Below are 57,671 nucleotides of genomic sequence, written 5' to 3'. Positions count from 1 at the left end.
CCACCACCAGAAACGACAGAACCCGGTTGATAATATTTCAAAACCGCATCGACGTACAGGATATCGCCATAACATGCTTGATACGGTACGGCTTCTGGTCTAAGACAATGATACATACCCGTGTGGGCTACTTTTTTGTATTGCTCCTGTGAGAATTTTATCGCTAATTCCTTTGTATATTTACCACCATTTGAGTTAACAAAATCAAAAAATCCTGTTCCGAAGTTGTACACTTGGAGGGCTGTTTTGATATGATCCATGTCACCAGGACTCGTTACACCAGCTCTTTCTATCGCATGTTTAAACTCCTGTACACCAGCCCATATGCTGTAATCGGGATCAGTAATACAGTTTGGTGATTTACAATATTTCGTATTAAATGCACCCTCTGATGATTGCATCGGATCACTACCTCGGCCTCCGCTTTCCTGCATCATTTGTGCAAGCATTAAAGCAACAAACGGTTCCACGCCAAACTCTTTCGCATGCTTCCGAATCGTAGGTTCCCATTTTAGAACTTCAGGCGAAACATTCATGACTTGCCCTTCACCTGTATACGTAATATCACCTGTGTCTGTTCCACTCTCTCCACCCATTGCCGCAATAAAAATACTCATTACTCCAAGTAGAAGAAAAGAAAAAAGACCCATCACAATTAGTGCTAAAGTGATGAGCCATTTCTTTGGTATAATCTTTAAAACTAGATGCATGGTATTAAGCACCTCCCCCGAATAACATCAATTCTTCGTCCGTTACTTCTACATGGAAGTGAATGTTTTTTACAGCCCCAATACTTAAGATGACATCCCCTGTTGGCAAATGTGGAATCGCTGCAATCTCACTTTCACTTAATTGTCCTGCAAATACTTTTCGTAACATATCTAAACTGTTATTATCTTGCTGCATGATAAATTTGTACTGTGTAAGTTCAAATAGCTTTTTAATTTCATCAATCATTTCTTGTGAAGATCCTTCCGGTACAAAATCTCGAATTGTATGACTTGCATATAAAAGACCTGCAAAATATTTTCGATCTTCTCGGCTAAATTTAGTTAAAAATTGTAAAGCATGAGCGCTTTCTTTTTTCGTGTTTATGATATGATGCGCTTCGTCAATAATAATGAAATAACGAATTACATCTTCAAAAGCAAGTTGTTGTTTAGTATATGCCTCTAATTGTGGCGCACCATTGGATATCATTTCATCCCATATTAAATTAAAAACATTAAAAATTTGCGCTTGGAATACTTCCGGTTTGAAATTTGAAATGTTTCGTAAGGAAAACGATACAACTTGTTCTTTTTTAAAGTTTTCAATAGTGGAATGACCATCAAATAATTGTGCATATGCTTCTACTAAATTCACAAGATTTAATTCAATCAACTCTAAACGATGTTTTCTGCTTTCTCCTAAATTCTCATGGTGTTTTCTATTTTCTACATTCTCATATAATTCATCACGAACAAAAGATAAAAAGTTTGAGAAAATGGGATACTCATTTGGTTTTCTTGTTGTAATTTCATTTGTTGCTCCTTTTTGATCATTCCATAATCCCATACGAATATATAATTTTCGAAGCAAATTTTCATACTCTTTAATTTCATCATCTTTTGCTTCTGGCGCAATGAATCGATAAAAAATTGTCAATTTAGATAGATGTTGAGTGAAACTAACTTCTTCAAGTTCTGCTGTCTTATATACTTGAAGTGGGTTAATTTGACCTTGCGAACCATCTAATGCAATTGTTTTCCCGTTCAGATCACGTACTGTTTCCTCGAATTCACCTACAATATCAAAAATACGAATAAAATGACCTTTACTTGCATAGTCTACTGATTTCTTTTTTAGTAATGTTGATTTTCCAGCACCAGGCTTTCCAATCATTACACCGTTATAAAACTTTCTTTGTTCGTCTTTATGAAAAATATCAAAAATAACATTTCCTTTTGTTTTCGTTGTTCCATAATACGTACCGTATGGATCGTTCAAATAAGAATAGTGAAATGGACATCCACCAGCCAAACTTACCGCTGGTATTTCTTTTCCTTTTCTTCTGTTCACATAGTTTTTTTGTGTATCAAAGCTCGTTACGAGTGCATCCCATTCATACTCTTGTTCATTTAAAAAGACAGCTCCTCGAAAGTTATAGGATTCTAATGTTTCCATGATTTCTTTTACTTGTTTTTCTAACTCATCTAATGTTCTAGCGGAGACATAGATACGTATGTGAATACGCTTCATGACCTCCCCTTGTTTCAAGTCCGTATAAAGAGCTTCCAGCTCTAAAAATTCATTTTTCGCATCAATTCGATCTATATTATCTTTCGCTGTATCATGCCGAACACTTTGTTCACTCATGGATTTATTAATAGATTCAACAACCTCTTTTCGGTCATCACTCATCACATCTAGTGTTGTAATCACATTTGGCATATTCATGATTTGCTCTAACCAAAAATCATTTACTTCTGTTGGATAATCAAAAACATGGATACAAGTAGAAAATCCATCACCTGTTTGCACATAACTTTCTTTAAAACTTACGCCTCCTTGTGGCTGAACTCTAGCCACTAAATAAGGGTTGTAACCTTTCTTCTTTTTTAGTTCTTCTTGTTTTTCCTTTTTTGATTTTTTACTTTTGAACGCAAACATATTGTTTCCCCCTTACTACCATATATTTTTCGTGCCCAATTTTGCATTTTGATTAAACAATTTAAACATAAGCTCTAGCTTTTTCTCTTCATCCACCTCTAATAGTTCGGTAGAGCGTTTGATATATCGCTTTGCTGCATCTACACGTTCTTTTACGATTAATTCCGTTTCTCCGTAAATAAATAAGAAGGCTTCCCGATTTGTTCTTCCCCATTCTAAAAACTGAAGTTCTTTTAACTTCTGATTTAAAATCCGTTCATACAAAGGACTAGTGCATTCTTTAATTTTCTTCTCTATATATCGTTGCTGTTCGGTAGTTTGGCATGGGAAGTTTAAAAAAACGAGTTTAATGGACTGTTTGTAGGCTTGATAAAAATACGCATGTGAGAAAATAACAAATGCTTGTTCATCGCTATTCTTAGAGAACATATCGTCACCTTCAACTTGAAGAATTTCTAAAAACTCCTCATTTTTCAGCTCAAATATGCCATCCTCCGTCATATCTACGATTTGCATAATTTCCGCAATATTTTTCTTTACCTTTGGTGGTGCTTTTTTCTTTTTTCTAGATAAAAAACCTAAAAGTTTTGGATTTTTCTTTTTCGAAACATCTTTCTTTGGCTTTTCTTTCTTCTGTTTTTTTACGCTTCTTTCTACCTTTGTTTTTTCTTCTTCTTTCTTTTTGTTGGGTACCACCTTAACAATTTCTTTTGGTTCGGAAATTGATTCTTTTACATTTTTTTCGTTAAATCGAAATGCTTTTTTCTTCGGTCTTTCTAGTTGTTTTGGCTCTTCTTTCTCTACATCTTTTTCGCTGAATAATGCCATATGTGACCCCTCCCTTATTGATCGTTATCAATGGCACAATATGCGCCTTTTCTTCTTAGCAATGTAATAATCAATACTTCATACATTCGTTTTTGAGGATTCGTACTTGGTCGCCAAATCATGATAATTGCAATAGCTGCCATGAAAATAAGAAATGGTAATTGAAAAGAATCATGTACGAAGTTCCTAAGAATCATCGTTACAACTAATAAACCAATTAATAAAAAGAAATCTATTAGATAAAGCACTTTATTAATCCGTAATTCTGTACTGATTTCCTTCGGAATCCGATAGCTTCTCATCGGGATTCCCTCCTTTTCGACAATAAAAAATAAGCGTACGATTACGCTTATTTTTTATCCGTATTATTTTTATTTTTGTTCACGATATCTCTCCAACTTTTACCCGTATTTTGACCCATTTGATAAAAACGTTTTGTATTTTGTACCGTTTCAGAAGTATTAATTCGTTCTTGCACTCCTCTTACCTTTTGTTTCACCGATGCTGTAGTATTTTTAACTTTATCGGTTGTATATTGTCCTAATGTCCGTGTTTCTTGACTTCTACTTGCTGCCACTTCTTTATCACTTTCATAAGAAATAATTGGGCTACTATGTGTCACCGTTACGATGTCGGCTGGTGCCGGGCTACTTCCACTTGGTACTGATCTTGGTGTTTCCACTGGTGCCGGGCTTCCTCCACTTGGTACTGGTCTTGATGCTTCTACTGGTGCCGGACTACTTCCACTTGGTGCTGGTCTTGATGCTTCCATTGGTGCCGGGCTACTTCCACTTGGTGCTGGTCTTGATGCTTCCATTGGTGCCGGGCTTCCTCCACTTGGTACTGGTCTTGATGCTTATACTGATGCCGGGCTACATCCACTTGGTGCTGGTCTTGATGCTTCTACTGATGCCGGGCTACTTCCACTTGGTGCTGGTCTCGATGCTTCTACTGGTGCCGGGCTACTTCCACTTGGTACTGGTCTTACTGTTCCTGGTGTTTGACTTCCTTCACTTGCTCCTTGTCTTACTGTTCCCGGTGTTTGACCTCCCTCACTTGCTCCTTGTCTTACTGTTCCTGGTGTTTGACTTCCTTCACTTGCCCCTTGTCTTGCTGTTCCTGGTGTTTGGCTTCCTTCATTTGCTCCTTGTCTTACTGTTCCTGGTGTTTGATTTCCTTCACTCGCACCTTGTCTTACTCCTCCTGCTGTTTGATTTCCTTCACTTGTTCCATTTGATTTTCCAGCTTCTTTCATTTCATCTTGAAGACTTGTTGTTCCCGATTCTTGCCCATTCGCTATCCCAGGGTTTTCGTTCCCTCCTTTATTCATGTCTTCTTGAATAGATGGTGTACCACCATTCTTTTTATCTTCTTCCTTATTTAAGTTACCTTTTTCTTTTTCCTTATTTGCTAAATCATTTCCTTTTGCTTTCTTCTCACCAGCTTTTTTCATTTGATCTTGCAAGGATTCTTTATTTTCAGATTCATTTCCATTTTTCAAGCCACTTATGAGACCAGCCATTCCACCTGTTGCCATCGCTGCCGCACTTGCTGTTTTAGCTGCTGCAACACCAGTTCCTTCTGCTGCACTTTTCGCCCCTTTTCCAATCATATTCCCTAGACCCTTCATTGGTTTTGAATTTGCAAGAGCGCCAATTCCTTTACCCAGTGCGAAACCACCTGCTAACATGCCCCAACTGCTCTTTAATCCAATATCTATTCCAAATAGCCTTTCTACGACTGCCGGGCCATCTAAAACTGCCATACTAAATGCCGCTAATGCAATCAGATACGGCACACCATTTAATTTGTCATGGAGAAACGCCGTTCCCATTATATATAGCTTCAAAGATAGGAATATCATAATCGTTGCTATAAATATATTTAGGATATTGGATAACACGGCTTTTAACTTTTGACCATTCGCAACATCGGCTGGTGCTAATATGTTGGCTAACAAGTAGTTAAATGCCAATTCATAAAATAATCTAGCTAATTTAATACTCACCAATAACAACGTTGCGCCAGTTATTAGTAAAGTAAAGAATATGTTCCAAAAATTCCAATGCCAGCGATAATACTTTTCGGGAAAGAAATCAAACCAACCATCTTTCAATTCTGCTAGAGATGCGACTCCCATCCCATCCATCACTCTTTTATTTTTCAATAATTTTTGTCCATCATCTGATAACTTTTTATCTTTAGCAAACTCAAAATCCGAATCTATTTTTTCTGTAATATCTATCTGTCTAATGTTTTTTTCTGGAATATGATTTTTCGGATTCGTATCCTCTTTCTTTTTCCATCCATTTTGATCTATCACTGCAATATCGGTTACATTCTTCTTAATAATTTCATCACTCAAAGAGCCTTTTTGTTCTGATTTTACAACTGCTATGGCATCATCGGTGAACTTATCAACCTTTGTCATACCAGTACTTAATAAACAAAGTACACTCAGTGTTACGAAAATATTGATGATAATTTGAGAACGGTTCATTTGTTTGTTCATAATAAACATGTAGCCAATATATAAAAACGATATGGCTAAAAGAACGACAAACAATGGATATAACATATCAACAAAATTTTGTATTTCCGGTGAATTAAAGAATCCTTTAATCCCCAGTATGGCATCTGTCACACCTTCTAAAGCATCTACAACTAAAGATAAGCCTACAATTAGGAACCATCCTAGCCAACGCAATACATAATTCACGATGTCTCCTACTTGAAGATAATCCGAGAATGTTTCTAAAACCTTTAAAATCTCTTCATCTTTCACTATTTACCCTCCTCTCATGCTTGCTATTGCCCTAATACTTCTTTTGCTGTCCAATTCACCCTTTCATTTAGTCTGTCGATACGAATAATCAATTTCCCTTTTTGTTCTCGATCTACTGAAAGGAAAAGAACCGCATCTTCTAGACCAAGAATGACCTCATTCTCTTCTGTTACAAACGGCGAGTAACTATCTAAAATCATTTGCATTTTATTCGTTATTGTCGGTACGCACATTCCCTCTTCCTCCTTTAGTTTGGATTCAAAAAAGCACTCAATCATTTGAGTGCTTTTCTAACTCGTCACTTGTTCTTTTTCTTCTAAATCACGTAAGATTCGATTAATCTTGTTTTCGACTGCTTGATAAACACTTTTGTCGATGTGGTCATTGTGAGCTAACATTTGAAATTCACTGTAAAACTCACCCATTTCTTGATTTCCAACCTCATCTATTGATTTCCCTAACTGTGCTAAAAAGAACTTATCAACCAGTTTCAAAACCGCTAAATCAGATTCGAAAAATTCATTAACCGTTTTTCCCTTCCAATTTTCAATGGAGAGGGAATCAAACGGGCTATCTTCCTGCTGAAATGCCTCTTCCGGAATCTCTTCATCAATTCCCATCATTGTTGGCTCTTCTATTGGCTGCGGTGTCTCTACTGGTGACAAATCTTCCTGTTCTGGTTTTGATGGTTCTTTCGCAATTTGTTCTTCCTTCTTTTCTCCTAGAAAATCTACAATAAGTTCTTTCGGTTCTACATCATCATGTAAGGAATCAATATCTATATCTAAAATAGATTTATCTGTATCGAACTCTACTCCTAAATACTCCCATCTATATTTTAAAGCTGTTTCTTCTGTATTATAAATTGGTCGAGGTCTGATACGCTTTCTATTATTATCTTGACGTTTTATGATACGAATAACGACACTTTCTCCTTCTTTAAAATTCGTAAGCTCATTTGCTGTTAATAGTGGGCGTTGATCTAGACCTTCCGTTTTATTTTTATCAGTAGAAAGACCTTTTCCACTTCGGGAAGGTAGATTAATTGTTTGATTCCCCAACTTTTTGGACACTTTTTCGGCTGTTTCTTGATCGTTTGTTAGAATGTAGATCGTATTCCCACAGTTTCCATCAATGGTATCTGCATCTTCTCCATATTTATTTTTTAATTGTGAATATGCTTGAATGATTAGATTAAAACGGATATTTCTACCGAGACAAACCGTAATAATATTCGCCATTCCTTCAATACTCGGCATATTTCCAAACTCGTCGAGGAAAAAAACCACCTCACGGTGACATTTCCCTCCACGAGCAAGGGATGCACCTTTAGCCAATATAAAATAAAGCTGTCTTACGAAAATTGAAGCAATCACATGATTCGAAGAATCAAAGTCTGGTGTAATCATAAAAATAGCCACTGGTTTATCGAAATAATCCACTTTTGTTACTTGCATATCTTCATTTTCTTCTACTACTTTAAATTCTGTATGACCCGTCTTTTCATCTATTTTCGTAATAGAAATAACGGTTTTAGTTTGAGGATTTTCCTTTTCATTACATTGAATCGTATCTCCAACTTTTATTACTTTCTTAAAATCTAATGCAAAACGTCCTGTAATATCTGCCTTGATAGACTCCTTTGAGCCATCCGGAAATACAATTTCTACTCGTTTTCTTGGCGTTACTTTTCCTTTTATCGTTTTTCCAAAACCAACACGTTTCAAATCCACACTATTTTTCGCTGTCATTTTAGCAATTTCATCAAATGTAAAAATAGAAAGCCCATTCATTGTTTGGGTGAAAATCCCACCTCGTGTCGTTCCTTTTGAGAAGTTCGAGGTTGCATATTGCATTTTCGCAACACTATCCGCTGGTAAGCCTTCAAAGTATAAATCTAATGCATTTTGTGGATCGGCTTCCGGATCTACGATTACCTCTTTTGAACCAAGTTCTGATAACATATTTGCAACTGCATACATTGTGATTTTTTCTTCTGTACCTTCCGCAATACATTTATCTGTAACTGCTAATATCATGGCGTTACACAAGCTCATAGCGCACTGTTGCCAAAAAGGATCTTTTACAGTTGGGTTGTAATACAAAGTGTGAGAGAGTGTTTTGCATAATGCCTGTGCCGTTGAATAATCCCCATCTTTATAGGCATCTTTGACAAGCTGCAACAAGTTATAACTCATAGAATCAAGAGGGTTTAACAAATTCAAGACTTCAATGTGATACCCTCGTTTTTCCAAAGTTTCTTTTGAGGCACTAAATAGTTCGCCTTTGGGATCGTTCAGTATTAATGATGGTTTATGTTCCGCTCTAGAATAGACATCAATTGTAGGAAATACAAAAGTTTCCCCTTTACCAGAGCGTGTTGTACCAATGGCTAAATTGTTTACCGGGCTATCATCAATAAATACCTTGTCACCTAGTCGTGAGATAACAACGCCACCGCCACCTTTAAACGATTCCTCTCTATCGGGTACAGCTCGGTATTGCTTTTTCAGCTCTTCAACTGTTGTAAAACGACTAGATCCTTTCTGATGATTATTTAAGTTTTTAAAGGAAGATTTCAATTTATACACCGTTCTTGCAATGGTTCCAATCACTACAAGGAAAACAAGCATGTAGTAAATTGGATGCTCTGCAATTGGCATCCGAAAAAGAAATCCTACCTCTATATAAAATGGTTTGGGATGTAATAAGTCACTAAATGTTGTTTCTATCAGCTCTAAAGATAAGTTGAGTAAAAAATTAGCGATTAAAAACATTCCAACAAACAAAAAAGTACTCAATGGAATGAGTACTTTTTTTTCAGCTAACTTATATTTAATTGAAATTTCATCCTTGTACATGGGTAAGCGAATCCCCCTTTAAACTGTTACATCTGATTTTGACTCTTTTTTATTTAATTCTGTCGGCTTCTCTGGATTTGTTGGTTTCTCCGGTTCTGTTGGCTTTTCTGGATTTGTTGGTTTTTCCGGTTCTGTTGGCTTTTCTGGATTTGTTGGTTTTTCCGGTTCTGTCGGCTTTTCTGGATTTGTTGGTTTTTCCGGTTCTGTCGGCTTCTCTGGATCTGTTGGCTTCTCTGGATTTGTTGGCTTCCCTGGATCTGTCGGTTTCTCTGGATCTGTTGGCTTTTCTGGATCTGTTGGTTTCTCTGGATCTGTTGGCTTCTCTGGATCTGTTGGCTTATCTGGATCTGTTGGATTCTCTGGATCTGTTGGTTTCTCTGGATCTGTTGGTTTACCTGGTTCTGTTGGTTTTTCCGGTTCTGTCGGTTTACCTGGTTCTGTTGGTTTTTCTGGTTCTGTTGGTTTACCTGGTTCTGTTGGTTTTTCCGGTTCTGTCGGTTTCTCTGGATTTGTTGGTTTTTCCGGTTCTGTCGGTTTCTCTGGATTTGTTGGTTTTTCCGGTTCTGTCGGTTTTTCCGGTTCTGTCGGTTTCTCTGGATTTGTTGGTTTTTCCGGCTCTATTGGTGGTTTTGGTTTTTCTGTCCCTGTATTTTCCGTATTACTATTCTCACCCTCCGTTATAATTGGTGGGTTCACAATTGCATCTGGTTTCTTCTCTGGTGGAAGAATATCTCCTATACTCGCTAAAGAAGAATCAATATTTTGATTGCCAAATGCAAAGTGATCTCCATTCACGGTGACTTGTGGCTTATTATCTGTAATAGCTGCAATCACATTATCTTTTGCTGTATCTTGAATTGCTTTATCTGTCGTTTCTTTATCAAAGAGTGCTAGAACACGAGAGGTGGTTTCATCTCCATTTTGAAGATTACTTACAATGGATTTTTCTTTAAAATTAATTTTCGATTTATCAAGCTCTTCGAGAACATAAGCAACTTCATTATCCTTACTTTGAATTGCATTCTCTGTAATTGCTTCGAAATCTTGTTTGTTCAGATTTTCTTTCTTTTCCTCCGGCTTATTCTTATCTACCTTTTTTGTAATAGCTGTTTTACTTTTGGATGATTCCTTACTTCCAAACCAACTGCAACCTGTCGTACTTAATATCAATGAACCACCAAGAAAAACAATTCCCATTTTTTTGTACAGATTCTCATAATTTAAAGGCATGTTATTCTCTCCCCCTTAGATGTTCTGTAGATCTTTATCAATTTTTTCAATCTTAGCTTTCTTTTCCTCTTCATTTATCGTAGATTGTTGAATATCTCGTTTCTCTAATTCTTTGATCTCTTTCATTACGTTTTTATTTCCTTGTGTTTTGGCAAAGGAATAACAATCTTCATATTTTTTTAGATGTACAAAAGCTTCAACAATGAGCTTTTCACGTCTACCATCCATATTGACTTTCCCCTTAAGTTTGATTACCTCCTCATATTTCTTATTAAGCGCTGCCTTTTCAAAGTCGATTACATCATTTTTGACATCAATTTCATTGATTTTATTCATGTTGTCTATCCCAATAAAATAAGCAACCACACTTTCTGCAAATTTAGGCTCATATTGTAATGCCTTATTTGCCTTTCCGTTTAATAAATAAGTAAATAAAACTGCCTTCTGACTATCTTTATCTAATTCTGTGTAATTGACCTTATCGAAGTATTTAACGGCTTCTCCATACTGTTGAATGGCTGCCTGTTGTAATCCTTTTACTACATATTGTTCAGAACCAGCATTTGCACTCGAAACTGGTTCGGAAGAGAATAACTTAAAGGCAAATATGGCACCAGCTCCAATTAACACTACGCTTCCTATGACACTCGCAATAATCTTGAATCCTTTTCTATTTCCCTTTCCAGGCTTTACTTGTGGCTCTATTTCATCCGATGGACGATAAGAGGGTTCTTCCGTTCTTTCTGGTAATTCTTCTTGATATTCATATTCTTCATGAAAAGGAGAATCATTGATTTCTCTTTCTAACGTTTCTAACAGTTCCTTCTTTTGTTCCTCTTGTTCCGGATCTAATTGCATCACATTCATTTTTTTAGAAATGTGATCAAAAATATGATCTGCATATCTCGAACCAAGTGATAATGTACCGTTATAAATTTCATTAGAATGACCGTCTAACAAATCGAAATCAATATGTTCTTGACGCCCTGCCTCTCTATAAACTCGTTCTAATCGCTTCGTTAAGATATAAGCTTCATGAAACGAATATTGCTTACCCGACTCAATTTCTGTTCCATTGCTACTCTTAAAAATGACAAACATGGCTTCTCCTTTCTTCCGTTTGATTTATATTTATTTTCATTTCGATTGATCTCAAAATGCATAGTACAAAAAAGAACCTAATACAAGGAAGACAGCAAATAAAAACGCTAATGGTAAAAGGTCTCTTAACAACCTTCCTAAAAAATCAAAAGCTCGCTCAGTTGACACCATACACATGAAAATAAAATAACAAACAGTAAATGTTAACATAGCTATCAATGCCACGATCAAGTAGAATCCTACTGGATTACTATAAAACTCTTTAAAGGACTGTATAATAAATCCCATAATCCGCCCTCCTTTTTGTATCAGATTCAAATTCCAATAAAAAAAGGCAACAAAAAAAGCCATACCCTTTGCATAGCTCCCTCATTGCCTTAATTATATTTTTTCACTATTTCCTCCAGAAAAACGGGAATAAGATCTGACCAAATTTAACATTAGTATTTACGCTTTCCGCTAAGTATTGGCATCCCATTACAATAACGAGTCCGACTGCTCCACCAATAAACCACCAAATACATTTATGTCTCCCTCGTTCCCCTCCCCATATTAATTGGTAAGCGCCAAAACAAAAAACAATTGCTGTACTCACCATTGCTCCTCTTTGCATCCATGTAACAAATGAATTCCCTGTATTAATTAGACCGTCCATCGCATCACCTAACACTAACATTTGAGCTATTGTTTCCAACATATACATTCACTCCCTTTTCATTTTTAGATGCTTATACATTACTAAGTTGACTTGATTCATTCGCTTTGCTGTCTTCTTTTACTTCTGTTGCTGTTGCCTTATAAGCTTGTAAAGCTTTCATTACTAAATCTTGATTTTCTTCAATGTATTTCTGATGATGTAAATGAAGCCAATGGTTATAATCCTGACCATTGGCTCTTAATAGGTTTGCTACCATATCTTTTTCTTTTCTTAACTCTCTTTGTGAAATCGTCACTATATCACCACCTTTCAATGATTATGTGATTACTTCTGATATTGCTCTTTGCAATTTTTAACAAAAAAACTAAGTTCACTTTCAAGTTCTGATGGTTTAATTTGTGGAATTTTAATATCTTTTTTTAATTTTCCTTTTTCATAATATGCTAGTGAATCTCTTTTTTGAGATAATCCCCAATCATACGGGTTACTTGAACCTGGTATATCTTTACCCTCTTCATCTAATTCTTGTACCTGGACTTTTTCTTGTTGAGCTACTTTTTTTACAGCATGAAGCCAATCTTCTCTCTTTTTCTTAGTGGAATTTAACATAACAAAACCTGTGCCATCCTCACTCATGAACTTCTTCATTTCTAACGGACTAAGTTCCATTACTTCCCCTTTTCCCGAACCAAAGACAAATGTTGAACCAATACCAATTGCAATTAACAGTCCAACAACAGCGGAAATGATCCACCCTTTACGACTCATGCATGTTCCTCCCTATGTCATATTTTTATAAGCGATTTTGAAGTGTGATGAGACACATCTAAACTTCAACATCTGTCTTTATTTTATAACATTTAAAGGAAAGTGGGATAGAAAATGGAAATATCATTTATGGCTGGAATGACGAACCCTGTATTGGTATGCATATAGAAACTAACCCCGACCTAGCTTCTATATGCCCAATACCGCACTACGTATTTTGGCATGAACGTAGAACCTTATGTATCTACTGTTTGTATGGTTTATCGCTTCTTTAGAATGTCAAAATGGGATATTCCTCACGATCACTAGCGCAAACAGATTTTTGATACAATGCATTTCCAATGGTCACAGATATGAGTTTTACGTGCGCACTCTTCTAACGATAATCGTATACCTAACCCCTCTAGTGACCGTTTCAAGGGAGGCACGCATATATATTGAAAGCCGTATATCATCCTTCTACATCATTACTGAAAGGAAGATATACGCAATATATATCTAAATTGTCAAAGAGCAAATTACTTTGTGCTATGTTCTCAGCACACTTCAAAATCGCTTTTTTTATTTACACTTTTGTTTTACGGCTACTAATTCCGCTTGTTTATGTTTCCTTTTTGCGATCAAGTTTTGATGTTCGTCTCTGACAGAACGCACTTGATAATAAATTTGAGCTACATTTTCAATGCTTCCTGTGTTATTTTCAATTGCGATGGTACCTTTCAGTTCGTATGTTTTTCCATCAAAAGTTTTAACACTATGAGCTTGTGATGCGGCAATATCATAAAATGTGAGTCTTTGTTCTTTTCCCATATGAACGCCTCCTATTTTTGATAAGGAAGGGAGAAAAATACTTCTCCCTTGTATAGTTTTCTAGCCATCTAGATAGAATGAAATAGTGAACGAGTGCTTTAAATCATGCTAGGATTGTTGTATTATACGAGGTTATGATGCGTTGTGCTGCCTCTTTTCCGTATATGTGCTGTAATGCGGATTGAGATTCAACTACGATTGAATGCTGAATGTGGTATGTTGCGCTTTCTTTTAAAAACTGCTCCATATGAGGGATTGGGTACAAATCATATTGATGAAATACCAGGTGAATTGGTCTTATATTCTTGCATTCTGTTAGATACTGAAGAAAATTTGATAATGCTTCTCCTCTCTCTTGATACGTACTTCTTTCCGTTTCTATACTGATATACACAACTGACTTTTGTTTTAAATCCACTTCAAGCGTTTCATAATTAGTTAGCAAATCATGTTTGATGATGTGATATCCTTGTTTTTGTTTTTCATGATGTGTATCTTCAAAAAAAATGCCTTTCGGATCAAAAATGAAAATAAAATCATCGTTTGTTTCTTCCACACCTTCTATGACCGATTTATAAGCCCCAAATCGAGCTTTTATCACACCTGTAACCTTTTCCCCTTCATTCATCTCTTTCAACGCTCTAATCACCTTTGTATAATTCTTAGCTACGCCTAACATGTATTGCACTCCTTCCTATTTCATTTTCCTCTTCTGACTACTACTGAAACCAAAAATACTCTTTTTGTTCCTCTTGCTTTTCACGTTGATGTTTTTCAAGAACGTATAGCAAAGTGATAGTTATCGCATCCCTTGTTTCTTTTGAATAAAGACCTAGTTCGTGGAAGATATGATAAGCTGGATGCTCATTCTCAAGCGAATGTACTACCTCTACCAAGTTCGCTTCACTCTCATACATTTTTTCCGTGAACTCAATAACTTTTTTCACATCTAGGTAATATAGGTTTTTATGACGTTGATCCAGATACAAAATACTTCCTGCCAATAATTTTGTAGCGGATTCTATCCAATAATCATGTTGCTTTAATGGTTTAATTACAGTTTGAGCGATTGAAACTGCTTGCATCAATTCTTCAGGTAACCAAGCACTCTTGCGCCGCATAACGCCTTCCCCAGGTTTCCCTAAATTTTTCATTTTACCGACGTAAATTTCTGACATTTCATTTCATCTCCCTCTCGGTTTCTTATATCTTGCTCCCTATCCAAAAAACAACTGTCCAAATGGGAATTACGAGTATACATGCATTACGAAATCCAATAGCAAAGCCTAACGGATTTTCGTCTACTTTACTAAAATGAGATTGGTATTTTGTCATATACTATTAGTCCTTTCACGATTGAGCTTTTTTTCGATTTCTTACTGCAAATACAGCTCCAATTAAGCCAAGTGCGACACATACAAGACCAATCCATTTTATGTATGGATTTTCGGCTTTACCGCCTGTTGTCGGAAGATAAGTTTCGATTTTCTTTGGTGTTTGTTCTAGTTGTGGTTTCATAACAATCTGTTGTGGTTTCTCTAGTTGTGGAATGACAGGTTTTTCAGTTGCTTTTGGTTGTTCCGGTACCTGTGGTTGTGGCGCTTCTGGTTGATCTGGTTTTTGTGGTTGTTCTGGTTGTGGTGTCTCTGGTGTAGGTGGTGTCGGTTTCTTCTGATCCTTCACCGTGTGCTTAATAATTTGACCATCCTCTTTAATTTCAAAAGGGAATACTTCTTCATTCAGTAAATATCCGTCTGGTGCGAATGTTTCTTTATATGTGTACTTTCCATATGGAAGTTTGAATTTTGCAATGCCGTTTTCATCCGTTTTTCCTTTTGCAACTTCAAAGATCAATTTTTGAATCATTAATTCTATTTGAATTACTAGTTTTTTTTACTATAATTAAACTTATATGGTTACTTTGGAACTTTATTTAGTAACTTTAACTTTTTTATTTATTCTCGAACTCGGTAGTACGTTGGTATAAAAAAGTATTCGACCGGTTTATTAAAAAACTTAGCAATTTTTTCTGCTCTTTCGGAATTAACACTTGTTTTTCCCTTCTCAATCGCATGAAGAACTTGAGGTTTAATATTAACTTTTTGACCGAGTTGTGTTAAAGAGTAATCTTTTGATTGCCGTTCACTTAACAACATAAGTATTAAATACCTCCTCTCGATTAGTACAAATTAAGTATACATCACTTTTAAAGTGAAAAACAAGTAAAATTTACTAAAAATTAAAACATTTTAGTTTTTTTTACTAAAATATATATACAAATACTATGTATTATATACTCGTTTTAGTGTTATTAACATATTCAGAATATGAATTTATATGAAAGGACTAAAAATATGAATATTTTTAGCGAGCGTTTACGAAAATTACGCCAAGAACGTAGTTGGTCAATGAAGGAGTTAGGGGAAAAATTAAGTGAAGTTGTAGGATCTTCTTTTAGCTCTGCATCTGTTTCGAATTGGGAAAAGAAAGGATCTGAGCCCCCCTACAATATCCTAGCTGCAATAGCACAAATTTTTGATGTCAGCGCTGATTATTTAATAGGAATAAGTGACACAGCTACTCTAAATAATGAAGCACCTACAGAAAAAATTGAGCATAAACAAGATATAATTAATAATGTAGAATTATATTTGACGATAAGTGAACATGAAAAAAAACAAGACATATATGAAAAAGTAAAAGAGTTACATCAAGAAATTCTTTTATTACCTGATGAAAAACAAGAACGCTTAGAGAAAGAGCTGACTGAATACCTTAGATTTTTTGGATACAAATATGATCAATTACATATAGACTTTGTTAATTTCACCAATTATCTTCAACATGAACTCCAAAAAAAGGTCTCTAAATATTAGAGACCTTTAGTTCGTATAATTTACGTCTTAATTTAATTGAATTAATCAACAAACAACCTATTTAAGTAAAAAATACTAATTATTAGATTGATATTCTATCTTAATAGTTATAAAATTAATGCATAAATAAATTTATCGTTTAAATTATTACAAATAAAAAAACCCTACCACAAGCCATTTTTAATTGATCTATCAGTTTGGCCGCTGAATCAATTAAAAATCCTAAGAGAGTAGGGGTTTTATCCATATCAAAATATATATTATCTAGAACCATTATAGCACCTAATATATATAATGTGAATAAAAACCTCTACTTTTCCAGCATTTTTCTGTTTCTTTGTGGTGGAAAAAAATAGGAGGTTTTTTCCGTGTTATTAAACAACTTTTTGCTTAGTCGAGCAAAAGCTGAATTAAGTCCTCGAATTAAACATTTATCCAAATCACCGGGAACTATTAATCAATCAATCAAGAAAGTTACTACTTATATTGATAATATTGTCCATGAAGATGAAGGTGTTACCACAAGAGATTACCTTACCAAAAGACAGTTCGAAGCCTTTGAGACTGTTTTATCTTATTTAGTACAAGAAGGATATAGCCAAGTTAAACAAGATCGTATTAGCAAAAAATCTGGCATTTCAAAGCCTGTTATAAACTTTGTGTTTAATTGGTTGCAAGATTTAGGAGTATGCCAACAAATAAAGGTAAGACGGCATGGAAAAATCGCTCCTTCCGTTTACATCTTAACCATACATAATAACTATTTAAAAATCATTGAATACTTCAAGGTGAAATGGGCTTTAGCTATTGATATATGCTCTACTTTCACAGAGTTTTTAAAGAAGAAAACTTCACAAGAAAAAAGTGAATCTGAAGATGAAAATCAAATATCTGTTTCCTCTAATGGATTAGATATTTTTGATATTAAAACGGAAAAAGAATTACAATCTGAACCTACTTCTACTCAGAAGCGAGAAGAAGACTTAAACACTTACTTAAGTGAAGATCAGAAAAGAGCTTACCACCATATAATGTGTCAACGTGTAACAAATTTAACTGAAAATGAAGCTTATGTCATTGCTTTAAGATTGCCACCAGATTTAGATAACTTAGAAACGTCTGGTGAGTGGGCTTTTGAAGAATCTGTTAAATGGTTTAGAGATAACAAAGCTGATTATAGCGCTCCGGCTCATTTTATGAAAATGTTTAGTGAGAAATTAAAGTTTTATCAAAAACAAAGAATAAATGAATCTCAAAAACGTCTTACAAATACGGGGATAGATAAAAAGAATAATAGTACAATCCCATTCGATTTATTCAAAAAAATGCTTGTTCCGAACCCGTAAACCTTATTTTTCAAAAAATAAATATCATTTAGCCTTGCTTGAAAAAATCACACATAGCAAGGCTATTCGTCATGTCATTATTAATCCTCCACTTTCTTCAAGTTTCTTCAAATGCTTAAAGAAAAAATATCCTGATTTTGCATCGAGAACTTTCATTTTCCGCTTAAAGTTCTAGTAAAAAAACCTTCCCTTTTAAAAATAAAAATCCCAAAATTTACTCACATATTAACTTAGAAATTTACTAAGCTAAAATTCTAAATCGCTTGTAAGACTAAGAGTCAAAGGCTATATTTTATTTCTAATGTTTTTATTGGTTTTATTTTTTAAAACAAGATTTAATAAATAAAGTAATTTCATTTTCAAGTTGTATTTTAAAAGTGAATTTTGTCACTCCTTAGGGAGGAAATACTTTTTACTGATGATAATTACAGCACCTTTAAAATAATTCAAATATCTTCCCTATAAATTTACAATTTGATACACATTACAAATTCGATTATTTAAATTTTTGTGGAAAACACATACGTTTTAATTTTAAATAGCAATTTTTAACGAAGTTTAGGGATTCTCTATATATAGAAAAAAATTTAAATTATAGGAGTTTTAACAATTAATGTGGAAGCGTTCTATATAAAAAATAAAGGAGGGCGAACAGTTGCAAGAACGCTCATTTTGGACAAAAGATGTTGCCGAACACTTAGAAATAGGTACAAGTACGCTTAGGAAATGGTGTATAGCTTTAGAACAGGAACAATATTCTTTTGTAAAAGGTGCAAAAAATAGTCGTGCTTTTGTTCGAAAAGATATTAAAGTACTAGAACAGATGAAAAAGCTGATTCAAGAGGCTGGAATGAGTATTGAAGGAGCCGTGAAGGTTGTTTTATCTGTTCCTTTGGCTGAAGTTGAAACGGATAACGATCTAGAAGACGATAACAGAACGCCTAGCGTTCTATCAGAGAACATAATGAATTTTCCTAAAGGTTTTATAGAAAAATTACTTCAAGAACAGATATTACTAAAAGAGAAAATTCAACAGCTCGAACGTATTGAAGTCATGAATGCCGAACGGTTAGAACGCATGGAGAACAGATACAACGAACGAGATTCATTACTATTAACACATGTTAGAGAGATTCAAGAAACTAAACAACTTATAGTAGCATCTCAAAACAAACAAAAGGAAAAAAAGTGGTGGGAATTTTGGAAATAACACATTTAAAGTAATTTATTTTAAATCAGAATAAATTACTTTAAATTAACCAGATGTTCTTTTTTTGAAGTAACACCTCAATAATAAATTATTTTAAATGAAAATAATTTATTTTGATTTAAAATAATTTATTTTCATTTATTTTCGTTGCTTTTTCCGGTAAATTATAGTAAAATGTAATTAAGATAAGTTTAAATGATTTAAAATGAATTCTTTTCAATAAGAAAGGGGTAATATAAATGAAATTCAATTATTTTGTAGAAGATGATAATGGGAATTCCGAGAAGAAGATTACAATTAATGGAGAAATGATGAAATTTCCAAACACATATAGTTATGTGTATAAAGAGCCTGTTCCGCAAGATAAAAAAATTGAAGAATTAGTGCATGGCTTAATTCATAATATGGATGTTACTGTTAATTCATCAGCTTTGAAAGGTCAAGTAGCTCAAAGGGTGTTTGTAGGAGAACGTGCCATTCGCTCTGGTGAAGATCTTCAGAATCTTAACATTAAATCAAACCGTGGTAAGCATAGACAAGATACTACAATTATGACAACAGTTAGTGCAATCGCTTGTCGTTCGGTTCAAGATATGTTTAAAGATCAAAACTCTATAGAAGAAGGCACAAATATAGAAGCAATTGTTTCGATGGTTACAGCTTTACCAGCTAGTGAATGGACGAAAGAAAAAGCAAAACAACTCTCTGAAAGATTTACAAATAGTAGTCACCATGTAACGGTAACTGTGGGTGATTTGAGAGTTTATGTAACTTTGAAATTTGATAAAGTTATTGTTGTACAAGAAGGGACTATTGCTCTATTTGCTTTAATCGAGGATGGTAATGGGAAATATAGAAATGATGACATATTTAATGAGTTTAAAGAAACTTATGATATGAAAGATATAACGGGTGAATACTTCCAAGAAAAACGTCTTCTACACATAGACATTGGTGATGGAACAACAGAATATGTTGTTACAAAAGGCTATGATTATGATAATGATCACAGTTCGGGAGAAAGACATGGTATAGGTCATGCGATTGAACGTGCTAAAAAAGATTTCGAAGATGAATGGGGTTTTTCTATAGAAAGACAAGAATTTGCCGGATATCTAAAAGAAGAGCATCCTAAATATTATGAAGATGCTAAAAAGTTCTTAGCAAGAGCTAAATTTAATTTAGCTGATGAAGTGTTAGATACTGCGGAAACTAAATTACAAGACTTAAAATATGATGTAGAAGTCGTTGTTGTCTATGGCGGTGGAAGTATTCAATTAAAAGAAAATCTTTTCGAGGATTTAAAAGAAATTTGTGATTCTAAAAAAATTAAAATATTATGGATTAATCCTAAGAATTCAACGGAAATGAATGTAAAGGGCATGACAGTATTTAGTTCAATTGCACTTCAAAAAGAACAAGTAAAATAGGTGATTATGATGGCTAAACCAAAAGCGATTCAAATTCCATTATCGGAGAAAATGCGTCAAAGATGTCCAGAACTATTTGTTTGGATAGAATCACAGGAAAACCCTAATGAAGCTACAAGAAAGGTGTTAGAACATTTTATATCGTTATACGGGACACAAAGTGTAGATAACGAAGAAATAAAGCTTGGAATGGCTAAAGACTTGTTAAGTGCAAAAGGCATGCTACAAGGAGATATCCCAAGAGGTTTGCCTTCCAAATCACCTTTAACATACAAACAGCCAGAAGAAGCTAATGTAATTGAAGAAGTTGAAGGCGTAATCGGAACCTCAAATGAAGAAAATCAGCCGAAAGATGTTCATATTGAAAAATCGAAAGAAAAAATTCAAGAAGATCCAGTAAATAAGCCTATAGAAAGAAATATAGATATCAACAAGTGGACGAATTAATATTTTTTAAAAATGAACTTTAAGAGCAACATTTTTATGAAAAGAAGCAAAAAACAACAAGATGCATAATGACATGATGGAGTGCTTACTTATTAGAGAAGGCACTCCATTTTTGTATTTTAAAGAAGAAGTAGTTTTTTCAAATACATACTTTTATACAATGAAAGTGGTGAGTTTATGGAAATGCCAAGTAGTAAACAAAAAAAGCGCCCTCAAATTTTTAATTCTTTGCTATTTTGGGTATTTATTCTTATTGCATTGTTCTTATTTAAATCAGTTTTTTTACAAATCATAGGTATTATATTGATTATTGCTTTTACTTGTTTAGGGTTTTATTATCTTGGTTATTTGTTGTTTGGCATAATATCCTTAATTATAGTTGTAGGTAGTGTTATATTTGCCATATGCATTTTAGGATATTTTTTATAATATTGAAGCGTAAAAGGAATGTGGATTATGGAAAAGTCCCCAGTGGAATTTATTATTATATCTCCAAATAGTGAAGTGTATGAACCGGATATTGTATACATTACAGCAAAGACCCCTGATGCTGCTATCAAACAAGTGGAAAAAGAGATCGAGTCCAGAATGGGAAAATATTATACATATAAAGTTAAAATTAGTATCCAAAATAAGGAGGAGCAACTTTCCTTATTTTAAAAGATTTTAATAAAGTAAATTAAATCTAAAATTTATTTTCTGTGTAAATTAAAATAGAGGGGATTATCCCCCTCCATTTCCATGTGCATATTGAACAATCAGGTCTTGGGCAACTTTGCTTACCGGAGTTTGTACACTAAATATTAAAGCCACAGCTATTAACAGTCCAATAGATTTATGATGTAGTTTCTTCATTTAAATCACCCTTTTTAAATATATTCTTCATTTTCCTGGACAACTCGAAATATTCGCACGATTTAAGGTAGTTCTTTTGTTCATAATACTTATGCGCTAAATGCTCTTGATATTCCTTAGTATACTCTGATATTTTTTGTTTTTCAAAATATTCAATACCTTCTAAAATAATATTTTCTAATTTTGAAGCATCTACATCATCATTTAATGCTTGTAAGATGCGGAAATGATGTAAATACTCTTCGATACCAAGATTTTTACAGATGTTTATCCCTCGCTCAATACGCTCACAAGCTACATCCTTTTCGAGTAATTTAACGTATTCCCTTGCCTCAACGAATAAAGCTTTGTAGTTGTTTAACATCTTTTTATTAACTTCTGAAAGAAACTGAATTGCTAAATCGGGACGATCCTGTTTAGCATGCATTAAGGCTATGTTTTGTTTTACCATTAAGATGAAGGTCTCTTCTTTAATGTTTTTGAAGGCGTTTAACGCTAATGTATAGTACTTGTTCGCAAGTTCAAATTCATCCAAATCTGCATAAGTTAACCCCAAAAGATTATTACAAAAAGCAACGTTATTTTCACATTCAGCATATTTAGAAAATATTCTTTTAGCTTTTGATAATTCTTGTAAGGCTAAAAAACCTTTGTATGTTTCATAAAATTTATATCCTAACATATAATGAAATTCAGCAACCTCTAATTCGTTATTGATATATTTTAATAATAATTCTGCCTTATCATAGAATTTTTGGGAAGATTGATAATTTCCAATTGCGTTATAGTAAATCGCTTTGAAAAAATGATAATAATATGTTAAAGAATTATCTTGTGGTATATCAAAAGTCTCAATAATGTCAAAACTGTCAGTAGAAATTCCTAGATTATTAAGTAGATAATTGTGCCGAAAATCTATGAGGTAGTAATGTAACATCAAAATTTCATCTTCTTTAAATTCATTTATAACTAAGTCAATCTTATCTTTTAAACTAATCGCCGCATCAAGATCTCTTGCTCGAATTTTAAAGTACCATTCATTTAAAGTTTGTAGCACTTGTTCATTCCCTTTCACATGAACGTTCATATATTTCTCCTCCATCATCCCATAATCCCGTAAAATAAAGGGAATATTCTTATAATATATAATACCAAATAATGCAACTGTCCATATTACTAAGAAGCATTTTTCAATAATTAACTGAATATTCAATTTATTAATATTTTTAATAATATCTCCTATGGTATTAAATTGTAAAAGGAATGAGGAGTATGGAAAAATACAAATTTAATTTTCATCTTATATCCTATTATATATAAGGTGAAATTTAGTATCCCCACTAATGATGATCAATTTTCCTTATAAAAAAAGTTCCTTCGGAATGAAAGAACTTTTTTTATGTCAAACTAGTATCTTTTCTTACTTCTATTCTTTTTAATAAATTCATAAATTTTATCCATAACAAACGTTTCTTTTTCTTTCCAAATAGCTTCAGCTTCTTCTAATGTAACTACTTTCACCAATTCTTCGATTGTTGTATTTTCAACTAAAAAGGTAGCTACAGCTCCGGTAGATGTTGAATATTTACGGATAACTGAATCTATAATGTTATCAATCTCTAGTACACTTTTATTATGGGACTTATTTTCAATTTGACTATTTGAGCTTGTTCTTTCTTTTTCTGACAGTTCTTTTAATCGGGAATTTAGAATGAATTCTACATAACCAATTGGGGAATCAATATCTGTACGAAAACGTATATCCTCAATTATCTCTAATACAATTTCTTTATGCTCTTCCCATTTCTTAAACACTTTAGGAAATACTTTTTCTTTACACCGTTCTTCAAATCTCTTAATTTTTTGTTCGAATGTATTCGGTTGTTGAAATTGATCTAATTTTTTTTCAAAACGAACTAAATCGGTATCTTTCTTTTTCTGGCTACGAATAATGAATCTAACTTTTTGTACTTTCCTACCTAATTTAATTTCTTCAAACTCAAAGGAAATATCTGTTTTTTGTTCTAATTCTTTTTGAGAAGGTTTCAATACACGCTGTTTAAAATTCGCATAATTAGGGTATACATCCATTGCATCTAAGTAATACCTTAAATTTTCAAGACTAATTGTACGTTCCTTTAAATCTTCATATTGTTTAAGTAGCTCATAAATACGTATAGCATATGTACTTTTTAATTTAACAACGTTAGCCAATCTATAGCTTGTAAACTTACTGCTTAATTCTAATAGAAATGGCTTTAATAAAGGATCGAAACGCATATCAATTGTTCCTTTATTTCTGTTATAAATTGCTGAAGATAGCCAAGATACTTGTATCAGCTCTTCCCCTGCCCGGATTTCAATTACTTTCGATAATAATTCCTTTGTAATTTTACTTAGCTCAGTATATTTAGTCGATCCACTTAAGCCAAGTAGATCGTGAAATTGTCTAATTGGGAATGTATATGTTTTAAAATCCCGATCATTCGGCTCAATATTACTAGCCAAACAAAGCAACATTTTTTGCTCAACCAAATTTAAACGCGAATTTGCTTCAATCAAAGTATTCGATTTTGAAACAATATTATTCTCTTTAATTTGTAAATCTTGATTTATAGACATACTTACATACGTCCTTTCTTTACTACTACACTAACTATAACAAATATATCGCCTTTGTTATAGTTGATTTTTTATCGAACCTCACGCTTTACTTTTGCGAGCTAAATAGTTTCAAATAAAAGAATTATGTAAATCACTACATATTAAGAGCTCAGTGGAAGACAATTCATAGTTGTATATTTTACAACCATTTTTGTTATAGTTAAGCAACCAATTTGTTATCTTTACAACCATTTTTGTTATAGTTAAGCAACCAAATTTGTTATCTTTACAACCATTTTTGTTATAGCAACAACCAAATTTGTTATCTTTACAACCATTTTTGTTATAGTTAAGCAACCGAATTTGTTATCTTTACAACCATTTTTGTTATAGTAACAACCAAATTTGTTATCTTTACAACCATTTTTGTTATAGTTAAGTGTCACAATCCCTTACATATCAACAGGTTTCGTACACCTAAAACATATAAACAAATAAAACATATAAAACAATTATTATATAAACAAACAAAACATATACTAATAATTTGAATGAATATAAATATAATATATAATCAATTTCTTAAAAAACATCCCACCTTCAAGTTATATGAAAGTTTATTTATATAACCAAATTTGTTATTTTTACAGCCATTTCATTAGAGAGCCCTCAATATATAAAATAAGGAAGAATAACTTTCCTTATTTTAAAAGATATTTCAAGATGAAGGAACTTTTTTCATGTAAAATATAAATAATATCAGCATTTTTCAGAAGAAGGTGATTTCTTGAATGAGCTTAGAATAGAGGATATTTATCAAGAGATTTTAGACGGTAAAAGAGCTAACTTTCCTTATTTTATTTGGAGTGAAAGTGATAATAAACAGTTTGCAAGAAGAGTCACAAAATATTTAATTGAAGTAATTTTAAATTGGAATACTGAGGAGATAAAAAAAAGTTGGAGTGGAAAAGTTATTAAAAAATACAAATTAGCCGGTATGGTAACCATAGTATACAATGCTAGTCCATATGCAATGTTAAATGATTTGTATCCAAACCGCTTCAAAGAATGGGAGCTAAAATATACTCCTAGTAATTTTTGGACAAAAGAAACAGCGATTGAAGCATTAAGATGGACTATTAAAGAGAAAGAAAAACTAACAGATGAACAATTATTAAGAGTATACAGCCAAAAATGGCTAGTGAAACATAAATTAGCTTCGCCATGCTATCTATTTTTTAATAGTAGTCCATATGCAATGTTAAATGGTCTATATCCGAACCGCTTTAAAGAATGGGAGTTAAGTTATACCCCTAGTAATTTTTGGACAAAAGAAACAGCGATTGAAGCATTAAGATGGACTATTGAAGAAAAAGAAAAGTTAACAAATGAACAATTACTACAAGTCTATGGTGAAAAATGGCTGCAAGAAAAACGAATGCTTACACCTTGTTGTAAGTATTGGAACTGTAGTCCATATGCAATGTTAAATGATCTATATCCAAATCGTTTTAAGGAATGGGAGCTAAAGAATGTTCCTTCAAATTTTTGGACAAAGGAAAAAGGAATAAAAGCATTAAGATGGACAATCGAAGTGAAAGAAGAGTTAACAGATGAACAGTTAAAAAAAGTTTACAATATAGCATGGATGAAAAAAAAGAGATTAATAACTCCTCTTTTGGTGTATTGGAATTTAAGCCCCTATATGATGATAAATGAACTTTATCCTGGGCGTTTCAAAGAATGGGAATTTAGTGTAGTCCCTAGAAATTTTTGGACGAGGGAAAAAGGATTGGAAGCATTACGTTGGACTATTGAGGAGAAAGAACAATTAACAGATGAACAGTTATTACAAATCTTTAATATTCAATGGTTGACGAGAAATAGACTAATGACGCCATTAAATAAACATTGGAATAGTTCCTATGAAATGTTAAACGATCTATACCCAAATCGTTTTAAAGAATGGCAACTACAAAAAGTCTCTAAAAACTTTTGGACGAAGGAAAAGGGATTGGAAGCATTACGTTGGACTATTGAGGAGAAAGAACAATTAACAGATGAACAGTTATTAAGAGTATATGATATAGAATGGATGAAAAAACATAGGATAGGTATGCCAGTATATGAGTATTGGAGTAACAATCCATATCTCATGCTGCACGAATTATATCCGAATAAGTTTCCAAGAGAAATTATGAAAACATACGTGTCAATTCGTAATTGGTTTATAGAGTTCTTTGAAACAGAAGAATTTTCAGAAGTACTAAATATTGTATGGGAAAATAGCTATGAACATGGGGATACCTTTGTTTTTGCACATGAAAAACAAGAAAAAGTTATTCAATTTTTTTATAGGATTAAAGGAGCTAGTTCTATCGAATCACGTTATAACGAATCTAAAGGAAGAAAAGAATGGTATTGTACACTAAGTAAATGGCATCCATTTATCTTGAAGTTAAAAGAGCTAGGTTGGAAGAATCCCGAAGACAGTACAAATAATTTACAAAATAGGTATATGCCTGTTAACTGAATGAAAGCGATGGATATCATATTTTCGAATAGAACCTGTATAGATTGCAAAACACTTTTCACATGATATAATATAAGTACAAACAAAGGTATATTCTAGTCAATAAAATCATACAATAAAAAAAGAGAGCAACATGCGCTAACATGTGCTCATCTTTTTACGTAACCATAGCCGTTAGGGTGATGGTTATCGTTTAACGTTTTGTCTTACGAGATCCACCCTTTTTCTTTTGCTTGCGACGGCGATAAGAAAGGGTGGATTTCTCGTTTTCTAAATACTTTTTCTTAAAAAGGTGAGCTATGCTTTCGCGTAGTACGCCTTTAATAATTTCTTTAAGAAATTCGAGAAATGTTTCCATGGCTTTTTCACCCCCTTCCCCCACTACAAGTGGAAAGAAGAGAAATGACAACCATGCACCCTAACTTTTCCGGTTACTAAGACATTATAGCATAGTTTCCGATTGTTGAAGATTATTGTCGAACGTCATTCTTAAATATAGAATGGCGTATTTTTTGTGTACAAATTCGAAAATACGAATCACCATCATATGTATTTAATGTATCTAGAAAACTATATGGATGGTGAGACTATGAGTCAGTATCAAATGTTATATAGCACTCCGTATCTCTACTCTTCAGAAACGCTCAGACAAATGTACAAAGGAACCAAGAAGGAAGAAAACATTTATACAATACGAGGGCACATGCTACGACATGAAGTATACCTGGACCGACAATACCGAGGTTACTATTATTTAAGTCAAAAAATCGAAGAAGATCTATATGGTGATGAACACGCTGTCTCCTGAAATGAGCTATTAGATGAATATCAACTTTTTAAGGATGGTAAAGGAGATTTGTCCATTAAACCAAAAGGATGGGGTTAATATGACAATCATTGGAGAACTAGGTATTGTATATGGCGTAACGGGAGCTTCAATTTTAGGAATAAAAATGCTGAAGAAGAAAGGTCTTTATCTTCCAGGTTGGTTGCTACGTGCGGGTCTTAAATGCCTACTAATTGGAACTGTTTGGTACGTTCTAATGGATATACTAGATGTGTTTCTACGTTAGTATTACATCGGGTAGTTGAAAATGATTATAATAGCGCATCTTAAACGGTTTTTTCTAAGCTTCCATACAGGCTCAACTACCTTAAGGAGGTATGGAGGGAATGTTGTCACTTTTATTAATTCCAGCAACCTTTATAACTGTAGCTTATTTTTATCAAAGTAACGGAATGAGTGATAAGAAAAAAATTGCAACTTTTTTTGAAATTGCAAAGATATGTGTTCAACATAAAGGTGAACTACAATACCCCATTTTTATAAAGGAAATAGAAGATGGCATAAGTATTAATTATGTTTATAAGTTACCACTCGGTGTACCTAGTCAACTTATCAAGAAGTTAGCCGAAGTATTAGAAGAAGGACTATATAAACCTGTTAAAATATCATTTCATCAAAGAGAGCTTCATATTCGCGTATTTAAGCAACAAATACCTGAAATATGGAATTGGTCTAAGGATTTGTTAAAAGAGCATACATGGAGAGTTATGATGGGGAGAGCGTTAGATAAACACATATATCATGATTTTGAGAAAACACCGCATATGTGTGTAAGCGGAATGACTCGTTTTGGAAAGACAGTATTTTTAAAAAATGTGATGACTAGTTTAATTTTGCAACAATCTCAACACGTGAAATTTTTTATTATCGATCTGAAAGAAGGGTTAGAATTTAGTCCTTACAAAGAACTATCCCAAGTTGTAGAAGTAGCTGAGAATCCGGAACAGGCGCTAGTCATGTTGGCTAAAGTACGTGAGAAAATGGTTAAACAAATTGAAGTAATGAAGAAGTCCTACTTTACTAATATCATAGATACATCCATAAAAGAGCGATGTTTCATCATAGTAGATGAAGGAGCAAATCTTTGTCCCACACAAGGATTACCTAAAAAACAACGTGATGTATTATTTTTATGCCAGGAGATGTTATCTGAAATCGCAAGAATAGGAGGTGGTTTAGGATTCCGACTCTTATTTTGTACGCAATATCCTACTTCTGATACATTACCAAGACAAATTAAACAAAATGCTGATGCGAAAATAGGCTTTCGATTACCAACGGCGGTCGCTTCACAAGTTGCTTTGGATGAACCAGGTCTTGAGGATCTGCCTTCCCTTCCAGGAAGAGCATTGTTTAAAACAGATCGGACGGAGGAAATTCAGGTACCTTATTTAAAGGATACAGACATGTGGAAGTTACTGAAGCAATACAAGGTGGTGAAACAAAATGAGGCATCAAACACTCAAACAGAAAGCCAGACAAATGGAGATTTTATACACTTTGAGTAAGTTAGATTTTGCAACGAGGAGACAATTACAAGCAATCCATTGTTTAGGAAGTATTCGAAATGCAAATCGTGTACTAAAAGATTTAACTCCGTTTTGTCATATTACTAAAATAGCTCGTGAGCATGTATATTATTTAAATAAAAAAGGACGTGATTTATTAGGAATTACGAGAGAAGTAAAGAAAAGTAGTCAATTACAGCACATATTAATGCGAAACGAAAGCTGGATGTGGCTCGGATTTCCAGAATGGAAAACAGAAAGACCTATAGAATTTTCAATTAATGGTCAACGGTATCAGATCATTCCTGACGCAACGTATTTTGTGGATAATGTCCCCCATTTCGTTGAAATAGATCGTATGCAACATATGAAGGCAAACGAACATAAAATACAGTTATATGGCCATATAACAGATATCTATAAAAGACAGAATGCTATTGTTCCAGTAATTATCTTTTTCACATTATCAGACTATCGGCAATCCAAATTAGAACAATATGCTGTAAAACAAAATGTGTTTATGAGAACGTTCGTGATGGACCACATATTCTAGGAATCTTAAATATTGATGTCCCAAAAATCATGATAATCAATGCGATTATCAAATTTCCTTAGTGTTTTAATGATTTTAGTTGCGGATGTTAAGGTGGGAACACGATCCTTTTTATTCGCTAAATCACTTATTAATGATTTACTTAATCCAGTTTTTTGTACTAACCATTGTTGTTTAATTCCTCTACGATCTAAATAGTCACCAAATGGAGTTCTCTTTTTTCCTAACCCAAACATAGGGATTCCTCCTAATTAAGATTATGGTAATAATAACTTGTCCAAATTTCCATAAATCTAAACGTTTGTTCATAAATATGGAATTATGTCTTAAAAGTAAGCATAGAATAATATAGAGAAAATCAAAAAATATGGAATAATTTTGAGGAATCTAGCATTCATAGTAATAGCTACAAGATGCGTATACGCTGAAATATAATTGCATCTTGTTGCAAAGGATATGCTGAAAAATTTAAAGCTGAAAAGTCTTCTGTGAGAAGGGATTCAGCTTTTTTATTTTTATTTGAATAAACGTCGAGAAAATTTCAAAGGTGAGCAAGAGAAGGATAAGAGTCGAAATATGAAATATTTTATGCTAAGAGCAAGCATTCTTTTTAGGAGTGAATGATGTTCAATTACTTAAACCGCATGAATTAAATGATATAAGAATATTTATAAAGAAAAAAAGCTTAGACCCCTCGATATATAAGGGATTAAGCTTTTTTTTCTTTGTACTTTTGTAATTCTTCAAATAGCCTTTGACGTTCGGATTCAAGGTCTTTTTCTGAATGTTGTCCAATCGGTTCTGCCGTTTCTTGTTTATGTAACCATTCTGGAACAAGTTCTCGTCTTTTTGTTTTCCGATTATTAATTTTGGTTTTAGGTATTATATCTAATACTTTTTTCTCTTGTTCTCTTCGGAATTCAAGATCTGTTATTTTATTTTCTATAGATGTAATTAAATAATTTTCATAATTTGGTACAGTACCTTTTTTATAGTTATTAATACATTTCTTTAATACAGAATCAAATGATCTTTTTTGTATTTTACCTTTAAAAATATCACGAACTTTATTGGTTATCCATAAAATGTCATCATCAGATAGAGATGATGTATATACAGTATTTATTTTTTTGTAGGTTTCAATTTTCGAATTTTGCATACTAGTTATATCCGAATGTAAAACGTTCGGTATATCTTCATCATCAATATTTGTTATTTTTTCTTTTTTCTTTATTTTCTTTGTATATGTACCATTAGTACTGTACTGAGAGTACTGTACTAATGGTACAGTACTAATTTCCTTTAGAGGAACTGACTGATGTACTAAAGGTACATCAGTCAGTTTTTTAGTAATATCAAGGGTTCCGCCACACATTGGACTTAAAGATTTTACGGAAGCTCCTGAATTTATTAGTTCAGCAATAGTCTCATGAATGAATTCGGAAAATTCTTCAGAAACGAATGGAATATCTGAAACATTATAAAAAGATTTCTTTTTTCCATCTATGTAACAATTAAAGCCAATTATATAGTTTTTATTTGCAAGTTCTTTCCAAGCAGCATCTATATTTTTTCTACTAAACTTTTTATAAAGTTGTGTTTTATAAATTACCCAATCGCTTGGTAAACTCATAAGATGAGAGAGTAATCCAATTGATCTCAAATCGACTAAATCATTTTGTAAAGGGTTATTATGTATTTGAGCATACTGATTCGTATGACGTCTTTTAATTATATTACTCACGATATTTTCTTCTCCTTATAGGGACAAAAGAAAAAGTATGTTTTCTATTTTGGGTTATAGGAAACCAAGTCTCTTGAAAATTCGCTTTAAAAAATGTACAATGTACTTAATAAATTTATAAAGCGAGCTCTAAAAGAAGCTTTTTTAAGTCATTGGGAGTTGTTATGTACCGGCCAAAGTATGAAACAACTTCTTTTTCTTTTGCCATTTTCCAGTTTATTGTTACAGATTAATAACTAAATAAAAAATTAAATAATAGCCCTAACCTTCAAGTGAAAATGCTTAATCAATAATTACCAATATATGAAAGCGTTTTCTTTAATATACTACCATGGTAGTGACACCTTTACCATATGTATAAATAGAGAGAATATTGCATATTTTTTAGGTATTCTGATAAGTTAATTTAATTAGTTCCATTCATATAATTTCACGTACCTAATTGGAAATAATTCTAATTATATATGATAATTAAGGGTTTTACAATATAATACAATAATACTTATAGTAATCACTTCCATATCTTAATCACAGAGTACCTAAGTGAGAAATTTCAGAGGGGAATATTAAAAAATAAGATGCTAAAGCTGCCTACTCAGTAAATACTTACAAACTTTATGAACACTTCCAAAAAAGGGATAAAACCCCTTGGAAATATAATAATGATTATATCACGATAAAATTAATGGGAAATAAAGTATTTAAAAAAACAATGTTTAGGTAAGATATTTCTCTCTGTTCGTTTTTAATTTTATTCTGTGAAGTCTAAACGTATTTAATACAATGGATACAAAGTTAAATACCATAGCCACCTCTAGTAGCCATGGTGCAAGGAAACTTACTATTACTGGAATTCTTAGTTTGTTATAGAACAATGACGAGAATCATTTGATTTAAGCTCGCGCCTCTCGACATTCATAGCCTCCCTAAAATTGGAATTTCACACCTTCACATTTTTTGGGAAGGTGTCTTCTGTCGAAAAAAGATAAAAAAACCCGTGCATAAGCACAGGAAGTTGTTGTCACACATATCGGTTAACTATATTTTAAAAGATTTGTTGATGAATTTTTATAAAATTGTGTTGAGAAGTAAAAAACAACTTATTAAGAGTCGCTTTTCGGTCATTATAGCAAGAATAAAATTATTATAGCGCTTTCAAATCAACGGGTAAAATTCTAATATATAGTTATTTAAAATGTATTTTAAAGCTCCATAATTTTTAAATATAGTTCTTTGATTTTATATTCCTTAACTTTTAATAATTCTAAACTAATTGTTGCTTCATCTCTAGATTTTAATCGAATGAGTAAATCGTAGCTCATTCTTAATAAATAATAGGATTGTTCAAAATTATCTTCACAAGCCAGAATAACGCCCATTAAACGATAGAGTTTTGCTCGTAAAATCCCATCTTCTGTCTCATCTAATAATCGTATTGCTTTGTTACAAAATTCTTTAGCCTTATTTATATCGTTACATGATAGGTAGTATTTAGAAAGTTCCTCTAAAACAGAAGCCTGCTTATTAGGTTTTCGTTGTTTTTCATAAATCGTTAAGCATTTAGTTAGTATTTTTACCATCTCTTCTTTTTTATTACGAAATGCCTCAATGATTGCTAGGTTATGGAGAGCAAGAACATTTGATTCTTCATCGTTTGAATCATAGAGACTAATTGCTTTTTTAGTCCATTTTGATGCATCTTCTATCAAGTTATTACGATAATACGCTTTCCCTAATCCTAATGCTATATCTCCATGTAATTGTTTATCACCAGTCATAGAGACTTCATCTTCAGCTTCAAGATAAGCAGATATTGCTTCTGAAAGATTTCCTAATCGAATATTAGTAGTTCCTAAGTATGTAAGAGCTTGTATTCGTTCATCTTGAAGCTTCTTTAGCTGATCGCTGTATTTAATAGCGAACTCATATGCTTTTTTAGCCAATGGAAAATTTTCAATTTTAAATGCTGCTTTTCCAGCTTTCATGTAAAGTTCAACAAGATACTGTCTATCTTTTAACTCAAGGAAAAGTGGTAAAGCTTCTTCATATTCTTTTAAGGTTTCTTCGTATTCTCCTAAGTCAAGTTTAATATTAAGAGATACAAAATGACACTCTGCTAACAGCTGTTGATCTTGGGTCATAGTAAAAACCTTTTTAACCATATTTAAAGCGCTTTCGTATTCCCCTAGGTCTTTTTTTAATTTTGCTCGTTCTAAAATTGCATCACAAACATCAAAACTATCCTCATGTGTTCCCCCGAGAAAAAAATCAATTGGCTTGTTAAGTTTTTTGGCAATAATTCTGAGAGTCTTGTCAGAAGGATTTGCATGTCCTTTTTCAATTAGACTTATGTATGCTCTAGTCATTTCATTTCCAGCTAATTGCCTTTGTGAAATGCCTAATGTCGTTCGTGCTTCCCTGATTTTTTTACCAATCAAAACAGTATCCCCCTAAAATATTTTAAAATGTAAAATATTCTCTATTATATAATAACGGAACTGGTATTTGAATATGATTTATTTAAAATATAAAAATATTTCATAAGGTTTAAATTTTTGCTTGTAAAATATATTAGTAAAAAGACAATAAAGTTATTTAATTTTAAAACCTAAATCAAGCATAAGCCCGTTCTAAATTTAGGACGGGCTTAAAATATAGTTGTTTCTGTACAATATTAATCATTTTATTAGATTACTTAATACCTTATGTTTTTCACGTATTTACCGGGGATAATAAATTTCTTAACCGTTCTTACAGTATTTTCTTTTTGTATAAGCATTTAGAATAAAATTATCAAAGCCGAGCAAATCACAATACGAAATAATTTATTCGTTTGCATTGTATTTTTGAAGGCATATTAAACAATAAGGGGAGAATAACGGGTATGTGTAGAATTTTTGGTTTTTTTGGAAATGAAAAAGTAGACTCTATTACTATGAGTAAGGTATCTGATTTACAAATTAAAGGAGGACCAGATAGCCAATCATTTATCATTAAAGAAAATTGGGCTATTGGTAATAATAGACTTTCAATTGTTGACCTTGCAGGAGGGAAACAACCATACTCTTTAGGGGAAGATATTCAGGTTGTATTTAATGGGGAAATTTATAATCACGATGAACTACGAGAAATGCTTCAGGAGCGCGGTTATCAATTTGAAGATAGATGTGATGGCTCAATTATCCCTGCACTATATAATGAATACGGTCCAGATTTTGCACGATATTTAGATGGGATGTTTGCGATTGCAGTTATTGATACTAAAAATGCCACTCGCTTAACACTTGTTACTGATCCTACAGGTATTAAGTCCCTATACTACTATTGGAATCCAGAGAGTAAAACGTTATTCTTCTCTTCGGAGCTACCATCATTATTAGGATTTAATGCAGTTCCGAGGAATCTATGGTTAGCAGGAGTAGACTCTTATTTAACAACTAAAGCTATTTTTGGTGAACACACAATGTTTAAAGACGTATATGTTATGCCATCGTCATCAATTTTACAACTAGAACTTAATGAATCACCAAAGCTTAGTCGATATGAGACACATCTTAGATCAAACAATCCTACAAGCGATCTTTCAACTGCAAGCAATTTATTAGAGGAACAGTTGTCTAGTGAAGTCAGCGCGTTATTAAATGCAGATGTACCAGTTTCTACGATTAATAGTGGAGGTTTAGATTCTAGCTTTGTCACTTCATTAGCAAGTCAATGTAAGAGTGATATTCATTCATTCAATATTTCGTATACTGGAGAATGGCCATTTGATGAGAAAGTTTACGCAAGGGATGTTGCCAATCATTGTAAAACTCATCATCATGAAGTGAAAATTGACCCTAAGCATTTTCAAGATTTATTGCCTGATGTAGTAAAACATTTAGGACAACCAAACGCCGATCCTATTACTCTTAGTAGCTATTCATTATTCGAAGCTGTAAATCAAGCTGGATTTAAAGTAGCTATTTCCGGTGATGGTGCTGATGAAATGTTTGGTGGCTATGAACGTTATGTGGAGGCTATGAACAGAGCTGGTGATTGGATTAAGCCTTATGTAGAATCACTAAGTGCTATAGAAGAAGAATTACGTTGGGAATTATATAGTGATGATTACAAAACATATCTTTTAGATAATGGTAAAACATCAGAAATTATTGAAGATAAATTACGCCAGGATGGTGGTAATCGACTTGACACAATTTTAGACTTTGAACGTAATTATCGCTTGCCATCATACCATCTAAGACGTGTTGATCATTTGAGCATGGCACACTCTGTTGAAGTCAGAGTTCCATTCTGTCAACCACGCATTGTCAAATTCGCTCAACAACTAACAAATGAACTAAGAATTAAAGATGAAAAAGTTAAAAGAGTTTTATATAAATCTGCTGAAGGGAAACTTCCAGATTCAGTTTTAAATCGAAAAAAACAGCCGTTTACGCTACCAATTGACGCTATGATGAGACAAGGATTACCGTTGTTTGATTTTGTGAAAAATACATTAAATTCTAATACTATTAGAAAACAAAACATTTTTAAACCAGAGATGGTAGAAAAATTACTGTCCATTCAGGCAACAAAGCCAAATGGGAAAACAGCATTGGCTCTTTGGTCTCTAATGATTTTCCAACTTTGGATGGAACAATTTAATGTTTCGATTAGCCCGGAGGACACTTTGGTGAAAGAGGTAGTAGAAGTATGCTAACTTACATCGCGAAAGCAGAGGGGAGTGTATCACCAACTATTGTTATTGATGGAGCAGGTCTTGGAGAACAACCTTTGGACATTATTCCTGAATTGCATAAAATTAAGGATGATTTATCCGTAAATAATAAATCTCAAATTACAAAATATGCAGTAATTAAGCCATCAAATCATCCGATGTACGACATCGATTACCTCTTTTTTCAATTAATACCAGGAAACCCTTGCAGGTTTGACTATGCAGGTAGTTGCGGTCACTCAATTCTTGCTGCAATAAATGTCGCGATAAAATGGGGATGGATTCCAACCGTAAGCCCCGGATTAAGAGTAAGAGTAAATATAAAAAATGTTGGGGACAGTCTCGTATGTGAGATTGATCAAATAAGCCGAACAGCGATTGGATGTACTGCACATTTTATTGAAAAACCTGGAACTAAATTGGGTACATTACTACCCACAGGGCAAACTAAAAATATAGTTAAAACACCTTTAGGGAATTTTGAATGTTCGATTGTATCTGCGGGAAATCCATATGTTTTTGTAAGCTGTTTAGAATTAGGAATAGAATCAGAAGAACAATTATTTAATGCGGGAAATGATGTTTTTACAAAATTGCAAGAAATTCGTTATGCCGCTTCAAATTTATTAGGATGGGATCCAGAAAGTGTATTCCCTAAAATTGCAGTGCTGGGGAGATTTAGATCTGATACTGTATCTGTGAGAGCGATTTCCGTACCAACATGGCATCCTACAATGGCTTTAACGGGAGTTGCATGTCTGGGTGTGTCCGCTTCTATGAAAGGTACCGTAGCTTATGATATTGCTAGTCAATGTTTTATGAATAATAATCTTAAGATTCAAACTTCGGGCGGAACTACAGCTGTTTCATGTGCTACTACTGGAAATGAGATGGATGATTATCTTTTATATAACAGTATATCAAACAAAAAGGTAGAACTAGTCGAACCAAATTTATGCGAGAAAAAGGAGGAATTAAATTGGGAACAATCACAAAAGATATTAGCTTAGATCAAAAATTAGATGAATTACTAATTACCCTTGAAGAACAAGCCTCACGTGCTGATGAATTAGGAGAAACTCAAGATATAGCTTTAGACGCAATCCGCAAATCGGGGTATCTAGGGTGTCTTGTACCGGAAGAATTTGGAGGAATGGGCGAAAATGTTATTTTCGCCTCTAGATTTCTTCAAAAAGTTGCAACAGTAGATCCTTCAATAGCTATTATTGCATTCCAACATATGTCAGTTATTTCAAGGGTTTTAGAATGGGGAACAGATTTTCATAAGCAAAAGTATTTGCCACTACTTGCTAGTGGTGAATGGATAGGTGCTTCTGCTTGGTCTGAAAAAGGAGCAGGAGCCAATAAACAAAAACTTTCTACTGTAGGAAGTTATTTAGGGAATGATACCTGGGATATTAGCGGTGCCAAGACTTTTACCACAGGTGCTGGCCTTGCGGATCTGTATCTAGTATTAGTTCAAACTGGGAATACAGATAATACTGGTATTTATGGAAACACAGGCCAATCATTTTTCTTAATTGAGACTTCAACACCAGGAGTTAAAGCAAATTCAAAACTAAATTTATCAGGAATGCGTGGTTCATCAACAGGTTTTATTGAGCTAGACAAGTGTATAGTTGATTCTAAAAGTATTATTGGTCCTCTTGGAGGAGCTCCTAAAATTATTTCAGGTATTCGGGAATCCGGTTTATCTCTAGGTGCTATATCTGTCGGTATCTCACAAGCGGCATATAAGATTGCTTATCAACATATTCAAAGTAGAGGATTACAGGATAAGGAACTTATGAAATTTAAACTCTCAGAACTAAATATGCATATTGAAGCAGCTCGAGCACTGGTCGAGTTTTCAGCTCAAGGAACACATGAAAACCAAAAAATTATCTCTTATCAAAGTAAAATCTTTGCTTCGGAAGTGAGTGAAAAGGTCTGTAGGGACTGTCAGCAATTAGTTGGGGGAGGAGGTTTTATGCGAGGAAGTAATGTCGAGCGTTTTTATAGAGATGCTAGAGCAGTGGCTCTAATGGGACCTGTCAACGACTTAGCCAAAGAAATCATTGGAAGAGAGTTGGTTATGTAATGGTAAAATATGATTTATCAATTATAAATGGCCGATTAGTATTTAAAGATAAAGTAATTACTGGAAGTGTTGGGGTTAAAAATGGTAAAATATGCAAAATAGAAACTGAACCCCAAAATGAAATAGAGGCTGAGCGAGTTATTAATGCAGAAGGCAAATACGTACTTCCTGGTTTAATTGATTCACATGTCCATTTTCGAACTCCAGGGTTGACTCATAAAGAGACTTGGGAGTCTGCTAGTAGGGCTGCTGTAGCGGGAGGTATTACTACGGTTTTAGATATGCCAAACACAAACCCTTATCTCAGTTCTGTTGAATTAATTGAAAAAAAAGATAGTTTAATTAGAGGGAAATCATTAGTGGACTATGGATTTCACTTTGGAGTAGAACCTGGAAAGTCTTTTCGATTACATGCTATCAATCCAGATATGGTAGCTAGTATTAAGGTATTTCTTACAGGTCATCATACAGCTAAGAATGTTATTAGTGTACGTGAAGACTTGGAAGAAATCTTTAAAATCGCCGCAGAAAAGAAAATGATTTTAACACTACATGCAGAAGACGAAGAAGTATTGAATTTGTTCCGGAGATTTAAGAAGGCACCAGATAATCTAACGGAATATGAACAGCACTTACCAAGGTCTGCAGGTATCATTGCCGTAGGAAAGGTTTTAGAACTTATACGAAAATATGGAACGCAAGTTCATGTTCTTCACGTTTCTTCAGCAGAAGAAGTTGAATTAATAGAATTAGCTGCGAGAGCTGGCTATGCAATTACGTTTGAGACAACACCCCATCAGTTATGGTTTGATGCTATAGATAGTGTTAATTTAGGTTCTAAGGCTAAACTAAGTCCTGCAATTAGACTGAAAAATGATCAACAAAAATTATGGGAATCTCTTGGAAATGGGTCAATGACCTCGGTCGGAAGTGATCATGCTCCTCACTCTTTATCTGAAAAAGCAAGAGAGTTTAAAGAGGCTCCTCCAGGTTTACCGGGTGTACAAGAAATGTTACCAGTCTTAATTACTGGTCTAATTAAAAATTTCTCTTTATTAACTTTTGATGAAATTATGTGTAAAGTTGTCTCTGTTTTAGCCGATGGGCCAGCTAATTTATTTAGAATCCATCATAAAAAGGGTAGAATTGAAGAGGGACTAGATGCAGATTTTGTTATTGTTGATCCTAATAAAGAGTGGATTGTAAAGAGCGAAGATAGCTATTCGTTATGTAATTGGTCTGCATATGAAGGAGAATGTTTAAAAGGCAAACCTATTATGACTTTACGTAGAGGAGAGATTGTTTTTAATGATGGTAAATTCGGTAAGTATGACGGTAATTTAGTAGAGTTTCAGCCAACTAAATTACCACAATTTCTAAAAGTTATGGGTAGCCCGTTCCATGACTTTGAAACAATGAATTTAGTCCCATAATTAAATAGACTTAAAACGTCTAATAAGAATAAACTTTATCTGCACCGAGTATAAATTATCGAAAAGCTAGTATTAAGCTAGCTTTTTTTGATGTATATGTATTCCGGAGATTAAAGAGAATACCATCTTTACTGAAAAGGACAAAAATTCTCTAAATTGTGATATTATAATTTTATTAATATTTTACCCTTTCGGAATTACATTATATTATTTAGTGAAAATAAATGATAGGAGCGTATACACCAGATGCTAAATTCTATTTATACTGATAAAATTCAACAGATTGAAGAGGGACTATATAGTATTAGGACAACCCCTCATTTTGCTGATAAGCAAACCGCATATTACATACAAAACAAAAAATTTAACATTTTATGGGATTGTGTTACAGATTTGGATGAAAAAACAATAGATGAAATTAATAAATTTGGAGGAATACAAGCAATCGCTCTTTCTAATCCTCATTTTCATACTACATATATTGAATGGGCTAAAGTTTTCGACGCTTTAATCTATATTCATGAAGATAATAAAAAATGGGTGACGCAACAAAGTGAACGAATTATATTCTGGTCAGGTGAATTTTTAGAATTATCTAACGGAATCACTTTATATCGTTTGGGAGGGAAGTTTAAAGGTGGGGCTGTTTTGCATTGGAAAGGTGGAAATAACGAGAAAGGGGTTCTATTCACAAGTGATATAATTCAGGTGTCCCCAGGTAAAAAAGGGATAAGCTTTATGTATAGTTATTCCGATCTAATTCCGCTACCAGCAAATGTGGTAAAAGATGTTGCCTATGTAATGAAGGGCTTATCTTTTAGTCGTATGTATGATGCATTCTATGAAAAAATTCAGGAGAATGCATATGAAGTTTTTCAGGAATCAGCTAATAGATATGTACGAGCCCTGTTAGAAAAAAACTAGGATTCTGATATTAAGATTCTATGGATCGTATAAGTTCTTTTTCCTATACAAATGCCCTACAAATAATGAAATTTGTTACAAAGGGTATTACTGAAAAATAAAAAACATAAATCTCTTGATACACAAGGTATTTATGCTTTTTATTTTTCAGTACAATTACAATTTTAGAACCAAGAAGGATTTTAACCGAAGTTTTAATTTTATATAGGATTATTTCTAAATGTAATAGAAAAATTAAAAACAAATAATAATGTTATCGATGTAATTTTATGGGTTTTTATGATAATATTATACTACTATATATAACTTTTCCTATTTACATTATTATTAGTATATTAATAATGTAAATAGGAAAATATATATATAGATTTTGTTAAGTGTTAGGGGGGAAGAAATTGCAAATGAAAGCGATTTCTATAGAGGGGATTTATCAAGAAATACTAGATGGGAAAAAAACTAGGTTCCCTGCTAACACATGGAAAAATGATGTGGATAAGGAAATGGCCAGACGGATAACGAAATATTTAATTGAAATAATTTTAAAGTGGGATGAAGAAGAAATCAAACAAAATTGGAATACACCTTTAATTATAAACTATAGGTTACGTGGTCTGCTCAACCACCAGTATGAAAATAGTCCATACAAAATGATTGATGATTTGTATCCAAATCGATTTAAAGAATGGGATTTTGGTATGACTTCGTTAAATTTTTGGAATAAGGAAAAAGCATTAGAAGTCTTAAAATGGATTATAGAAGAAAAGGAAAAGTTATCAGAAGAGGGTTTGTTAGAATTTTACAACAAAAAATGGTTGGAGAAAAATAAACTTGGTTCCCCTTTGGTGATGTATTGGAACGGTAGCCCTTATGCGATGATTAATGATTTGTACCCAAATCGATTTAAAGAATGGGAATTGAAGGTTACACCTGCTGGCTATTGGAAGGAAAATAGTTCATTAGAGGCATTAAGATGGATTATTGAAGAGAAGGAGAAGCTAACTGAAGAACAGTTATTAAATGTGTATAGTCAAAGGTGGTTAATAAACAAAAAATTATGGACACCTTTAAAAAGGTTTTGGAACGGGAGTCCATATGAAATGTTAAATGCCTTATATCCAGGTCGTTTTTCGAAAGAAATGCTCAAAGGATATTCTAAAAAATAAATTATTTTAAACTTTGGTTCATCAGGTTTAAAGATATAGATGTATGAAAATTGATTTATATTAGAATAATTATAATATATCATTTTTATTATTAAAAAATAACTCTATATAACTTGAAAGGTTATATAGTCAAATCAATCAAGATTTAAATTCTTTTCATCTTAATATAAAGATTAAAAACATTTAAAGTGGATGCTAAAATAATTTAGGAATGAGTGGCTACCATATATAGTTATATAATTAATTCAACTGATAGAAAAGAGTGAGAACTTGAATTTACTAGAATCGTTTTCTACTTATTTAAAGGAAAAGGGAAAAAATATAATTACAATTAAGTGCTATATTTTAGATATTAAGCAATACCTAAAATGGTTCGAAAACTTATATAATAGGGATTTTATAAATTTAGAGCGTCAAAATATAGTAGAGTATATTCACTATCTAAAAAATGATACATCATTGTGCTCTGCAACTATTGATCGTAGAATTAGTAGTCTTATTAAATTCAACATATTTTTAATACAAAATAATTCACAAGAGAAGCGTGTAGTTTTTAGAACAGATATGATAAAAGATAAAAATTCTTATAATGTACCAATTAAAATTACAGAAATAGATGCAATTAATTTTATGAAAAATGTATGTGGAAGTAAAAATAAATGTAACTATAAACGTGACTATGCAATCGTGGTGATGTTAGCCTATACAGGTATTCACACTTCGCAAATCCTGTCTATTAAGATAAAAGATTTAAATTTAAAAACTAGGAGATGTATTATTTTTAATGACAAAGGTGAAAAGAAAAAAATGTTATTATTAAATAATAAGGTCATTTATGCCCTAGAGGATTATTTAGCAGAACGAGAGGCGTATAAGGAAGCAAAGGATTCTCCTTATTTATTTGTTAGTAGAAAAAGAGAAAGGCTTGATCGGACAGTTATTAATCGAATTTTTCGGTTATATAGCGATAGTATTACACCATCTCAACTTAGAAAATGTGTAATAAAAGAAGATTATAATACTGATGAATTTGTAGAATAATTTAATAACATTGAAACTAGAAAAGAGCGTTTGAAAACGCTCTTTTTATTTTATCTTGTGAAAATTTTCTATTAGACTTCAATGAATTTTATTATATTTAAATTTTAAACAATTGAAGAATTCATATCGTATTCTTTTATGTTTTTTTCCAATTTGATTAGTACAAATGTAAGTATTATTCCTACTAATGCTACTACACCAAAAAAGAAATAAACGGCATAAATACTGAATTTTTCATATAAAACCCCTCCGAAAAATGTATAGAACCAATTACCTACCCCATTTCCTATAGCTGAATATAGTGTGACTGCAGTAGTTCCCATATTAATTGGAGCAATTTTCCTGATGTACTGTAAACCTGCAGGGATAAATAATCCTAGGGAAAAACCTTGTATTATGGTAGATGCATAAACTATCCAGAGCGAAGGTTCAAGGCTATATAGAAACCATCTAATCATAGAGGCTGTTCCAGCTAACACAACTATATTAAGGATTCCTAATTTGTTGATCCATTGGTTTGCAATTTTCATAAAAGGAATTTCGGCTGAAACAGCTAAAAAGAAAGCAATTCCTATACCAGTTAGTGTACCACCTGTGTGCTCAACAAATATTCCGAAATAAGAATTATTAGCTAAATTAGGAGCAAAAATCATAAACGTAATTAATAAAAATATTAAAAATTCTTTATATCGTATTAGGTGTTTTAGTCCAGATATTAAATCTTGTTTTTGTGATGTTGCTTCTTGCGGCATTCTATAAGCTAGAAATGAAGCAATACATAAGGATATGAAAAATCCATAAAAAATTACTGTGGGACCAATAAAAGTACCGGACAACCTTCCCATAATAAAAACAGCGATACCGAAACCTAGAGAACCAAATAATCTAATATTACCGTAATTACCATTTGTTTTGCTTGTATAACTTAAAGAAATGCTATCAGAGATTGGAATAATCGCACTTTGAAATACCCCGATTAGTAGTGCAACAAAGATAAAAAATGAAAATTCATTAAAGATTAGATACCCTAAGCCACTTATACCTGTAAGTAATACGGTAGTAGAAAGAATAATGCGTGGTTTTTGCGTATAGTCACACATTAGCCCCCAAATAGGTTGAAAGAATATCATTATAATAGGTCCCAATGACATGATCGTCCCAATTTGATACCCATTAAGATGTTCTACAGTACTTAAATATAATCCTAGTAAAGGAAATAAGCTTCCAGTTCCTAAAAAGGTAAAAAAGTAAAACCCTTTCATCGTTATATAGTTGTTTTGAAGTTCTTTATTCAATGTAATCCTCCTCTATATACTTTTACAATATAAATCAATTCTATTTATTTTCTGGATAAATTCAATATCATTTACCCCAGTAAATAAAATGTAAACATAGCTTACAGTTTTATGCTGTTTAGAACGTCTCTATACTAATAATCAAGAAAAGAAAAATTTGGAGGGATTAGATTTGAAAACGATTATGAATTTGAATGAAGGTAAAGTTTTTAAAGTCAATGATTTTCAATGGGAAGATGTTAGTGGATGTAAGATGGCTAAGCCAGTTAGTCCAGAGCTTGGTTCTAAAAACATCACAGGTATGATTGTAGATATACCGGCTGGAGGGGCTTGGACTTGCTGTGAAATTGGGATTAATCATGAAGTAGTAGTAGTAGTGTTTCAAGGGTCTGGAACTGCAGTAGTGGGAGAAGAAAATACAGAAGTGTCTAGAGCAACTACTCTATACGCTCCTACAGGAACAGGCTACTCAGTTCAAGCAAATAAAGGAGAGATGATTCGTCTTTATATTTGGCAGAGTCTATTGCCTAAAGGAAATAGAACTTCAAATAATCCTAAATTAGTAAATAACTTATTTAATAATGAAACTATCTTCAAAGGATTTAAAGGAACGGATCCTACACAAGTTAATAATGACCCAGCAAATATGAACTTTTTATTTTGGCCTGGAACAGGTTGTGCACATCTAAGTTTACATTGTGGAATTCAACAACCTGGACAAAATTTCGGGGTTCATACTCATCCGATATCAGAGGAGTTATTTATTGGAGTTGAAGGAAAAGGACAAGTACATTTAAATGGTGAATGGATTGATTTTGGAGAAGGGGACATTTTATACTCTCCTGAAAAAATTTTCCATGGAACACGTAATCCATATACAGGCCCGGAGGCTAAAAGATTTGTAACTTGTGGAGGTCCTGTTCCTTACGATATTAATTTTTATTTAATGGCAAATGTATCGCCTGAATTAAAATAAAAAATTATCTAAATTAAAATAAAAAATTATCTAAATTAATTAGGAGGATTAACAATGAACTTAACTAAACATTTCGATTATTCACCAGAGGTATTAAAAGCTTTAAAGGAAAATAAGCCAGTTGTAGCACTTGAATCTACATTAATTTCGCATGGGATGCCGTATCCACAAAATGTAGAAACAGCAACTGCTGTTGAAAAAATTGTTCGTGATAACGGTGCAGTGCCAGCAACAGTTGCAGTTATTGAAGGACGCATTAAGATTGGATTAACTAATGAAGAAATCGTGTTTCTTGCTCAATCTGAAGACGTAATTAAAGTAAGTAGACGTGATTTACCTTATATTGTTTCTCAAAAGAAAAATGGTGGAACTACAGTGGCATCTTCTATGATTCTTGCAGAATTAGCGGGTATTAAAGTATTTGTAACCGGTGGTATTGGTGGAGTACATCGTGAAGCTCAAATTACAATGGATATATCAGCAGATCTTGAAGAATTAGCTACGACAAGTGTCGCAGTAGTAACATCTGGTCCAAAATCTATTTTGGATTTAGGACTTACACTTGAGTATTTAGAGACAAAAGGTGTTCCAGTTATTGGATATCAAACAAGTGACTTCCCAGCCTTCTTCGCAAGAAAAAGTGGTTATAAGGTAGACTATAGAATTGAAAATGCTAAAGAGGCTGCTGAAATCTTAGATGCAAAGTGGAACACATTACAATTAAAGGGTAGTGTTCTAATCAATAATCCTGTGCCTCATGAGTTTGCTTTAGAGGAAGAGTTTATTGAATCCATTATAAATGAAGCGATGATCGATGCAAAAAAACAAGGGGTTATGGGTAAAGCGGTAACACCATTCTTATTGAAAAAAGTAAAAGAATTAACAGATGGAAAGAGTTTAAAAGCGGCAATTGAACTTGTAAAAGATAATGCACGTGTTGGAGCTTTAGTTGCTAAAGAGATGCAAAAAATCACTAACAATAATTTACAAACAAATTAATATATTAAATTCAATTCATTGGGGTGAAATAATTTGAAAGCATATAAATATATATTATTCGATTTAGATGGTACATTAACAGATCCTAAGGAAGGAATTACAAAATGTGTTCAATACGCTTTAAGCCATTTTGATATCCATGTGGATGATTTGGATACATTAACGCCTTTTATTGGACCTCCATTAGATGAATCTTTCATCAAGTTTTATGGACTTTCAAAAGAAGATGCAAATAAGGCTGTTACATTGTATAGAGAGCGATTTCGTAAAAGTGGGATGTTAGAAAATAAGGTAATTTCTGGAATTCCGGAAGTTTTATCAAACTTAAGGGATCATGGTATGACATTACATGTTGCTACATCTAAACCAACAGTTTTTGCTAGCGAAATCCTTAAAAATTTTAACCTGGATCATTATTTTGAATCTATTGTCGGAAGTAATTTGGATGGCACTAGATCAGCGAAAAAAGAAATTATTGATTTTATCATGCAGCAACAAAATCTAAGCAGTCAAGAAGTTGTAATGATTGGTGATCGTATGCACGATATTATAGGTGCAAAAAAAGTTAATGTTGATTCTGTAGGAGTTACCTTTGGATATGGATCTGAAGAAGAGTTATCGGACGCTGGGGCAACATATATTGTTCATGGTCCAGAAGAACTAGAAGCGTTATTACTACAAGATAAATTATACATTGTATAACGGAAGGAGGATATATATGCGTTTAGCTTTAGTATGTGGCAGTGTAAGAGAAGAATCCCAAACAAAAAAATTAATGAGGCAAATTCAAAGTAGATTTGCTGATAAAGATATTGAATTGGATTTTATAGACTTCAGAGAATCTCCTTTACCTATTTTTGATGGCTCTATGAAACAAAAAATGGTGGCACATACCTTTATCGAGAGAATTAATGCAGCAGATGCATTAATTCTTGCTTCACCAGAGTACCATAATTCATTTTCAGGGGCATTAAAAAATGCTTTTGATTTTATCACAAATGAACAACTCATGGATAAACCTATTGGACTTATTGCTACTGCTGGTGGTGGCAAAGGAGGCATAAATTGTTTAAATGGAATGAGAATATTTTTAAGGGGTTTATATGCTCTTGTATTAGCTGATCAGGTTGTATTAGACGGAAGTGACTTTGATAAAGATGGCATATGTAGAAATGAAGCCGTTATGAAGAGAGTAGATGATTTGGTAAATAAAGTGATTCATTTTTCTAATATGTTACAAGTTACTAATATTTAAAAGGTTATTATTGGATGTGTAAAATTGAAATTTTAAATTTAAAGTATATTAGGCTTTTCAAAGAGGAATATTTATTTTAAATAAGTAAAGAATTAGATATAGAAGAAGATTTGGGAAGGTGAATATTTATGTCCGGAAATAAATCGTATAAATGTTGGTTTAATCTTACAAAACAACAGGAAATACTCATAGTTGCATTGTCTTCACTTTCTTTCTTTTTTTATGGAATAAAACCTATAATCCAATTTAGAAAAGATTAATATAATTGCTCATTATGAATTAACTGCCACTTAAATTCTAACGATTTTTGAAGTGTGGAATTCTCAGTTATACGAAGAAAGCAACCTGAGTGTTACTTCGGATTACTCCATCTCTAGATATCCAACGCTTGGACGTTCTTTTTTACCGTTGGTATTTTATGCAGGAACTGAACGGCTTGGTGTTCGGTTCCTGCAAACTTATATATCAAGTTATCGAAGAACTTCATGTGTCTAGTTTATTAGAAATTTTTTGGCTGTGCCAAACCTAAAATCAGCTCCCACCTAGTGTTGGGTAGTTTGAAAAGGGGGATTTTCAATAAATTATATAAGAAAGGTGTGAAAAATTATATGGCTGTTGTGCCGCCTTATGTATTAAAAAAAGGAGAAGGAAAGATTCTTCAACCAGCTCCGGATTTAAAAATTAACTTGAAATTAACTAAGAAAGAGACTAATGACCAACTATCTGTACTAGAGTACACCCTATCTGCAGGATTGACTGGACCAAAGCCTCATTTTCATAAGCAAATTCATGAGATTTTTTATGTAATAAATGGAAAAGTAACCTTTCTTATAGATAAGAATTGGGTGGAAGTATCAGAAGGAGGATTTATCTTTGTTCCAAAGGGAACAATTCATGCATTTAGTAATCCTTTTAATGTAGAAGCTAAAATTCTTTCAATTTTCACACCTGGTGGATTCGAAGAGTATTTCGAACAGTATACTTTATTAAGAGATGCTGGAATTAGAGAAGGGGAAAAATTAAAGTTATTAAGAGATAAATATGATAATAATCATATTGAATAAGCATATATCAAATTTAAGTATCTAAAATTGATAATATAATAGATTTTATCCATACAAAATTACATATTTAGGATATTTGACAATGAAGCAATATGTAATGTATTAAATTTATCGTTTCCTGGCAGAAGACTCCTTCCTCAAAAATGTGAAGGCGTGAAATACCAATTTTAGGTGGGAGATGAATGTCGGTAGGCGTAAGCCTACTTTTTTTTTGTAAACTTTCTGGTTAAAACACTAATTAAATTGACAGTGAACTACTCGCCACTTAGCAAAGCTTGAAGTGGGAGCTTCTAGGGATATCGCCAGCATTTCGGAAAAAATCCACGCTAAGAGTATGCAAGATTTTATAAAGTTTTTCGGCTAATCCAGTAACAAATGGGAACCTTGAAACCCACGCCAGGATAGGTGTGAAATGATAATAAAGTTATTTAATTTTAAAAGCTCAACCAAGCATAACCCCGTTCTAAATTTAGGACGGGGTTAAAAATATAGTTGTTTAATTTTTAAAGTAAGGTATTTCACTACACTAAAAAATATAATAATAAAGTCGTTTAAAAATCTAATTTTTATTCAACAATAGCGCCCGATTGTGGAAAATATGTAACTTCCTTTTATATGTTGATCCAAAGAAAGTAACTGAATTATTGATTTAAATCCATATATTATTTTCAGCAGTTAGTTTGGAATTAGTTTCACCAGTGTTGACTACACCTTTAGGCTCTACCAGCATTATATGGCATTCCTTTTCAGCATAAGGCTTATGCTCCACACCTTTTGGTATCACATACATTTCTCCTTTGGAAAGTTTAACCTGTCCATCGCGGAATGTGATGGACATCTCGCCGTCTATCACGATGAATACCTCATCGGTGTCTTTATGATCGTGCCATACAAAATCCCCCAGAATCTTAACTAACTTAAACTGATAGTCATTCATTTCACCAATGACTTTGGGCGACCAGTGTTCACTGAATTTGGACAGTTTCTCGCTTAGATTAATAGCATTATAATTGATATAAATCCCCCCAGAACTATTCTTACCCTTATTTTACAACTTCGATAGATTAATTACTATTTTGATTAAGATCTCAAAAGTTTCTGCTGATCTTCCACAAAATGGCCCGATTGTTGAATAAAACTTAGATTTTTAAACAACTTTATTATTTTTTAAGCGACTTTATTTTAAATTAAACAACTTTTTTGTCACTTTACAATAGGAATGTATAAAAAATGAATAGAGTCATAGAAAAAAAAAGCGGATTCCTTGAGAAAGTAGAGATCCACCTTTTTTTTGCTACCGATAATGATACGTTATGTTAACTATACGTGTATGAGATATACAATCAAACAAAGTTATTTTCCATTTTCATTCTTATTTTGAAATAGATGCACAATCAAAAGTCCACCAACAAATAAGATTGGAAATCCTACGACTATATATAATCGGTTTTTTGGTATTCCTAATATAATTGTAAGATAACTAAAAGAAAAAGCCCATAATGCTAAAATTATGATTTCTAACATCTTCTTTTTCATTAAAAGTTAAGCACCCCAAATCCCCTTAAAAAAGTTGTATTTGGAATATTGTAACAAAATCAAAAAAAGACCCTACAAGAGGGTCTTTCATCAGCTAATATTAAGCTTTTTGAACATTAGTAGCTTGTGGGCCACGTTGTCCTTGTTCCACTTCAAACGTTACACTTTGTCCTTCGTCTAAAGATTTGAAACCGTCGATTTGGATAGCTGAGAAATGTACGAATACGTCTTCTCCACCTTCACGCTCGATGAATCCAAAACCTTTGTCTGCATTAAACCATTTTACTTTACCTTGTTCCATAATTGTTGCCTCCTAGTGTGGATACCCACACATATGTTACTACCCTTGCCCAAATACCTTAGACGAAAAACAAAATTTATTCTTAATCTCAAACCGAACAAAAATAGGTCTTTCTTAAATTAACATGCTTTCTAAAAAAAAGCAAATTTCAAAAATAATTCTTATGGTAAATAGCCACTAATAGTGGTTGCTGGAGAAAAAGTCACTATGATAGTCATCACAGCAAGAAGTTGCCAAAGAATCTCGACAATATCATTGGTTTTATTTTTTTCAGACATTCAACAACTGATAAAATTATCTATTTTCGAATTGAATTTTTTTAAATTTTACTTCTGATAACGAAAATTATGTAAATGAGCTGTCCATATGGGTAGCTCCTTGTATTTTTTGCTTAGCGTGGTTTTTTTCCAAAATGCTGGCGATACTTGTTCTAGGGTGCAAGTTTATTCAAGCTAATCCCGTCGCACCGACGTTTAGTGTATACACACGAAAAGTACATGACGTCCTTGTCAAGAACCCACCGTATTTTAGTGATTGTGATTGCCTTATCTATAGCAACGTTCAGGCTTGGTTTTGGTTCTTTTGGTATAGTGGAGAGTGATTGAAGATATGAGGTTGGTATGAATCATTTTTCGTACCAACCTCATATCTTCCGTTTTCAAAGGACAATCTGTAATAGGGAATTATCGCGAATAGTTAGATGATTGCAAACCACTTTAGCGTAAGCCAACCAAAAAAAATTCTTTCATGTTCATTTGGCTACGTCCTACACCTTTAGAAGTAAGAAAAATTTTTTTCGGAAACCTTGTTAAAAACATTATTTACAGCAGGTAAATAAAATTTAACGGATTACCTAACCCCCTATGCCCGTTAGATAATGTAAGTAGGCAAACAAGGGGGAATTAAAAATGAAGAAATTAAAAAAAGAGAATAAACTAAATAAATTTAAAAAAGTATTTTTGACTTTTGCAGCGGTTAGTACTATTGTTTCGGGGAAATTCATTTCAGATCATGCAGTATCTTATATGAATGATCCAGAACCAAGAAGCGCAGTTGCAATGAATGATCCAGAACCAAGAAGCGCAGTTGCAATGAATGATCCAGAACCAAGAAGTGCAGTTGCAATGAATGATCCAGAACCAAGAAGCGCAGTTGCACCAGTTATGAATGACTCAAAATCTCTAATTGGTTAAATTTAAAGTGAACCTATTAAACTTATAAAAAATACTTATCTTAAAAGCATTTTTTTATATCACAATAATTTTTTTAAAATATTAGACACCAAATTATATGTTCTAGAGTTAATTTAAAGGGGAAAATAATAGGAAATATGATTCTGGAGCAATTATATGAAGAAAAATATAGCATAGTAGTAGATTCCTAGTGGAATCTACTACTATGCTATAAATCTAAACACTTGGATGAACTCTTTTTACTTTTGGAAAGACTGATTTTGCAAATCAACCTTTCCTTTTTTATTTGGATCTATTTCTATCATTTGAATTTGAAAGATGTCGATATCCTAATGCCTAAGACTTTTATTTCTTCTGTTAGTGAGTGCCAGGGTTCAATTTTGATGGACTTAGTTGTTCTATCTCGTAAAGTATATTCGTGAATATAATATGATTTTTCATTTTTTATTTAATTAATTAAAATTCTGTAGCTATGTAAAAATCACATGTTAAATGATAGATATGAGTCTGTATTTGCTGTGGAGCGTTTATAGTAATCGTAATATCTTTTTAAGGATAAATTAGATTTAAATCCTATTTGCTGCATGATTTGTTCAGGGGTATTGTTCCCTTGAATTCTTCTTAAAATATAGGTATTTCGAAAATGTTGCGCAGAAATTCCCTTTCGGAGATTAGCACGTTTCACTTCTAAACGAATCATTTTTTGTATTGAGACTTCGGTTAGAAATTTTGGCGTATCATCATCATAACTCCAATGATATGTCCCACGTGTAAAATCAAAAGCAACAAATAGTGGATCATTACTGTGATATTTAGGGCGTACAGGTTCAGGGATAATTTTATAATAATTGTATAGGTGTAATTTATCTTCTTCCTTCAAATGAATGCTCCTGTTTATTTTTGATCCTTCAAGAATGGATAAAGTATCATTTTCGAAATGAACGTGTATCATTCGTAAAGAAACAAGTTCTTTTAAAGATAATCCATAATCAAGGAGTAATGTAACGATAGAAATATTCCGCTCTAAGATCATCGGGCGTGTTGATCGTTGTTTTTCTGTAAGGCCTTCTAGTGAAGAAATAACTTCTTTTAAGTGTTTCCCTTCCTGGAAAGAAACGAAATCCTCCTTACGTAATGCCCGATTAGGTGGATCTATATGAATAACCCCTTCAATGGGGCTTGGTAAATCTAAGTATTCGTACAACCTATTCAAAACAATATATATGCGGTGTATCGTTTTATCGGAGTACTGCCGATCTTCCTTTAAATATTTGAAAAAGGCTTCAAAATCTTTTTTATAGAGTGAGCCAAAAAGATTGTTTTCAGTAATTTTTTCTGATTGGTGCAGCCATTGAATGAAACTTTCTATATCATAGATATATCGTTTAATTGTTGAAGGCTTTCTTCCTTTATTTAATAAATAAGAAGAGAATCCTTGCATTGTGTTTTGGGTCTCTTTTGTAGTCATGCTATATTTTCCACTCCTTATCCTCATACCTTTTGACAACTCTATAAAATGTAGGACTTGTCATATTGCACTTTTTCATGGCATATAGCGCTGTGATTTTTCCATCTTTCCAATCGTTATATGCATCGATAAATTCCTGTGTTATTTCAGTTTTGGGTCTACCCAAATGCTTTCCTTTTTTCTTTGCAGCCTCAATGCCTTCACGTTGGCGAGTTTTTATTTTTGTCCGCTCTTCTTCAGCAAGCCACGATAAGATTTGAAGTACCAAATCAGTAATAAGATTCCCTAAACTATCTTTATATTGAGTTGTATCTAAAAGTGGCATGTCTAATACGACAATATGAGCTTGTATATTTTGGGTAATATCTTTCCATTCCTGAAGGATAGCTTCTTTATTTCTCCCGAAACGATCCAGGGAATGAATATATAAAATATCGTCTTTTCTTAACATGCGTTTTACAAGTTGGTATTGTTCACGGTTAAAGTCTCTTCCGCTTTGCTTATCGACAAAAATATCTCGTTCGTCAGTGATGAGTTGTTTCATTGCTTCGAGTTGCCGATCTTCATTTTGGTCTTTGCTACTGACTCTTATATATCCGAATTTTCTTGTATTCAAAATAAATAGACATCCCTTCTAAATTGCTTCTAATGAAATTATAACAAAAATACTTCAAAAGGTGTCATTAATTATTTAGTACTTCAAAAGTGCGTTTTTCAACCTTTTGAATCACTAAATTTAATAGAGTTTACTGTGCTAAAAAAGGTGTACCTTTTGATACAATGAATTAAGCCTAAAGAAATAAAAATTCTAATCATAAAGGTTAGTTAATACTAATTTGTTTTTGACAGAAGTTTTGATAACGTATTTAAACAATATATACGATACCAATCTTGGGACATTTCGTAACTATCAAAAAGCTAAACGATGACATAATTTTCTCAATAAGTATTTTTTTGATTTTAATATAAATTTTTTACAATTAGTGTTATACCTGTATTAAGGGGAGCTTTTCAGTTAATTAGTGAGAAAAATTATAAAAATGATATGGGAGGAACAAAAAAATGTCATTGAAAAAGAAATTAGGTGTTGGAGTGGTTTCAGCCGCTCTTGGCTTATCTTTAATTGGTGGGGGAACATATGCATATTTTAGTGATCAAGCTGTAACAAATAATACATTTGCTGCAGGTACATTAGATTTAGCTATGCAACCAACTACTTCACTTAACTTAGGAAATTTGAAACCCGGGGACAAAATATTAAAGAAATTCAATTTAACAAATAGTGGTACATTAGATATTAAAGATATCATGATGAAAATTGATTATACCGTAAACGATTTAAAACAAAATAATAATACAGAGGATTTCGGCAAATATATTAAAGTACAATTTCTTTGGGATTGGGATCCAGCAAAAAGCCCTGTACACGAAACAACTCTTGCAGAACTAAAATCACAAAGTCCAGAGATTGCCTCCAAAAAAGTATTTCATCCTAAGTGGGCTGAAACAGGGGGATTAAAGTCTGGGAAAATGGATTGGTTTTGGATGAAGTTTATATTTGAAGACAACGGCATGGATCAAAATGTGTTCCAGGGGGATAGTATTGCGCTAAAAATGGAGTTCCAAGCCAATCAAACAGAGGGACAAGAAAAATAATTTTACGAACATATTGTTGGTAAAAAGTAAAACTGATTACTACACATCCATACCAAAAGTCATTGATATTAGTATTTACGCATGATATCAATGGCTTTTATAAAATTAACATTTTGTATTTTTTTATTCTATTTTCAAGGTATACGGTTGTTTGAACGTTGTATTTTGTGTTGAGCTAGAAAAACAAAAAGAACTTGTAGGAATCCCTACAAGTTCTTTTTTAGAGTCATACTATCAGTATGTCCAAGTTTAGGAGATTACTTGCAAGAGCTGCACCAAAACCAAATCATTTAACACCAACAGCATCAAATGCTTTGGTTACAGAGGTAACCTCAGCTGATTGTGTTCCATATAAATCTGCGGCTGACTGTACAAGAGCTTGTCTTGTCTGAGAGAATGTTGCCGATTCTGTGAGATATTGAGTATTTGCGCGATAAAAGATTTTACCCATTTTATCTTTACCAATACCGTTCATAGTTACTCCATAATGAGTACCACCCTCTGCAACAAGATACGCTGCTTTATTGATAATCCCACTATTTGTGTGTACTAATTTGCTTTGATTCGTTCCTGTATAACGTTTAGAATAATGGTCTGGATCACCGTATTGTGTTGGATCACTCATAGAACGAAGGGCTTGTCCCGATTGGAAGAATAAATCTTCTCCGATTAGATAATCGGGATTTGAGTTATTATAATATTCGATTAATGTTCCGAAAATATCTGACATTGATTCATTAAGTGCGCCAGATTCATTTTGATAAATTAAGTTGGATGATGATTCTGTTACTGCATGTGTTAGTTCATGACCAACAGCATCAATTGCGGCTGTAAATGAACGGGTTGATCCATCTCCATCTCCATAAACCATTTGTTTTAGGTCTGGATCCCAAAATGCGTTTTCATACTGTTTTCCAAAATGAACAGATGAAACAATTTTGGCCCCATTTCCGTCATAGGAATCTCTTCCCTGAACGTTTTTATAATAATCATATACAATTCCGGCATAAGTATGAGCATCCACAGCTGCCTGTGCATTTTTGCTTGTAAAACTGTTAGTGCTGTTACTTAAAAGGACACCTGGGAGAAACGAAGTGTCATCATCACTTCCTTGATTTTGTGCATCATACGTATAAATTCCCTTTCCACGGGTCTGATCTACTAAATAATAAGTATTATTAGATTGTAAGAGATTCAAATTTTTTGTATTTCCAAATGAATCATTTCCTGTTCCCGTTGTTGTTGTCCCAATAATATTTTTTGGGGTGCTTGCTGTATGTAAAACTTCAATATGATCTAAGATTTTTCCAGTCTCTGCTTCTACAAAATAATCATGGTTACCTGGTTGTGGAGATAAAAATCCTAAATGAACATGATATGCATAGGATACTGTGTCATTTTTTGCATATACTACAAGTTCAGATGTCGGTTTTACATCATAGTTTGGTTTAAAACTTAGTTCCTTTTCAGCAATAGACACTGCCTCATCGGCAGAGACTTTTTGATTTGGTTGTTGTAATTTTTTATCTAAATCAGGAATCACGGTTCCAGAAAAAACGGTTAATACCCCCTTATTATCAACATGTGCAACTTGTGTAGATCCCCATACTGGAACACCGCTATATGTTTGTTGTAATCGAACAACTTTTGCACCCAAATTGTCATCTTCTTGTTTCTTTACAGTGAATGATTCTTTAGCACTTTTTGTACCTAGTTTATATTTGTCCTTATTTTCATCAACATATCGAAATACTACATCTTCAGTTTTTGTTGAAGATGGTGTAGTCAGCTGCCCAGAAATAAATTCTGGGGACTTAATGACCTCATTATACTTCTCTGTAGACAGCACATTACTTGATGTAGCGGCATAGCTATGTGTCGGTAAACTAATTGATGTAGCAATAACACCAGCTGACAATAAAACTGCTAGACTTTGTTTCTTTGTTTTCATATTTTCTTCTCCTTTGTTTTTACACCCTGTTTTAAACAGAATATTTATATTTTTTGAAAATTATATTTTTATATATAGATTCTGTAAAGGTAGGAGATTGTAATAAATGGGAAATAATTCATATTATTTATATCTATTTACTTATAATTCTGGTTGTAGAAGACCTTAAAGTGTTGAGTTTTCTAGGTTTTCATAATGAATATGCAATTTCGCATATCGGATAAATTTTAATTGGGAATCGTTGTCCATCCTCCGAAAAAGGGGTGCGGCAACGATTACTTCTTTTTGGATCCACTTACAAAACTAAAACAAGAAGCTGTATATAAAAGGGGGCATCATACACGCCCATCAAGCTAAAATTTGCAAGAATAACCCCTTACTACTTCAAAAGTAAGGGGTTATTCTACCGATGTTGTATAGTAGGGGTCACCATACATACCCATCAACTTAAGAGATTAATTGTTCCCCTAAATGAAAAAAATGAACTGAATTTTCATGAACAACTATGAAGAGATACAATTTTCGTTTTGGGGATACTCTAAAATATTTACTTGATAGTGATGTGTGGTGATCCCATTTAGTAAAATAAGCTTATCTCGCATCTCTCATTTAAATGTATTATTAACTAGTTTCTCCCAATCTACAAAGGACAACTTATCTGTAATATGTTTTAATTCATTAGGAACTTCAATATGACATATTAATTCTAAACTGTTACCATCTGGGTCTTTGAAGTATACTGAAGCATTACCTTGGTGTGGGCGGATAAATGGCTCAGTAGATTCTCTATTACCAAATGGGACAGCTTCAACTTGAATAAAATCTAGCCACTTTAAAGATTCTTTTAAATCTTCATATGAAACTCGAAAAGCAATATGTCGTAAAGAAGGGTGGTATCGAGTTTCATACTCATTTCCTTCCCATAATCCCAACCAACTCTTACCTT

Annotated in this window: 54 protein-coding genes and 4 pseudogenes (1 of these 58 running past the window's edge); 26 read left to right on the top strand and 32 right to left on the bottom strand. The window is 32.9% G+C overall.

Going from position 1 to position 57,671, the window contains the following annotated elements; all coding sequences use genetic code 11:
• The 18 genes and pseudogenes from MR155_RS24155 to MR155_RS24070 form a co-directional block, all read right to left on the bottom strand.
• Positions 1–710, bottom strand: partial view of a bifunctional lytic transglycosylase/C40 family peptidase gene (locus MR155_RS24155; protein WP_242311288.1) — the 5' portion only. It extends 418 nt beyond the left edge of the window; 710 of the gene's 1,128 nt are visible here — the first part of the coding sequence; it begins with the start codon at positions 708–710; the stop codon falls past the left edge of the window.
• 4 nt (positions 711–714) lie between these two features.
• On the bottom strand, positions 715–2,652 hold the full coding sequence (locus MR155_RS24150; protein ID WP_002090861.1) for a VirB4 family type IV secretion system protein: 1,938 nt from the start codon (positions 2,650–2,652) through the stop codon (positions 715–717).
• 15 nt (positions 2,653–2,667) lie between these two features.
• A complete protein-coding gene (locus MR155_RS24145) occupies positions 2,668–3,480 on the bottom strand; it encodes a hypothetical protein (protein ID WP_242311287.1) in 813 nt (270 codons plus the stop codon).
• A gap of 14 nt (positions 3,481–3,494) precedes the next feature.
• Positions 3,495–3,782, bottom strand: coding sequence for a DUF5592 family protein (locus MR155_RS24140; protein WP_002090859.1), 288 nt, complete (start codon positions 3,780–3,782; stop codon positions 3,495–3,497).
• A gap of 47 nt (positions 3,783–3,829) precedes the next feature.
• Positions 3,830–6,265 (bottom strand): annotated as a pseudogene (locus MR155_RS24135) (pLS20_p028 family conjugation system transmembrane protein).
• 23 nt (positions 6,266–6,288) lie between these two features.
• Complete coding sequence (locus MR155_RS24130; RefSeq protein WP_044440900.1) at positions 6,289–6,498, bottom strand: hypothetical protein; 210 nt, start codon at positions 6,496–6,498, stop codon at positions 6,289–6,291.
• Between the two features lie 57 nt (positions 6,499–6,555).
• Positions 6,556–9,126 carry a VirD4-like conjugal transfer protein, CD1115 family gene (locus tag MR155_RS24125; RefSeq protein WP_242311286.1) on the bottom strand — a complete coding sequence of 857 codons (2,571 nt, stop codon included), beginning with the start codon at positions 9,124–9,126 and terminating at the stop codon, positions 6,556–6,558.
• 18 nt (positions 9,127–9,144) lie between these two features.
• A complete protein-coding gene (locus tag MR155_RS31860; RefSeq protein WP_277958750.1) occupies positions 9,145–10,356 on the bottom strand; it encodes a hypothetical protein in 1,212 nt (403 codons plus the stop codon).
• A 15-nt stretch (positions 10,357–10,371) separates the two neighbouring features.
• Positions 10,372–11,457: a hypothetical protein gene (locus MR155_RS24115; protein ID WP_242311285.1), complete on the bottom strand. Its 1,086-nt coding sequence runs from the start codon at positions 11,455–11,457 to the stop codon at positions 10,372–10,374.
• Between the two features lie 51 nt (positions 11,458–11,508).
• On the bottom strand, positions 11,509–11,745 hold the full coding sequence (locus MR155_RS24110) for a hypothetical protein (protein ID WP_242311284.1): 237 nt from the start codon (positions 11,743–11,745) through the stop codon (positions 11,509–11,511).
• Between the two features lie 106 nt (positions 11,746–11,851).
• A complete protein-coding gene (locus MR155_RS24105) occupies positions 11,852–12,160 on the bottom strand; it encodes a hypothetical protein (RefSeq protein WP_242311283.1) in 309 nt (102 codons plus the stop codon).
• Positions 12,161–12,185: 25 nt separating this feature from the next.
• Positions 12,186–12,410 (bottom strand): hypothetical protein, encoded by a 225-nt coding sequence (locus tag MR155_RS24100; protein ID WP_242311282.1) that lies wholly within the window; start codon positions 12,408–12,410, stop codon positions 12,186–12,188.
• Positions 12,411–12,439: 29 nt separating this feature from the next.
• Positions 12,440–12,883, bottom strand: coding sequence for a hypothetical protein (locus MR155_RS24095; protein ID WP_098131561.1), 444 nt, complete (start codon positions 12,881–12,883; stop codon positions 12,440–12,442).
• Positions 12,884–13,444: 561 nt separating this feature from the next.
• The gene (locus MR155_RS24090; protein ID WP_002090828.1) at positions 13,445–13,693 is read right to left on the bottom strand and encodes a hypothetical protein; all 249 of its coding nucleotides are present in this window, start codon (positions 13,691–13,693) and stop codon (positions 13,445–13,447) included.
• 103 nt (positions 13,694–13,796) lie between these two features.
• Complete coding sequence (locus MR155_RS24085; protein WP_242311281.1) at positions 13,797–14,372, bottom strand: type IV secretory system conjugative DNA transfer family protein; 576 nt, start codon at positions 14,370–14,372, stop codon at positions 13,797–13,799.
• A 40-nt stretch (positions 14,373–14,412) separates the two neighbouring features.
• A complete protein-coding gene (locus MR155_RS24080) occupies positions 14,413–14,871 on the bottom strand; it encodes a type IV secretory system conjugative DNA transfer family protein (protein ID WP_242311280.1) in 459 nt (152 codons plus the stop codon).
• Positions 14,872–15,043: 172 nt separating this feature from the next.
• Positions 15,044–15,538: pseudogene (locus MR155_RS24075) on the bottom strand (prealbumin-like fold domain-containing protein); the annotation flags it as partial.
• Between the two features lie 110 nt (positions 15,539–15,648).
• On the bottom strand, positions 15,649–15,849 hold the full coding sequence (locus tag MR155_RS24070) for a helix-turn-helix transcriptional regulator (protein WP_048536239.1): 201 nt from the start codon (positions 15,847–15,849) through the stop codon (positions 15,649–15,651).
• Positions 15,850–16,020: 171 nt separating this feature from the next.
• On the opposite strand from MR155_RS24070, the gene MR155_RS24065 reads away from it, so the two are divergent.
• From MR155_RS24065 to MR155_RS24035, 7 genes are all read left to right on the top strand, one after another.
• Complete coding sequence (locus MR155_RS24065) at positions 16,021–16,569, top strand: helix-turn-helix domain-containing protein (protein WP_242311279.1); 549 nt, start codon at positions 16,021–16,023, stop codon at positions 16,567–16,569.
• Between the two features lie 368 nt (positions 16,570–16,937).
• Positions 16,938–17,915: a Replicase RepFR55 gene (locus MR155_RS24060; protein ID WP_242311278.1), complete on the top strand. Its 978-nt coding sequence runs from the start codon at positions 16,938–16,940 to the stop codon at positions 17,913–17,915.
• Between the two features lie 655 nt (positions 17,916–18,570).
• Complete coding sequence (locus MR155_RS24055; protein ID WP_242311277.1) at positions 18,571–19,125, top strand: DUF3967 domain-containing protein; 555 nt, start codon at positions 18,571–18,573, stop codon at positions 19,123–19,125.
• A gap of 239 nt (positions 19,126–19,364) precedes the next feature.
• Positions 19,365–20,555: a ParM/StbA family protein gene (locus tag MR155_RS24050; RefSeq protein ID WP_242311276.1), complete on the top strand. Its 1,191-nt coding sequence runs from the start codon at positions 19,365–19,367 to the stop codon at positions 20,553–20,555.
• 9 nt (positions 20,556–20,564) lie between these two features.
• The gene (locus tag MR155_RS24045) at positions 20,565–21,002 is read left to right on the top strand and encodes a hypothetical protein (RefSeq protein WP_242311275.1); all 438 of its coding nucleotides are present in this window, start codon (positions 20,565–20,567) and stop codon (positions 21,000–21,002) included.
• 177 nt (positions 21,003–21,179) lie between these two features.
• Entirely contained in the window at positions 21,180–21,431 is a 252-nt protein-coding gene (locus tag MR155_RS24040) for a hypothetical protein (RefSeq protein ID WP_242311274.1), read from the top strand.
• A gap of 27 nt (positions 21,432–21,458) precedes the next feature.
• The gene (locus MR155_RS24035) at positions 21,459–21,662 is read left to right on the top strand and encodes a hypothetical protein (protein WP_242311273.1); all 204 of its coding nucleotides are present in this window, start codon (positions 21,459–21,461) and stop codon (positions 21,660–21,662) included.
• A gap of 175 nt (positions 21,663–21,837) precedes the next feature.
• Here the strand turns inward: MR155_RS24035 and MR155_RS24030 are convergent, their stop codons facing one another.
• Together MR155_RS24030 and MR155_RS24025 are read right to left on the bottom strand one after the other, a co-directional pair.
• Entirely contained in the window at positions 21,838–22,944 is a 1,107-nt protein-coding gene (locus tag MR155_RS24030; protein ID WP_242311272.1) for a response regulator aspartate phosphatase, read from the bottom strand.
• Between the two features lie 320 nt (positions 22,945–23,264).
• Entirely contained in the window at positions 23,265–24,479 is a 1,215-nt protein-coding gene (locus MR155_RS24025) for a replication initiation protein (RefSeq protein ID WP_242311271.1), read from the bottom strand.
• A gap of 769 nt (positions 24,480–25,248) precedes the next feature.
• On the opposite strand from MR155_RS24025, the gene MR155_RS24020 reads away from it, so the two are divergent.
• The gene (locus MR155_RS24020; protein ID WP_242311270.1) at positions 25,249–26,994 is read left to right on the top strand and encodes a DUF4046 domain-containing protein; all 1,746 of its coding nucleotides are present in this window, start codon (positions 25,249–25,251) and stop codon (positions 26,992–26,994) included.
• Positions 26,995–27,187: 193 nt separating this feature from the next.
• Here MR155_RS24020 and MR155_RS24015 read toward each other — a convergent pair whose 3' ends face one another.
• Positions 27,188–27,352 (bottom strand): hypothetical protein, encoded by a 165-nt coding sequence (locus MR155_RS24015; RefSeq protein ID WP_170961022.1) that lies wholly within the window; start codon positions 27,350–27,352, stop codon positions 27,188–27,190.
• A 231-nt stretch (positions 27,353–27,583) separates the two neighbouring features.
• Here MR155_RS24015 and MR155_RS24010 point away from each other — a divergent pair.
• The 4 genes and pseudogenes from MR155_RS24010 (at position 27,584) to MR155_RS23995 (ending at position 29,902) form a co-directional block, all read left to right on the top strand.
• Positions 27,584–27,880, top strand: a pseudogene (locus MR155_RS24010) (hypothetical protein).
• Position 27,881: 1 nt separating this feature from the next.
• Complete coding sequence (locus tag MR155_RS24005; RefSeq protein ID WP_231348142.1) at positions 27,882–28,067, top strand: hypothetical protein; 186 nt, start codon at positions 27,882–27,884, stop codon at positions 28,065–28,067.
• A gap of 100 nt (positions 28,068–28,167) precedes the next feature.
• Positions 28,168–29,349 carry an FtsK/SpoIIIE domain-containing protein gene (locus MR155_RS24000; protein WP_242311269.1) on the top strand — a complete coding sequence of 394 codons (1,182 nt, stop codon included), beginning with the start codon at positions 28,168–28,170 and terminating at the stop codon, positions 29,347–29,349.
• Positions 29,288–29,902, top strand: coding sequence for a replication-relaxation family protein (locus MR155_RS23995; protein WP_242311268.1), 615 nt, complete (start codon positions 29,288–29,290; stop codon positions 29,900–29,902). Before MR155_RS24000 ends, MR155_RS23995 begins: the two co-directional genes overlap by 62 nt.
• A 5-nt stretch (positions 29,903–29,907) precedes the next feature.
• Here the strand turns inward: MR155_RS23995 and MR155_RS23990 are convergent, their stop codons facing one another.
• From MR155_RS23990 to MR155_RS23980, 3 genes are all read right to left on the bottom strand, one after another.
• On the bottom strand, positions 29,908–30,138 hold the full coding sequence (locus MR155_RS23990) for a helix-turn-helix domain-containing protein (protein ID WP_000467332.1): 231 nt from the start codon (positions 30,136–30,138) through the stop codon (positions 29,908–29,910).
• A 473-nt stretch (positions 30,139–30,611) separates the two neighbouring features.
• On the bottom strand, positions 30,612–31,646 hold the full coding sequence (locus MR155_RS23985) for a hypothetical protein (RefSeq protein WP_242311267.1): 1,035 nt from the start codon (positions 31,644–31,646) through the stop codon (positions 30,612–30,614).
• 1,202 nt (positions 31,647–32,848) lie between these two features.
• Positions 32,849–34,084 (bottom strand): helix-turn-helix domain-containing protein, encoded by a 1,236-nt coding sequence (locus tag MR155_RS23980; protein WP_242311266.1) that lies wholly within the window; start codon positions 34,082–34,084, stop codon positions 32,849–32,851.
• Positions 34,085–34,530: 446 nt separating this feature from the next.
• Here MR155_RS23980 and asnB point away from each other — a divergent pair, with 446 nt between their 5' ends.
• From asnB to MR155_RS23945, 7 genes are all read left to right on the top strand, one after another.
• Positions 34,531–36,351, top strand: coding sequence for an asparagine synthase (glutamine-hydrolyzing) (asnB, locus tag MR155_RS23975; RefSeq protein WP_277958749.1), 1,821 nt, complete (start codon positions 34,531–34,533; stop codon positions 36,349–36,351).
• On the top strand, positions 36,345–37,379 hold the full coding sequence (locus tag MR155_RS23970; RefSeq protein WP_242311265.1) for a PrpF domain-containing protein: 1,035 nt from the start codon (positions 36,345–36,347) through the stop codon (positions 37,377–37,379). The genes asnB and MR155_RS23970 overlap by 7 nt, the downstream gene beginning before the upstream one ends.
• The gene (locus MR155_RS23965) at positions 37,349–38,470 is read left to right on the top strand and encodes an acyl-CoA dehydrogenase family protein (RefSeq protein ID WP_242311264.1); all 1,122 of its coding nucleotides are present in this window, start codon (positions 37,349–37,351) and stop codon (positions 38,468–38,470) included. Before MR155_RS23970 ends, MR155_RS23965 begins: the two co-directional genes overlap by 31 nt.
• The gene (locus MR155_RS23960; protein WP_242311263.1) at positions 38,470–39,903 is read left to right on the top strand and encodes a dihydroorotase; all 1,434 of its coding nucleotides are present in this window, start codon (positions 38,470–38,472) and stop codon (positions 39,901–39,903) included. Before MR155_RS23965 ends, MR155_RS23960 begins: the two co-directional genes overlap by 1 nt.
• Positions 39,904–40,149: 246 nt before the next feature.
• On the top strand, positions 40,150–40,827 hold the full coding sequence (locus MR155_RS23955; RefSeq protein ID WP_242311262.1) for an MBL fold metallo-hydrolase: 678 nt from the start codon (positions 40,150–40,152) through the stop codon (positions 40,825–40,827).
• Between the two features lie 395 nt (positions 40,828–41,222).
• Positions 41,223–41,990, top strand: coding sequence for a DUF4046 domain-containing protein (locus tag MR155_RS23950; RefSeq protein WP_242311261.1), 768 nt, complete (start codon positions 41,223–41,225; stop codon positions 41,988–41,990).
• 270 nt (positions 41,991–42,260) lie between these two features.
• Complete coding sequence (locus tag MR155_RS23945) at positions 42,261–43,031, top strand: tyrosine-type recombinase/integrase (protein ID WP_242311260.1); 771 nt, start codon at positions 42,261–42,263, stop codon at positions 43,029–43,031.
• A gap of 104 nt (positions 43,032–43,135) precedes the next feature.
• On the opposite strand, the gene MR155_RS23940 is transcribed toward MR155_RS23945, so the two are convergent.
• Entirely contained in the window at positions 43,136–44,326 is a 1,191-nt protein-coding gene (locus MR155_RS23940) for an MFS transporter (RefSeq protein WP_277958748.1), read from the bottom strand.
• 172 nt (positions 44,327–44,498) lie between these two features.
• Here MR155_RS23940 and MR155_RS23935 point away from each other — a divergent pair, with 172 nt between their 5' ends.
• The 5 genes from MR155_RS23935 (at position 44,499) to MR155_RS23915 (ending at position 48,620) form a co-directional block, all read left to right on the top strand.
• Complete coding sequence (locus tag MR155_RS23935) at positions 44,499–45,302, top strand: cupin domain-containing protein (protein WP_242311259.1); 804 nt, start codon at positions 44,499–44,501, stop codon at positions 45,300–45,302.
• Between the two features lie 54 nt (positions 45,303–45,356).
• Complete coding sequence (locus MR155_RS23930) at positions 45,357–46,301, top strand: pseudouridine-5'-phosphate glycosidase (protein ID WP_242311258.1); 945 nt, start codon at positions 45,357–45,359, stop codon at positions 46,299–46,301.
• A gap of 33 nt (positions 46,302–46,334) precedes the next feature.
• A complete protein-coding gene (locus MR155_RS23925) occupies positions 46,335–47,003 on the top strand; it encodes an HAD family hydrolase (RefSeq protein ID WP_242311257.1) in 669 nt (222 codons plus the stop codon).
• Positions 47,004–47,019: 16 nt separating this feature from the next.
• On the top strand, positions 47,020–47,556 hold the full coding sequence (locus MR155_RS23920; protein ID WP_242311256.1) for an NADPH-dependent FMN reductase: 537 nt from the start codon (positions 47,020–47,022) through the stop codon (positions 47,554–47,556).
• A gap of 608 nt (positions 47,557–48,164) precedes the next feature.
• Complete coding sequence (locus tag MR155_RS23915; RefSeq protein ID WP_242311255.1) at positions 48,165–48,620, top strand: cupin domain-containing protein; 456 nt, start codon at positions 48,165–48,167, stop codon at positions 48,618–48,620.
• Positions 48,621–49,269: 649 nt separating this feature from the next.
• Here MR155_RS23915 and MR155_RS23910 read toward each other — a convergent pair.
• On the bottom strand, positions 49,270–49,635 hold the full coding sequence (locus MR155_RS23910; RefSeq protein ID WP_050001571.1) for a cupin domain-containing protein: 366 nt from the start codon (positions 49,633–49,635) through the stop codon (positions 49,270–49,272).
• A gap of 621 nt (positions 49,636–50,256) precedes the next feature.
• The gene (locus MR155_RS23905; protein WP_012261563.1) at positions 50,257–50,457 is read right to left on the bottom strand and encodes a cold-shock protein; all 201 of its coding nucleotides are present in this window, start codon (positions 50,455–50,457) and stop codon (positions 50,257–50,259) included.
• Between the two features lie 908 nt (positions 50,458–51,365).
• On the opposite strand from MR155_RS23905, the gene MR155_RS23900 reads away from it, so the two are divergent.
• Entirely contained in the window at positions 51,366–51,650 is a 285-nt protein-coding gene (locus MR155_RS23900) for a hypothetical protein (protein WP_242311254.1), read from the top strand.
• A gap of 239 nt (positions 51,651–51,889) precedes the next feature.
• On the opposite strand, the pseudogene MR155_RS31855 reads toward MR155_RS23900, so the two are convergent.
• The 3 genes and pseudogenes from MR155_RS31855 to MR155_RS23890 all read right to left on the bottom strand — a co-directional run bounded on the left by MR155_RS31855 (position 51,890) and on the right by MR155_RS23890 (position 53,734).
• Positions 51,890–52,098: pseudogene (locus MR155_RS31855) on the bottom strand (hypothetical protein).
• A gap of 33 nt (positions 52,099–52,131) precedes the next feature.
• Complete coding sequence (locus MR155_RS23895) at positions 52,132–53,118, bottom strand: tyrosine-type recombinase/integrase (protein ID WP_242311253.1); 987 nt, start codon at positions 53,116–53,118, stop codon at positions 52,132–52,134.
• Between the two features lies 1 nt (position 53,119).
• The gene (locus MR155_RS23890) at positions 53,120–53,734 is read right to left on the bottom strand and encodes a recombinase family protein (protein WP_242311252.1); all 615 of its coding nucleotides are present in this window, start codon (positions 53,732–53,734) and stop codon (positions 53,120–53,122) included.
• 446 nt (positions 53,735–54,180) lie between these two features.
• On the opposite strand from MR155_RS23890, the gene MR155_RS23885 reads away from it, so the two are divergent.
• The gene (locus MR155_RS23885) at positions 54,181–54,774 is read left to right on the top strand and encodes a TasA family protein (RefSeq protein WP_242311251.1); all 594 of its coding nucleotides are present in this window, start codon (positions 54,181–54,183) and stop codon (positions 54,772–54,774) included.
• A gap of 286 nt (positions 54,775–55,060) precedes the next feature.
• Here MR155_RS23885 and MR155_RS23880 read toward each other — a convergent pair whose 3' ends face one another.
• On the bottom strand, positions 55,061–56,725 hold the full coding sequence (locus MR155_RS23880; protein ID WP_242311250.1) for a M4 family metallopeptidase: 1,665 nt from the start codon (positions 56,723–56,725) through the stop codon (positions 55,061–55,063).
• A gap of 605 nt (positions 56,726–57,330) precedes the next feature.
• The coding region (locus tag MR155_RS23875) for a VOC family protein (protein WP_242311249.1) at positions 57,331–57,671 on the bottom strand (341 nt) is incomplete at its 5' end.

Origin of the sequence: Bacillus cereus group sp. BfR-BA-01331 (assembly GCF_022663915.1) — a bacterium.
In the GTDB taxonomy this organism is placed as follows: domain Bacteria; phylum Bacillota; class Bacilli; order Bacillales; family Bacillaceae_G; genus Bacillus_A; species Bacillus_A mycoides.
Note: the sequence above shows the minus strand (reverse complement) of the source record. Positions and strands in the feature narration are given on the sequence as shown.

Excerpts from the sequence above, each read along its gene's own strand:
- MR155_RS24015 (WP_170961022.1), bottom strand. The coding sequence starts at position 27,352 with ATGGAAACATTTCTCGAATTTCTTAAAGAAATTATTAAAGGCGTACTA.
- MR155_RS24130 (WP_044440900.1), bottom strand. The coding sequence starts at position 6,498 with ATGTGCGTACCGACAATAACGAATAAAATGCAAATGATTTTAGATAGT.
- MR155_RS24070 (WP_048536239.1), bottom strand. The coding sequence starts at position 15,849 with ATGTTGTTAAGTGAACGGCAATCAAAAGATTACTCTTTAACACAACTC.
- MR155_RS23990 (WP_000467332.1), bottom strand. The coding sequence starts at position 30,138 with ATGTTTGGGTTAGGAAAAAAGAGAACTCCATTTGGTGACTATTTAGAT.
- MR155_RS23970 (WP_242311265.1), top strand. The coding sequence starts at position 36,345 with ATGCTAACTTACATCGCGAAAGCAGAGGGGAGTGTATCACCAACTATT.
- MR155_RS24115 (WP_242311285.1), bottom strand. The coding sequence starts at position 11,457 with ATGTTTGTCATTTTTAAGAGTAGCAATGGAACAGAAATTGAGTCGGGT.
- MR155_RS24050 (WP_242311276.1), top strand. The coding sequence starts at position 19,365 with ATGAAATTCAATTATTTTGTAGAAGATGATAATGGGAATTCCGAGAAG.
- MR155_RS23915 (WP_242311255.1), top strand. The coding sequence starts at position 48,165 with ATGGCTGTTGTGCCGCCTTATGTATTAAAAAAAGGAGAAGGAAAGATT.
- MR155_RS24025 (WP_242311271.1), bottom strand. The coding sequence starts at position 24,479 with ATGTCTATAAATCAAGATTTACAAATTAAAGAGAATAATATTGTTTCA.
- MR155_RS23955 (WP_242311262.1), top strand. The coding sequence starts at position 40,150 with ATGCTAAATTCTATTTATACTGATAAAATTCAACAGATTGAAGAGGGA.
- MR155_RS24140 (WP_002090859.1), bottom strand. The coding sequence starts at position 3,782 with ATGAGAAGCTATCGGATTCCGAAGGAAATCAGTACAGAATTACGGATT.
- MR155_RS31860 (WP_277958750.1), bottom strand. The coding sequence starts at position 10,356 with ATGCCTTTAAATTATGAGAATCTGTACAAAAAAATGGGAATTGTTTTT.
- MR155_RS24110 (WP_242311284.1), bottom strand. The coding sequence starts at position 11,745 with ATGGGATTTATTATACAGTCCTTTAAAGAGTTTTATAGTAATCCAGTA.
- MR155_RS23960 (WP_242311263.1), top strand. The coding sequence starts at position 38,470 with ATGGTAAAATATGATTTATCAATTATAAATGGCCGATTAGTATTTAAA.
- MR155_RS24000 (WP_242311269.1), top strand. The coding sequence starts at position 28,168 with ATGTTGTCACTTTTATTAATTCCAGCAACCTTTATAACTGTAGCTTAT.
- MR155_RS24105 (WP_242311283.1), bottom strand. The coding sequence starts at position 12,160 with ATGTATATGTTGGAAACAATAGCTCAAATGTTAGTGTTAGGTGATGCG.
- MR155_RS24145 (WP_242311287.1), bottom strand. The coding sequence starts at position 3,480 with ATGGCATTATTCAGCGAAAAAGATGTAGAGAAAGAAGAGCCAAAACAA.
- MR155_RS24090 (WP_002090828.1), bottom strand. The coding sequence starts at position 13,693 with ATGGGAAAAGAACAAAGACTCACATTTTATGATATTGCCGCATCACAA.
- MR155_RS24045 (WP_242311275.1), top strand. The coding sequence starts at position 20,565 with ATGGCTAAACCAAAAGCGATTCAAATTCCATTATCGGAGAAAATGCGT.
- MR155_RS24005 (WP_231348142.1), top strand. The coding sequence starts at position 27,882 with ATGACAATCATTGGAGAACTAGGTATTGTATATGGCGTAACGGGAGCT.
- MR155_RS24080 (WP_242311280.1), bottom strand. The coding sequence starts at position 14,871 with ATGTCAGAAATTTACGTCGGTAAAATGAAAAATTTAGGGAAACCTGGG.
- MR155_RS23930 (WP_242311258.1), top strand. The coding sequence starts at position 45,357 with ATGAACTTAACTAAACATTTCGATTATTCACCAGAGGTATTAAAAGCT.
- MR155_RS23880 (WP_242311250.1), bottom strand. The coding sequence starts at position 56,725 with ATGAAAACAAAGAAACAAAGTCTAGCAGTTTTATTGTCAGCTGGTGTT.
- asnB (WP_277958749.1), top strand. The coding sequence starts at position 34,531 with ATGTGTAGAATTTTTGGTTTTTTTGGAAATGAAAAAGTAGACTCTATT.
- MR155_RS23885 (WP_242311251.1), top strand. The coding sequence starts at position 54,181 with ATGTCATTGAAAAAGAAATTAGGTGTTGGAGTGGTTTCAGCCGCTCTT.
- MR155_RS24125 (WP_242311286.1), bottom strand. The coding sequence starts at position 9,126 with ATGTACAAGGATGAAATTTCAATTAAATATAAGTTAGCTGAAAAAAAA.
- MR155_RS24085 (WP_242311281.1), bottom strand. The coding sequence starts at position 14,372 with ATGTTAGGCGTAGCTAAGAATTATACAAAGGTGATTAGAGCGTTGAAA.
- MR155_RS24035 (WP_242311273.1), top strand. The coding sequence starts at position 21,459 with ATGGAAAAGTCCCCAGTGGAATTTATTATTATATCTCCAAATAGTGAA.
- MR155_RS23995 (WP_242311268.1), top strand. The coding sequence starts at position 29,288 with ATGAGGCATCAAACACTCAAACAGAAAGCCAGACAAATGGAGATTTTA.
- MR155_RS24065 (WP_242311279.1), top strand. The coding sequence starts at position 16,021 with ATGAATTTATATGAAAGGACTAAAAATATGAATATTTTTAGCGAGCGT.
- MR155_RS24095 (WP_098131561.1), bottom strand. The coding sequence starts at position 12,883 with ATGAGTCGTAAAGGGTGGATCATTTCCGCTGTTGTTGGACTGTTAATT.
- MR155_RS23900 (WP_242311254.1), top strand. The coding sequence starts at position 51,366 with ATGAAGAAATTAAAAAAAGAGAATAAACTAAATAAATTTAAAAAAGTA.
- MR155_RS24040 (WP_242311274.1), top strand. The coding sequence starts at position 21,180 with ATGGAAATGCCAAGTAGTAAACAAAAAAAGCGCCCTCAAATTTTTAAT.
- MR155_RS23920 (WP_242311256.1), top strand. The coding sequence starts at position 47,020 with ATGCGTTTAGCTTTAGTATGTGGCAGTGTAAGAGAAGAATCCCAAACA.
- MR155_RS24030 (WP_242311272.1), bottom strand. The coding sequence starts at position 22,944 with ATGAACGTTCATGTGAAAGGGAATGAACAAGTGCTACAAACTTTAAAT.
- MR155_RS23905 (WP_012261563.1), bottom strand. The coding sequence starts at position 50,457 with ATGGAACAAGGTAAAGTAAAATGGTTTAATGCAGACAAAGGTTTTGGA.
- MR155_RS24150 (WP_002090861.1), bottom strand. The coding sequence starts at position 2,652 with ATGTTTGCGTTCAAAAGTAAAAAATCAAAAAAGGAAAAACAAGAAGAA.
- MR155_RS23895 (WP_242311253.1), bottom strand. The coding sequence starts at position 53,118 with ATGACTACAAAAGAGACCCAAAACACAATGCAAGGATTCTCTTCTTAT.